This window comes from Ensifer sp. Root1252, from assembly GCF_001425885.1.
Lineage (GTDB): Bacteria > Pseudomonadota > Alphaproteobacteria > Rhizobiales > Rhizobiaceae > Ensifer > Ensifer canadensis.
The window spans coordinates 56,932-105,677 of sequence record NZ_LMDT01000021.1; the positions used below are offsets into that span (position 1 = coordinate 56,932).

Consider the following 48,746-nt stretch of genomic DNA (forward strand, 5'->3'; position numbering starts at 1 on the left):
GAATTAACCCCGGAATCGCGCTTAGCACTCGCCGACGATGTCGTGACCCTGGCGATATCGACGCCGACGGGAGCCCTTGCACGGGAAACAATCAATCTGATGGTGCAGGCGATCGGCAAAGGCCCGACGGGCGCGCCAGGCCAGACCTTCCTGCCTTTCGATCTTTTTACTCCGGAGAACATCTGACGACGGAGTAATTGATTTTGAGATCAAATCGCCCGCGCGCGCTAGGAGAGAGGGCTAATTTCGCGTAGCCCTTGTAGCGCAGGCGGTTGCGGCCTGCCCATATACCTTGATCGGGAATTATTTCGGGACTCCGTGACTCATTTTTGTTTTTGCCCGCCGGATCGCCGACCGACGTTTGTAGCGAAATCTTACCTAGCACATTTGCACCTAGAACGCTTTTTCGGCTCCGCCTACCGTCTCCCCAAGAGGAGACAGCCATGGACGATAGGAAGAAAGTCACCGAGTTCAGCGACGAGGAACTCTTGAAAATCTGCGTCGCGGTAATCGATGCCGCCCTCGAAGAAGTGCCAATGCCCGACGACGTCGCCGAAATCGCGAGTGCGGCTGTTGGCGAACTGTTCCGGCGCGGCATCATCGCGACACCATTTCATTAGCAAGGCCTTGAGAATAGCAACCCGCGCCCTACTATCTTCGGCAGGAGGAAGCGCCTTGCCGAAAATCGCCGCGCCGAAGCATCCGAAATGCCATCCGGATCGCAGCCTTAATTGCCAGGAAGTGCTTGAGGCTGAATTCCAACATTTGGCCGCGAAAGCTGAGGCCGCCGGCTGGTCACGGAATGAAGTCGCCGAGGCTTTGATCGAGCTGGCGGAAAACAATTACCTGGCAGTGAATGCCGAAACGGAAATGTTTGAGCTTGGCGCCGGCGTCGTTCTGATCGCTCCCAAGCCCCACTGACCTCCTCCCCAGATCTGGGTGTTGACTCCGTTCCTCAATGATTTGCAGAACATATGCACGAGGAAGGCTTGAGCATGAGTGCCGAAGTCGGCGCTACCAAGAGAACGGAAAGCGGCCTGGCTGAGCACCTGTGCGCCCATCCCGGCTGCACGAAGTGGCGCACGGCGGGCGACTTTCACGACATGCGGCTTACTGAAACCTCAATCGAGGAAGAAAGCGCATGTCTGGAACGAAGCGAGCCGTCGTTATCTCGACGCTCGGCCAATTGCTCGACAAGGGGTATAGCTTCAATCTCTGGTGCCTGGAGTGCCGCCGCGGCGGAATCAGCCCGATAGCCCCATTCGTGGATAAACTTGGGCGTGATCATCCGATCTATGTGAGGGGTCACGCCAAGTGCGGCCGCAAGAACGCCGAGGTGCGGATACAGGCGCCGGCTGGTGGCGTGCGCCCGGTGCAGGGATGACGCCGCTCGCCGTGGCACTACCCAGCGCCAGGCATCGAGGGTGACCTCCGCCACTGCTTGGACGCGCTTGTCTACCCTCAGATTTGCGAGTTGTGAACACGGGTGGGTTGCTCCATTAAATCCCCCCGGAAATCAACGGAGGATACACATGGCCAAGATGACCGACTCTGCGTCTGAGCTTTCCGTGCAGATGGGTGAGCGCCTCAAGATAATCCGCCAGACGCGCGGGCTTTCGCAGGAGAAGCTCGGCGCAGCAATTGGCGTCACGTTCCAGCAGATCCAGAAATATGAGCGCGGCACGAACCGAATATCCCTGCCGGCTTTTGTTCAAATTTGCCAGGTTTTGAATGCGCACCCGATGGAAGTCATCGGTGACTTTTCAATGGACGATAAGGCCGAGAGACCGAACGTGCTTCTCCAGCGACTTGCTGTTGCGGAAAGCAAACTCGCTCGGATGCAGAAAATTTTGGCCGAGCGGGGTTGATGCGGGACCTAAGCAAATGGCTGGTTATTTGTGAGAAAAGCTGCCTGATCCGGCGGGACAACTGGAAAAAGCGGCCCTCTTTTCGTCGCTCTGTGGGGAGAAGGCCGCCAGCAATATCAGCAATGGCTAAATATACAGCTAAATCTGAGGATTGGCGAGCGTAATCCGCGTTTGGGTTTAAATCTAGCAACGAGCCGATAAGGCGTCGTCGGCATTATGGCAGCGCTCAGCCATGGTTGGAACGATTTTCCGGCACGCGCGTTTTGTTCACACCCCATGGACAGCCGGCAGTCCCCCGCAGCCGTTGTCCCACACTCCCGGCCCCCTCAACAGCGGGCCGTTCTTTTATCGACGCAGTTGACCGCCCTCAATCCGCTGCAATATCTCCCTCATTAACTACAGGGTCGCCGGACTGCTGACTAACAGCGATTGCAGATCCTTGATCGCCGCCGTCGTCGACCCGCTAGACTGCTCCATGATGGTCACGCGATAGGTGATATTCTCGGTCTTTCGCACCTCGGATTCGAGCCAGCGGAAAAGCTCTTCGTTTCTGCGCGCCGGTTCTGCAACTCTTCGAGATCCCGGATCTTCTCAACCCAGATGGCAACGCCACCGACGCACATTTCGAGGAGCGTGACGAGATGGATGATCGTGTTGAGGTTCCATTCACGCCTCTGAGCGCGATTTGGGAGTTCCATCGTTTCATGCTCCTGCCGCATCAATGCCCTCGCGTCTGCGCATGCAATGCAATGCTATGCTGATGGTTATTTCGAGCAACCGGCGTGCGCCGCGCACATCCGATTGTGAGAAGCGACCTGCCGCGCGAACGGCTGATCGTTGGCGATCATGAACTGACGCGTCGCCCCCGACGGCGTCAGCATCGCGTAGCCGGCGCCGTCAGTCGCGCCGCTTGTCTGCGAGCACCCAGATACCGCCCAGCTCATGGCAAAGATCGGCATCAGATAGAGAATTGACCGCTGCATTGGTCCGGTTCCTTTCCTTGATGATTTCCCTGGAGCGGCCGAGTTGCGCGGAACGCTCAAGTTCCCTGCCCTCGCTTCGCGCTGCTGGCAGCCACCAGGTGTTCGCAGTGAGGAAGACGAGAAACCTGCCCAGCCGCACCATCTACCGCCCCTATGATCGTATTCGGGCTCACGACCGCACCTTGCGAAAAATGCCGGAGATCGCAAGAGCGAGGATGACCGTGGCGACGATGCTCCGGGACTATTGCCCGATCGTCAGCGCTTCCTGCTGACCGATGATCGCGTCAACCACGTCAGGGATGGCTGGGCGGATTGCGACGCCGACGCCCGCGGCGCCGCTACCGCCGATGACAGCAACATCAGTCGATGGCGCCTTGGTAGACGCCTCGACGGTGTTGCTCGCGACGAACTCGCCCTTAGCCCACAAGCCAGCTTCGGCCGCGCGCCGGTTGACAAGGCCCCTTCTTGCCGCCAGCGTTGCCCCCCTTTATGAGTTCGGTCGGCACGGCGTCGTGTCGCCGGCATTCAGCTTTTTGAGCAGCGTCGACTTGCCGAGCCTGCCAATATTGAAATCGAAGGACACGAGCACGGCGTGCTGGTTATCCGTCAGCGGCACCTTGACCAGGCGCGAGACTCGTTCCTCGAACTTGGCGAGATCGGCGCGAAGGATCGCCTCCGCCTCTGCCTCGGTGATGATCATGCTCGGCGTCACCACCGGAGCACTGGCCGCGTCAGTGTGGCCGTAGCAGATGGTCCAGATGCCGCCTACGTCTCGGTAGGCCTTCCCATTGCTTGACGAGCGCAAGGCCCGCCGCGTTGATGCGTCGGTTCATGGTGTTAACCTCTTTTGTTTTCAGGGAAACATGCGATAGTTGATAAGCGGCAAGGCCAGGTCAGGAGAGACCGTTATGGACCTTGAAAGGATCGGTAGATCCCGTTTGAAAATGAGGCTTCCAGCGTTGCGAGCGTTGATTGACGCCCAACAGACCCAGGCCTTTCGTGCGTTATGTGAAGAATACGCACTCGTCGCCATGGCTCGAGATGAATTGACCGCTGCGCTCCCTCATCCTCCTATCGATCTCGACGGTTTGGACACCATCTGCGCTGAAATCGAAAGCGATGTCGATCTACTGCTGCGAACACCTAACGTAAGCCGGATCTGGCGGTAGGTCATAGCGATGTTCTTGATGGTTGAAGATTGGTCGTATCACGAAGTGCTGCCTCTGAGAGAAACCTAGCCCACTGTTTTCATGGATAAAAATCCTACCCTGAGGCAACACTAAATTAACCCGCAACCGGTCTATTCGTTGGCAGTCGCCGCTGTCCCTGCAGAGATCGAGGCGGCTCTAACCGCAGTCCTCTGGTACCCGGGGGCTGCGGTTCAGCCGTTGGCAGCCTCTGCAAACATAAGCTCGCATCCGCCTAGGTGTTAACCATAGCCGGCGTCGCCTCGGGCGCACCGGGGACAGACCTTCCTGCCTTTCGATCTTTTCACTCCGGAGAACATCTGACGAAGTATGTCGGTGGCCACATCAAACCGGAGTACAAGAAGGTGGGCCGCTTCGACCGCCGCCGCAAGGAGAACCAGAGCGGCAAGCGGTGCTTTCCCTGTGCGAATACAATCCTGATGGGCCGAACCGCACGATACCCGTGTCGTCAAGGGCAGCGAAAACGCTCGTAGACCAGGTGTGCACGGCGGAAATGACGGTCGGGAAACAGCACCACTTGCCGTGACCGATTTTGGCTTCGTCACTTTCCTAAGACCTATTTACACTTTCACCACGACGCTATTGACACTTTCCCCGCAGGTCTATTGCAACTTTCCCCGCATCGCTTTTTGCCGAGAAATGAAGTGACATGGACGACAGTCTCTTACCGCATCATCTACACTCCCAACTGAAGGCTGCTCTTACATCAGCGCGAGTGGTTAACACTATCGGGCCACGGCAGGTCGGGAAGACGACGCTTGTACGCGATCTATTGAGCGTCGGAAAATTCATTACACTAGATGACGAAGGTGCGCTTGTTGCTATCGAGGTTGATCCAAAAGGACAGCTGGACGCTCTGCTGGCTGAGACGAAAGTAGGCCCGCTCATTATCGACGAAGCCCAGCGATCAACGAAATTGGCCTTGGCATTGAAGAGGCTTGTGGACGAAAATCGAGCAATGGGCCAGTTCGTCCTGGCAGGTTCTTCCAACGTCTTCATTTCCGCGCACGTGGCGGACTCGTTGAGAAAAATTGGAATGGTGCGTAATCACGGGCTCGAACCGTGAACTCGCTGATTAAGAAATCGGGGCCATCAAAAAATCAGGCATGCCGTCCAGTTGTGGCGATTTCTTCGACCAGATAATCGATTGCCTGGAGCGGCTCCAACATCGCCCAGGTCTGTGGATGACGATAGACGGGGTAGAGGCCGAATGCTGCGAAAGTAAGCTGATCGAGGGTGGGGCGTGCAATTGCCCGTCTCGCATGGGCCAATTGGGCACGGTCTTCCACGTGGTCTTCTGTCAGCCCCCAGCCCGCATAAAATGGGGTCGCATAACAACGAACGGGAAGGCCACGCAAAAGTGCGTCGAAACCCATTTGGCTGGAGACGGTCCATACTTCATCGACGACAGCGAGAATGGCCGCAGCAGACACCTTGTCGGCCATCAGCGTTACGCCTGGCAACTTCGATGCCCGTTCGGTCATATAGCCCTTGCGATGACCGGCAATAACGTCTGGATGCGTGCGAACGACAATCTGCGCGCCGCTTGCAAGCGCATCATCCAACATGCGGTCAAAGGAGGAAGGCGAGCCTAACGCCTTTTCTACGGAAACATCGCCAAACACCTGATCAACCAGCAGTATCCTGCGCCGTGTCGACGGGTCGAGACGAGGCTCGCTGTGAGGGAGGTTGTTGTATTTCGACAGCTTGTGCGCCACCAGGGCTTCACGGATCGAGGCACCAACATCATGCGCCAAGCCGCCAGCCGCATCACGGATCAGCAATTCCAATCGAGAGGCGCGACCGGCATCGACCGGCAGCGCTTTATCATCGACGACGATCGAAATCGGAACACTTCCATCCTTGCCGAGACCGACGGAGCGAAGGAAACCATCCTCGAGATGCCAATGCGGAAGGTGACGCAATCGCGCAATTCGCATCGCTGTCTGTGCTGGCAGACGACCACCCCAGGAAACGATGCCATCGAGCCTGGGGGCAAGCGTCGAGCGAAGCGGTGCATCGCCGAAATAGCGACCCAACCAAGGGAACGCCTTGTGCACGAAATAAGTCGCCCCGAGCCTTGCCCCCCATTTCGGGTGCCAGGGTCGGACTTGCGTCGCGGTTGGTGCGGGATTGTCGAGCACGTCCATATTCTCACTCTGCCAGCCATCACGGCGCGCACCGCCAGAAATCACCTTGCAAAGACAAATGCAAACCGAACTTGCGATACGTCGGGCGGTTGAAGACAGCTTTCTCTGTCCATTCGATCCGAGCAAGAACTCAAAGGCAGTAGTGGCAGTTGCACGTGGACAGTAGATCTGCACTGAGGCCACCTTGAATCTGATTGGATTCCATCATTTGAAGAAGACAATCTTGCAACAATGCAAGTGCTTTGACCGGACGCTCGTCGGCAGCCTCCTAGCCATTGGCGATTTGTCCGGGTAGCTGTAAATGGAATGAACATTCCATTTACAGCTACCGACAAACCACACCTGGAGGAGACATTCCCATGGCCACCCTGCCCTTCGCACTTAATCACATGACAACGCCCGGCCTGCCGCTTGACGCTTTCTTTGCGCTTGCGCGATCGCTGGGCATGACTGCCGTCGAGATCCGCAACGACCTGACCGGCAATGCCATCCTCGATGGCACGCGCCCCGAAGACGTTGCGGCACTGGCAGCAGAACATGGATTGACCATTATCTCAATCAACGCCCTGCAGCGCTTCAATGAATGGAACGGGACCCGTGCCGCCGCGGCCGCGCACCTAATTTCCTACGCGAGGGACTGCGGGGCAAAAGCGCTCGTTCTTGTTCCCGTCAATGATGGCAGCGGCCAGGCCGATGGTGAGCGTCAGGCCAACCTAAAGGAAGCCCTTACGGGGCTGAAGCCGATGCTCGATGCGGCCGGCATCACCGGCCTTGTCGAGCCGCTCGGCTTCGAGATCTGCTCGCTTCGCTCCAAGACGGAGGCTGTTGACGGCATAAGGGCAATCGGCGGCGAGGCTACGTTCCGCGTCGTGCACGACACCTTCCATCACCACCTCGCCGGCGAGCCGGCAATCTATCCCGAGATGACCGGCCTCGTTCATATATCCGGCGTCACTGCCAGCGACGTAGCAATCGCCGATCTGCGCGATTCGGATCGTGTTCTGGTCGACGGGAACGACACCCTCGACAATGTCGGGCAGATCCGCCGCCTGAAGGCTGCAGGTTATTCCGGCCCCTTCTCGTTCGAACCCTTTGCCGATGAAGTCCACGGCGTCGCCGATCCGGCAGCCGCCCTCAAAACCAGCATGGCTTACATCGAAGCCAATATCTGACCGGCAAAGCCGACCGAGCACTGGAAAACGAAGCGAGGCGTCGAAAGACACCCTTGACGGCGCTCGCACAAAATGGAATACATATTCCGTAATTGCAAATCACTGGTTCTTTTATTCCGTTTTGATTGGAGCGCAGCGGGAGTACCGCTTCCGATCAGAGATGGGCGCGACCCGATGTGGTCAGCGTTTCCGGCTGGAGAAGGTGTGGCCGGGCACCAAATGTGGAGGAGAAAGACAATGAAGAAATTCCTGCTGGGTACAGCCATGGCGGTGATGATGTCGACGGCGGCGCATGCCGAAACCATCGGCGTTTCCATGGCGCAGTTCGACGACAACTTCCTGACGGTCCTGCGCAACGGCATGTCCGACTACGCCAAGACGCTCGACGGCGTCGACCTGCAGATCGAAGACGCACAGAACGACGTTTCGAAGCAGCAGAGCCAGATTCAGAACTTCATCGCAGCCGGCGTCACCGCCATCATCGTCAACCCTGTTGATACCGACGCGACGGCCGCGATGTCGAAGATCGCCGCTGACGCCGGCATTCCGCTCGTCTACGTCAACCGCGAGCCTGTAAACGTCGACACCCTGCCGGAAAAGCAGGCCTTCGTCGCTTCCAACGAACAGGAATCCGGCACGCTGCAGACCCAGGAAATCTGCAAGATGCTCGGCGGCAAGGGCAAGGCCGTCGTCATGATGGGGGAGCTTTCCAACCAGGCTGCCCGCATGCGTACCAAGGACATCCATGACGTGCTCGCGACCGAAGCCTGCAAGGGCATCGAGATCGTCGAGGAGCAGACGGCCAACTGGTCGCGCACACAAGGGTCGGACCTGCTCACCAACTGGCTTTCTGCCGGCCTTGAGTTTGACGCCGTGATCTCCAACAACGACGAAATGGCGATCGGCGCGATCCAGGCGCTTAAAGCAGCTGGCCGTCCGATGGACAGCGTCGTCATCGGCGGCATCGACGCGACACAGGATGCGCTTGCAGCCCTGGCCGCAGGTGACCTCGACGTGACAGTGTTCCAGAACGCCGCCGGCCAGGGCAAGGGCTCTGTCGATGCAGCCCTCAAGCTCGCCAAGGGCGAGCCGGTCGAGAAGAAGGTCTACATCCCCTTCGAACTTGTCACGAAGGAAAACATGGCCAGCTATCAGGCGAAGAACTGATGCTTGCATTGGGAGCGCGGGATATCTCGCGCTCCCAACCAAAACAGTCCCGCGGCAGGTGCGCTGATCCTGTAGATTGGCGCCTGCGAGGAGAATGGCTGGTTGACCCACCAGCAGCGAGGACTTTTCCGCGAAAGCCGGAATTGACGGGGAGGCAATGACAATGACGCTCAGTCCGACAACGATGGCCGCCGTGCGCGCCAGCGGCGCTGTACCCAACGCCGAATACCTTCTCACCGTTGAAGGCATTCGCAAGGAGTTTCCGGGCGTCGTCGCGCTCGACGACGTATCCTTCCGGCTTAAGCGCGGCACCGTCCATGCGCTGATGGGCGAGAATGGCGCCGGCAAATCGACGTTGATGAAGATCCTGGCCGGGATCTATACGCCCGATAAGGGTGAGGTGCGGTTGAAGGGCGCCGACATCAGGCTCAAGTCGCCGCTCGACGCGCTCGAAAACGGCATCGCCATGATCCATCAGGAACTGAACCTGATGCCGTTCATGACAGTCGCCGAGAACATCTGGATCCGGCGCGAACCGAAGAACCGCTTCGGCTTTGTCGATCACGGCGAGATGCGCCGCATTACCGCCCGGCTGTTCGATCGTCTGAAGATCAAGCTCGACCCTGAAATCGAGGTCCGCCACCTCTCGGTTGCCAACCGCCAGATGGTCGAGATTGCCAAGGCGGTCTCCTACGAATCCGACGTGCTGATCATGGACGAGCCGACCTCGGCCCTGACGGAACGCGAGGTTGCGCACCTGTTCGAAATCATCCGCGATCTGCGCTCACAGGGCATCGGCATCGTCTATATCACCCACAAAATGAACGAGCTCTTCGAGATTGCCGACGAGTTCTCGGTCTTCCGTGACGGCAAATATATCGGCACGCATGCCTCAAGCGACGTCACCCGCGATGACATCATTCGCATGATGGTCGGTCGCGAAATCACCCAGATGTTCCCGAAAGAAGAGGTGCCGATCGGCGACGTCATGCTTTCGGTCAACAATCTGACGCTTGACGGCGTGTTCCACGACGTCTCTTTCGACGTGCGTGCCGGCGAAATCCTGGGGATCGCCGGGCTGGTCGGCTCCGGCCGCTCGAATGTCGCCGAGACTCTCTTTGGCGTCACCCCGGCAAGCTCCGGCACGATCGCCATCGACGGCAAGACCGTTTCGATCGATAGCCCCAACACCGCCATCCGCAACCGCATGGCGTTCCTGACGGAAGACCGCAAGGACACTGGCTGCCTGCTAATCCTCGACGTGCTTGAAAACATGCAGATCGCCGTACTGCAGGACCGTTTCGTCAGGGCCGGCTTTGTTTCGGAAAAGGACATTACCGCGGCTTGCGAGGAGATGAGCCGCAAGCTTCGGGTCAAGACGCCCAATCTGCAGGAGCGGATCGAGAACCTGTCCGGCGGCAATCAGCAGAAGGTGCTGATCGGCCGTTGGCTGCTCACCAACCCGCGCATCCTGATCCTCGACGAGCCGACGCGCGGCATCGACGTCGGGGCCAAGGCAGAGATCCATCGCCTCGTCACCGAACTCGCCCGCAACGGCGTTGCCGTTATCATGATTTCTTCGGAAATGCCGGAGGTGCTGGGCATGAGCGATCGCATCATGGTCATGCATGAAGGTCGCGTCACCGGCATCCTTCACCGAGCCGAAGCAACCCAGATCAAGGTCATGGAACTCGCCGCCAGCTAAGCGCGAACCGAACGGACCACAGGGAGGAACGAACAATGGAAACCAATGTCGCAGCACAAGGCACCGGCTCGGCCCTTCCGGGTGCGAAGCGTCGGATGCCACCCGAATTCAGCATCTTCCTGGTGCTGATCGGCATCGCGCTTGTCTACGAAATCCTTGGCTGGATCTTCGTCGGACAGAGCTTCCTCATGAACCCGCAGCGCCTGACGATCATGATCCTGCAGGTTGCCGTTATCGGCATCATCGCCGTCGGCGTGACCCAGGTGATCATCACCGGCGGCATTGATCTGTCCTCAGGCTCCGTTGTCGGCATGACCGCGATGTTCTCGGCAAGCGTGGCGCAGGCCTCCACCTGGCCGCGCGCGCTCTATCCATCCTTGACAGACCTGCCGGCCATCGTGCCGATCGGGCTCGGCATCGGCGTCGGCCTGCTTGCCGGTGTCATCAACGGTCAGTTGATCGCCAGAACGAAGATCCCGCCCTTCATCGCCACGCTCGGCATGATGGTTTCGGCACGCGGCATCTCCAAGTGGTACACGAAGGGTCAGCCGGTTTCGGGCCTTACCGAACAGTTCAATTTCATCGGCACCGGCATCTGGCCCGTCATCGTCTTCCTGGTCGTTGCGATCATCTTCCACATTGCCCTTCGCTACACCCGCTACGGCAAGTTCACCTATGCGATCGGCGCCAATGTTCAGGCAGCCCGCGTCTCGGGCATCAATGTCGAGGCGCATCTGATCAAGGTTTACGCCATTGCCGGCATGCTCGCAGGCCTTGCCGGCGTGGTCACCGCCGCCCGCGCTCAGACAGCGCAGGCCGGCATGGGCGTCATGTACGAACTCGACGCGATCGCCGCGACCGTCATCGGTGGCACGTCGCTGACCGGTGGCGTCGGACGCATCACCGGCACCGTGATCGGCACCATCATCCTCGGCGTCATGACCTCCGGCTTCACTTTCCTCAGGGTCGACGCTTACTATCAGGAAATCGTCAAGGGCCTGATCATCGTCGCCGCTGTCGTCATCGACGTCTATCGCCAGAAAAACCGTAAGAAAGCCTGATCCTCCAAAGAAGACCTGTTCTCCCAGTGAGCCAACTGGCCGGGATGATGAAAATCATCCCGGCTTCTTTTGCGCGCTTCCTGCCCGGCAACGCGACTGTAGCTCGCACGACGCACGAGGGCCTAAGCGAGGGTGTCGCGGCGAAGACTGGGGTGTAGCCGACTGAAACGCAACTTGCCGCGAACGTATTGCTCGCAAACGATGCCATTCAACTTGCCCAGCCATCGACGTGGATGCGTCGCTTGAGCAAGCCGCTTTTTTTGGGGGCAAGCGCCGGTACCTGTCAGAGCGAACCCGAAGGTGGTGGCTATGCAAAATCGACATGTTGTGGGCAAGTACTGATCCTGATGCGCGCTCCGTGTCCTCGCGCGAAGGCGGCCGCTAGGCCGCCTCCTGCCTTTCGGGTGAGTTAAGGGTCAGCAGATAGTCACTGGCCTCGGACGCCTTGCTGGCGGCGGTGATGAATGCCTTGCGGTCGCCCTTCAGGATCTTGATCCAGTTGTGAAGGTACTTGGCGTGGTCGGCGCGAGGCTCGGCCGAAACGCCCAGGCGGGCGCACAGGAACGCCGCGCCCAGTTCGGCAACCAGTTCTTCGGCGGCATAGGCATCATCGCCGAAGCGCTTGCCAAAATCGCGCTTGAGGCGCGGTGCACTCCAGTGGGTCAGTTCGTGCAGGGCGACACCGTAGTATGCCTCGGTGGCGCTGCTGGTGGACGTACCGGTGAACAGGTGTTGCGGGGGCAGCACGATTTCGTCGGTGCTGGGCCGGTAGAAGGCAAGCGCGCCTTCATGGCGGATCTTCGCGCCACTGGCGGTGATGAGGGCATCGGCCTTGTCGATCGGGGACACATGGTTGCCCTCGGGCGTTCGTGCTTTCTCGGGCTGGTAGCCATTGACCTGAGCGACGTTGAACACCCAGCTCAGGCGGGCGCAGGGAATGCGGCGGTCATTGTCGTCATCGGCGCCGGCGTCGCCGACATCGTTGCCCCCGCGCTCGAGCATTTTGAACCAGATGACCGGCGTGCCCTTCTCGCCCTTGCGGACGCTAGCGCCCCTTTCGGACCACTGCTTGAAAGTCGCCCATTGATTTTGCGCGTAGCCGGCCTCCTGGGCGGCGACCCACAGCATGACGACGTTGGTGCCGCGATATTCGTGACCCGACATGGCGTTGACCGGCATGGTCGGCGACGGGCTGACCCAGGGACGCTCGCAGGGTCCGCAGTTTTCGAGGGCCTGGAGAATGGTGTCGGTGATGACTTGGTAGGTGTCGCGCTTGGTTTGCATGGTGTGGCTCCTTTCTGGACCGCCTTAGCGGCGGGAGCTTCCAGCAGCGGAGGACCATGAGCGGCGCATGCACCCGCAGGGCCGAAACGCACGTGGAGGAGGGCTTGCCCTTGCTTGCGCCGCTGCCCGTAGCAGCCTGCTCCCCTACGCCCCATCGGTCCGGAAAGAGACGATTGCCCATGCCCGCGCGATCGCCGGGCTTGGTCGATCGACCTTGACCACCGACATTTCATGGTTGCCGACCTCTGGCCGCAAAGTGCTGGATGCTTGTCCTAGCGGTCCGGACCTCAGCGAGGAGGTAGCCGTCAGCCCTCCGTCGCATGCCGCGATCGGGTGAAAATCAGTGAATTTCATGGTATGGTCCCGCCTCACCAAAAAGGGACAGCTTCAATGTACGCACGAGTTGCGTCGCTTCCGGACTTGGACAAAATATTCGCCGCGCCCGCACAACGATGTATCGAGGAGCTCGAGTCCGCTGGATCGAGCCTAGGAGAGGCGGAGAGAAATTTCCGCACACGGCAGAGGGTCGGCGACATTCGGGCACTGATCATAAAGGACGATGATGCTACCGGACTGATCAGCTGGCAAAAAAGAGAAGTGCTCGGCAGCCTGCGAATCCGCGTCTACTTCATTGGCGTAGAAGAGTTTTTCGCACCTCAGGTTCCCTCCACAAGGTTCGGACGGAAATACATGAGGACGCTACAGTCCGAGTTAGGAAACCTGCCGATGCTGTCAATGTGTTGGGGCACCCACCCTGAGGTTGACCGCTGGTACCGTTTGATGGGGTATCGCTTGGCCGAAACATACGGCCAACAACGAAACTTCGTGCTGGAGCCCAGACAGTAAGCGCAAACCGCGACTTTCCTGCGGTTCGACTTACTATCAGGAAATCGTCAAGGGCCTGATCGTTGTTGCCGCCGCGTGATCGACGGTCCCTCACACCCCCGTTTCGACAGAAACCGCATGGTCTTGATCGTTTTTGCCGACCGCCCCCGGCCCCTCATCCTCAATGTCATGAACGCGGCTTCACCTTCCTGCGAGGTGACGCTTACTATCAGGAAATCGACAGTGGATCGTCCGGATTTGGTGTCCGCGAGGTCGCCTGCCCGAAGGTCGCAAGTGGTAAGATCGCCCGGGTATCTATGCTCGCACTCTCAGACCCCAAGGTGGCTGACAGCAACATTCTGCAAACGATCTCTGTCCTCGCTATTGAGCAGCGAATGAAGGAGTTAGGCGTTGCAAAAGGGCATAAAAGCGCCAAGAGCAAGGCTTCGTCGGAGGCAAGGTAAGAAAAGCCACCAAGACCACAACCGCCCATACCAGGGTGCACCATCCCATCGTCGTGACCGAGTAAGACTGGAATTCATCGGACCGTTGACCGTCTGGTTGTCAGGGCCGGTAGTTATCGCACCGTAGATCGAGCTTGCCGCAACCGCTGCCGCCAGCTTTTCTTTCTCGTTTCCCAGAATGCAATAATAGTCTTGCGTTGAGCTTTGCTTTGCCGAATTCGAAGCAAGCCTTTAAATCATCTGATGTTTTCCATCGCGATGAATATGTCCATTCCGTTGAGTTGCTTCACGTTGAGGCTGAAACCCGGGAATGAGAAAGCCAGCTGCCAAAAATCAATGCAGCCTAAGATCTCGCCTTTAAGGCGGCACCATAAATGCGAGAAGCAGCTCTCGTGCGTCAAAGCAAATGGGCGACCGCAGGCGACGGATGGCCAGGCGCATTAAAACGTTCGGCCTGACCGAAGCACTCGCATCTGGCAGTAGGTTACTTCACGCCGACGCACAGCTTCGCCGTCATTGTTGCGTCAAATGGGCAAGGCTTCAATTCCCTAGGCTGAGAATATAGGCAGATACGTCCTGAACATCGCTCTGCGAGAGTACTATGTTCGGCATGGTCGGATGGTCTTGGGCCGTGAGCCAAACGTTTAGCGCCGTTGCGGTCATTCCCGATGTTGCAGCAACCACCTCGAAGCTCGGTGCTTCCGCAATGGGCGATTGCGCTTGATCGGCAAGGACGGCGTGACAGTCTGCGCAGATCTCAAGCGCGAGCTGGCGCCCGTGTTGAACGTCCTGTGCCTGTACCGTCTGAACTGCTGCAATGACACCGGCAATCACCAAGACGATCGCTACGCGCATTGTCATCTCCCCTCTAACTCATCGCGTCTATTTTCAGATCAACCGCTGTCACCTCGCGTCAATGGCAGTGATCGTAACAGGATAATCAGAATGGCCATATGCCAACTTGCACCGCGGGATAACTGGCTGTTCAACCGCGTCTTCAAATCCCCCGACGATATCGTCGATCATTGTGGTCATGCATGGCCGACCTTGGCAGGACTAGCCTTTGGAAGATAATGCCCATCGGTTCTGATCAGTGAGCGTTGGTATTACGGAAACCGGTGCACGGAGCAAATTTTGCGTTGATTTTGTTTCATTTTTTTCGGCTTCCCCGGCAAGGGGCGGAAAGATATCGGCGCCAGCGTCGTCGGCTGTGGCTTGTGACGCTGCTTTTGCCCGCTATCCAGCCACAGCGATGACCTTCAAGCTGCCATGTTGTAGGCGATGGCGGTGAGGCGAATTTGAACGCCTGCCTTTGCAAGCCCTCGCCATCGCAGGCGAAGGCCGCTGCTTCGCTTCCAGGTTCCAAAGATCTGCTCGCTCCGGCCACGCATGCGGTCGATCGGGCGGTTCCAGGCCTCAAGGCGCGCTCGTGCTTCAGCCTCATCGTGACCCCATACCGGTGGCGACAATACGAAGGATCCCGCCCTTTGCCCGCACGGCGGTCGGACGGAGTGCCCAGAGTAGCTGCAGCCCCGATCGCAAACAGCCGCCGTGCTGCGGACCAAAATGCAATCATACGACGGACCTCGTTGATGACACGGTTGGCGGTTCTGCCTCCTTGTAAATCGCGAATACATCCTCCCGTTGGCATAGCTCGGTTCCGGGTGCCATGACGGCGGCCGCGCCCGCGGCAACGCCAAATCGGAACGCTTCTTCGATTGATCTGCCTTCTGTCAAGAACCAGACCAGCGCACCGACACAGCTGTCGCCGGCCCCCACAGTGGACTTGGCCACGACGTGCTTCGACGGCACGCGTAAAGTGCCGAAAGCTCCAGCCAACAGTGCGCCCTCGCGGCCCATGGTGACTGCAACGAACTCGGCCGCACCATCCCTCACCAAAGCTGATGCGGCTTGCGCAACGCCATTCTCATCCAGACGTCGTCCGGCCAGTGTTTCCAGCTCCTCGATGCTCGGCTTGATGAGGAAAACCGGTGCCTTGCCCAAGGTGCTCCGCAATGTCGCCCCCGGGCAATCAAGGATGAACTTGGCACCGGTTCTCGCGGCGATGCGGGCCATTTCAGCATAGACGTCCTCGGGAGCGTTGCGCGGCAGGCTCCCGCTGACCACGACGAAATCGCCTCTGAAGCTTCCGATGATTGCGAGCGCCTCCGCGATCTCGCCCGGAGTGACTTCCGGCCCTTCCGGAACAAAGCGATATTCCAATCCAGTTTCCTCTTCCCGCACCATGAAAGCAATACGCGTCGGTCCCGCTATCCGCACGGCGTGAAGTCGGATCGAAGATGTTGCAAGAGCATCTTTGAGCATCGCTCCACTCGCGCCCCCGGTCAGGATGAGCAGCTCCGGTTGGCCGCCGAGTTCGGCGATGACACGTGCGACGTTGACTCCGCCGCCGCCTGGTCGCTGCCGTTCGTTATGGGTGCGGATCTTGACGGTCGGACGCACTCGCTCAACTTGGCTAGAAACGTCGATGGTTGGATTGAGAGCCACTGCGAGGACGGACATGGTCAACTCCACCTCGTTTCTCAAGGTCGTTCCGATAAGCTCGAAGAGATGCCAACACGCAGCTTATTCGTGACGCACCCAACGCCGCTGACGGCTTCTGCGGCGACGCGGGCCGCCTCGCGCTTGGCCTCACTTTCAACCTCGCCAAATAGCGAAACTGTGCCGTCCTCGACCGTTACGTCGATTGCATCTTTGCTGAGTCCAACGTCGGAAGAGAGCCTCGCAAGGACAGCACACCGCAGGGACTGATCGCCCGCAGCCGTCACTTCGGGGACTGCCGCAGCGATCGCCTGCAGGATATCGCTGCGGCTGACGATGCCCACTATCGCGCCGGCACGCACGACGGGGACACGTTTGATGTCATGGGCTGTCATCACCGCAGCAATACGATCTATCGAGGTGTCTTCAGCGACCGTCACGACGCCTGGGGTCATGACATCGCCGACACGCCAGCTATGCCCCTTGATGAAGATATCCGGGTCTTTTACGCGCCTACTCTCGGTGCCCCGCCACGCGGCAGGTCCCAACTCAGCGCGCCGCAACAGATCTCCCTCGGACAGAATGCCGACAAGGTTTCCATTGTCGTCGGGCACGGGCAGGCCGCTAACATGGTTCTCTAGCATCAGGCACGCGGCATGCTTGACGCTATGGTCGGGACTTAGGGTTAACACCTTCCTGGTCATGATATCCGCGGCTTGCATCTGAATTTCCTCCTGAAAATGTAGTTCCACGACCGCTGGATGCCGGCGCGAGCTTGCCCGTACATCCGGAGCGAGCGTCCCAGTCAGACGATCGTCACCGCGGAGGCAAAGGGACCTTTCTCGCCTTCGTGCTCGGCAAAACGCACTTCCATCCCAGTTTTCAACTGCATCCACTGGTCGCCGGAGGCCATGCTTTCGCGGCGGAAGAAGAATTCACGGCCATCCGCTGCGGCGATGAAACCGAAGCCTTCCTCGGGCACGAGGCGCGCAACCTCGCCATGCAGCCTCTCCGGATGCGACTTAACGCGGTAACCGCTCATTTCGCGCACGACATCCTCAAGCTGCCGTTGCGCGGCATTGAAACTGTCGCGGATCGCCACACGCACATCTTCATGGGCGTGGTCTTCCTCGTGTTCGTGCCCAACGACGATCTCGCGTCCAGGCACGGTGACGTTGACACGGACATGGTAGACAAAGCCCTTTCGACCGTGACGATGGGGCGCCTCGATTACCACGTTGCAGGAGGTGATCCTTTTGTGAAAACGCTGAAGCCGCGCGATCTGCTCGCGCACCGCAACCTCCACGGAAGCGGATGGTTCCATTCCGCGAAACCGAATTTGTGGCGTGATTTGCATTGTCCTGCTCACATCGATTGATTCAACCACGATAAACCTGCCCACAATTCGAGCGACGCTGCATTGACCCCGCGCAACGACAAGCCCTCTTTGAGGCCGCCCAGAGCGTTGACAGCGCTCGGTGATAACTCAAAGAAGGTGCCCGGAGAGCAGGCGTGTGACGTCGTCATCGGTCAATTGTTCGAAATCTCGATAGAAATAGCCGATGGCACCGAACATTCTCGGCTGAAGAAGGCTTACGACTTCGTCCGCCTCCTTCTGCAGCTCAGCGACCGCGTTTGGCGGGGCGACCGGAACGGCGACGACTATTTTTGCCGGCTTTCGAGCCCTGAGCCCAGCTATAGCGGCCCGCACAGTCGCTCCGGTTGCTATCCCGTCATCGACAATGATCGCAATGCGTCCGGAAATTTCCTCACAAGGGCGGTCAGCGAAATACAACTGCCGCCGGCGCTCGATCTCGGCGAGCTGTCTTTGGCAGATCGCGTCGAATTCAGCCTCGGATATGCCGGAGAAGCGGATCGTTTCCTCATTGCGCACGACCATCGGCTGGCTGCCGTCGATCACCGCCCCCATTGCCAGTTCTGGGTACCAGGGCACCCCGATCTTGCGCACGAGCAGCAAGTCGAGCGGCGCGCCGAGATGAATTGCGACCTCAGCCGCGACAGGAACGCCTCCACGCGGAAGTGCGAGAACGACGACGTCCTGGCCGCGATAGGGGTCAAGCGCAATTGCCAATTGCTTTCCCGCCTCAGAACGATTCGAGAAGCGCACGGGCCCACCTCCTTTCCTGTTCGTCGTCGCGCTGACGACAATAGGCGTCGAAGCAAGCCGCAATTGTCGAAATAACTGCGTCGAGCGCTCCCGGTTCCGAGAAGAGATGGGTGGCGCCCGGGACGGTATGCAGCTTCTTCGGCCCGCCCAGCATCGCCAGCGCCGATCGGTTCAATCCGAGTACATCATGATCGCGCCTCCAACAATGAGGAGCGTCGGCGTCGTGACTGCTTCGGCCGCCGCACGCCCGCCCCCTGGCACCACCGCAGATACTTGGTCTCCAAGTCCCCGCCGGCGAAACGCCTCGGCGATATAGACATTACGCGGACTGGAACGACTGCCATGAGCGAAGATGATGACGCCGCGCGAATTAGGCGGAACACGAAGACTGCCCGGCAGCCCGTACGGCGGCATCTCGACGTCGATTACGTCGGATCGATCCGCACGCATTTGCTCAGTTCTCGATGTCATGTTTAGCCTGCCGGAGAAACGACACAAGTCATTCAGTCTCTCACAAGGCGGCTGGTCCGCTTTGATCCGGCTCAATTGGTGTGGGAATTCAGCACACCTGCCGGTCCGTAGAGGCAGCCCAAGAAGCCAATCCGCGCCTGCAGGCCCGTAATCGTGTGTAGCAAGCCGCGCCGCGCCATTATCTTTGACCATGATCAATGTCGCCGGCCTTCATACCGGCCATTCTGTCCGAAGGAGGCGCCCATGGCGACGATCATCGACAGGAAGTCAGACGATAACGAAGGAGCAGCGGCGAACCTAGCCGATTATGAAACCTCGCGCCGTGGTTTCGTCTGGCCGCAACCGCAGGAAGCCTTCGGTGCACAGCCGGACGGACCGGGCTGCTTCAACATTGCTTACGAAGCGGCTGATCGGCATGTCGCCTCCGGGCGCGGCACGCGCATTGCCCTGCGCTCGATTTCCGCAGAAGGCCCCGTAACGACGTTGACCTATGCGCAGCTTTCGGAAGACAGCGCCCGTTTTGCCAATGCGCTCGCCGCTCTCGGTATCAAGCCGGGCGAGCGCGTGTTTACGCTGCTCGGCCGCGTCCCGGCGCTCTACATCGCCGCCCTGGGAACATGGAAGAGAGGCGCCGTGTTCAGCCCCCTATTCTCCGCATTCGGCCCGGAGCCGATCAAGGCGCGTATGCAGATAGCTGAGGCAAGAGCCCTCGTCACCACCGCACGGCTGTACGACAGGAAGGTTAAGCCCGTATTGGCAGACCTGCCGAGTCTGAAGACAATCATCTTGGTCGGCGGCGGTGAAGGCGGAACAAGTTTCGATACGGTGCTCGGCGCACAGCCGAAAACCTGCAGGATCTCGCCGACCCGTGCGGATGATCTCGCCGTCATTCACTTCACCAGCGGCACCACCGGCCGGCCCAAAGGGGCGATGCACGTGCATGGCGCTGCCGTCGCCCATAAGCTGACGGCAGCATATGCCTTAGATCTAAAGCCCGATGATATCTTTTGGACTACTGCCGATCCTGGTTGGGTGACGGGCACCTCCTACGGGATCATCGCACCGCTGTTGATCGGCTGCACACTCGTCTCAGACGAAGAGGAGTTCGACGCGGAAAGGTGGTACGCCAACCTCGAACGCGAAAAAGTAACTGTTTGGTACACCGCCCCGACGGCGATCCGCATGCTCATGAAGGCCGGAGACGATCTGCCAGGACAGTACGATCTCCACCACTTGCGCCTAATCGCCAGCGTCGGCGAGCCACTCAACCCACAGGCAGTCATCTGGGGCCGCGATGTCCTCCGGCGACCGATCCACGACAATTGGTGGCAGACAGAGACCGGTGGAATCATGATTTCCAACTTTCTCACCATGCCGATCAGACCAGGCTCGATGGGCCGGCCGGTTCCTGGGATCGAAGCTGCTGTGGTGAAGCGCGGGACTTCCGGCGTTCTGGTTTTTATCGAAGAGGCGGGAGAACAGGGCGAGCTTGCATTGAAAGTCGGCTGGCCTTCGATGTTCACCGGCTACTTGAAGGAGGAAGAACGCTATCGCAAATGCTTCGCGGACGGCTGGTATTTGACGGGCGACCTCGTCAAGCGCGATGTCGACGGATATTATTGGTTCGTGGGGCGTGCCGACGACGTCATAAAATCGGCCGGGCATCTGATCGGACCCTTCGAGGTCGAAAGCGCGATACTGGAGCACCCCGCCGTGGCAGAGGCCGGGGTAATCGGCATACCGGACCCGGTTGCGATGGAGGTGGTCAAGGCGTTCGTCTCGCTACGGGCCGGCTATTCGCCGGACGAGGCGCTACGCAAGGATCTGCTCGCCCATGCCCGAAGGCGACTCGGGCCGGCTGTTGCGCCCAGGTTTATAGAGTTCTGCGACAGCCTACCGAAGACCCGTTCCGGAAAGGTCATGAGGCGGCTCCTGAAGGCCCGGGAACTCGGCCTGCCCGAGGGCGATACCTCCATGCTTGAGGTGGAGAAAAATGCGGAACATCGCTGACGATCGAGTCCACCTGACCCGCGAGCATGCCTTCGAGCTGCTGCGTCAGATGACGCGCATTCGCCGTTTCGAAGAGAAGTGCGCCGAACTCTATTCCCAGGAAAAAATTCGTGGCTTCCTGCATCTCTATATCGGCGAGGAGGCAAACGCCGTCGGCGTGATCTCTGCACTAACTGAAGACGAGGCGATCGTCGCGACCTATCGGGAGCATGGTCATGCCTTGGTTCGCGGCCTCCCGATGAACGAGGTGATGGCCGAAATGTTCGGCAAGGCGACCGGCTCCAGCAGAGGACGCGGCGGCTCCATGCACATCTTTTCCGCCCGCCATCGCTTTTTTGGCGGCAATGCGATCGTCGCGGCCGGTCTTCCGCTCGCCGTCGGTCTTGCGCTTGCCGACAAGATGCAAGGGCTTGAAAGAGCGACCTGCTGCTTTTTCGGGGAAGGCGCGACTGCCGAAGGAGAGTTCCACGAGTCCTTGAACCTTGCCGCGCTCTGGCACTTGCCGGTGCTATTCGTCTGCGAAAACAACCTCTACGCAATGGGCACCGCACTTGACCGGTCCCAGTCCAATCCATCGATCAGCGCGCGTGCTGCAGTCTATGGCATCGAGTCGGAAGCGGTCGACGGAATGAATATTGTTGACGTCGAAGCCGCGGCGCGGCGCGCCGTGCATGCCGTCCGCCGCGGCGAAGGTCCGCGCTTCATCGAAGCCAAGACCTATCGCTTCCGCGCTCACTCGATGTTCGATCCTGAGCTCTATCGCGAGAAGGCCGAAATAGAGGCATGGAAGAAGCGCGATCCTGTTTCGCTGTTCGCCGACTGGGCAGTCTCGGCCGGCATTATTCACACAGACGATCGGCAGGAGATCGAAGCAGAGGTTGCGCAAGAAATCGATGCGGCCATCACGTTCGCAGAAACGGCGGACTGGGAACCGGTCGAAAACCTCACACTGGAGGTCGTTGCGCCAAGCTCGGAGGCGTCACGATGACGACCCGCCGCTTAAGCTATCGCGAGGCCGTTCGCGAAGCACTGCGCGAGGCTTTGACGAGGGACAAACGAGTCTTTCTGATGGGCGAGGACGTCAACCGCTATGGGGGTGCCTATGCCTGCTCGCTCGGTCTGCCGGCGGAATTCGGCGACGAGCGCATTCGCGATGCGCCACTGTCGGAAGCGGCTTTCGTTGGAGCGGGCATCGGCGCCGCACTCGGTGGAATGCGGCCAATCGTCGAAATCATGACCATCAATTTCAGCCTGCTGGCGCTCGACCAGATCGTCAATAGCGCCGCCACGCTGCGGCATATGTCCGGCGGACAATTCTCCGTGCCGATCGTCATTCGCATGGCAACCGGCGCGGGGCGCCAGCTTGCGGCGCAGCACTCTCATAGCCTGGAGGGCTGGTACTGCCATATTCCCGGCATCCGGGTTCTGGCGCCAGCGACGGTCGCGGACGCCCGGGGGATGCTCTGGCCCGCTCTTCAGGACCCGGACCCTGTCGTTATCATGGAGCACGCCACGCTTTACAATGATGAAGACGACCTCCCGGCCGAAGGAGACATGTCGGTCGACATCACCAAGGCGGCGAAGCGACGCGAGGGCTCCGATGTGACCATCGTCGCTCACAGCGCCTGCGTCAAAAAGGCGGCGAGCGCAGCCGAGACACTCGCGGGCGAAGGCATCGATTGCGAGGTGATCGACCTTAGAATCTTACGTCCTCTCGACGACGCCACAATCATTGCATCCGTCAAGAAGACGCACCGTGCCGTGGTTGTCGATGAGGCCTGGCGCAGCGGCAGTCTTGCGGCAGAGATTTCCAGCCGGATCACGGAGCAGGCCTTCTACGATCTCGACGCTCCGGTCGAACGGGTCTGCAGCGCCGAGGTGCCGATCCCCTATCCCAAGCACCTTGAACAGGCGGCAATCCCCCAGCCACAGTCAATCGCCGCAGCAGTCAGGAAGGTCCTGCGGCGATGATCGAGTTCAAGATGCCGTCACTGGGGGCCGATATGGAGGCCGGCACGCTCGTCGAGTGGTTCAAGCAGCCGGGCGACCGCGTCCAGCGCGGCGATATCATTGCGCTCGTCGAAACGCAGAAAGGCGCCATCGAGATCGAGGTTTTCAACGAGGGTCTGATCGGCGAGCAGCGCGTTGAGCCGGGGCAGAAGGTCCCCGTAGGCACGGTGCTCGCAACCATCATCGGCGACGAGGAGAAAACACCCCCTGCTCCTGCTGAAGAGAAAACAGCGTCGAGGCGGCCGATCGGACGGCCCGCTGCAGCTGCCCCGGGAGTGTCGGCTCTGGTCAGGATCACTCCCGCAGCACGCCGCCGCGCCGCGGTTCTTGGCATATCACTGGAGAGCGTGTCGCCTGGCGCCGACGGTATCATTGGGCTCGCGCAGCTACCGGCCGCCCATCAGCGCGCAACAACAACGACAGAGGTCCGCCACGGCGACCTACCCGGCCTCAACCTCGATGCAATGCGCAAGGCGATTAGCGCTGCCATGGTCCGATCCCATCGCGATATTCCGCACTACTGGGTCGCCCACGCGGTCGACGCCACACCCTTGTTCGACTGGCTTGAAACGCAGAACGCGCTTCGCCCGATCGAAAGACGGCTCCTCTACGTCGCTCCGTTGATGAAGGCGGTCGCGCTCGCGCTCAAGGAAGTTTCGGTACTCAACGGCCACTATGAGGAAGGGGTCTTTCGGCCATCACCGGCGGTCCACATGGGGCTCGCAACCTCCTTGCGCGGCGGCGGTCTGATCGCACCGGCGATCCGCGACACGGAGGCAAAAAGTATCGATGAATTGATGAGCGCGATTGCCGATCTTGTGCCTCGCGCCAGGATCGGCCGGCTGCGGAGTTCCGAAATGGCGGACGGCACCGTCACCCTGAGCAACCTCGGCGAGGGCAATGCCGACAGCGTCTTTCCACTCATCTACCCTCCCCAAGTGGCGATTGTCGGCTGCGGCGCGGCAAGCCCTCGCCCTTGGGCCGTCGGCAACGTCGTCGCTGTCCGTCGGATGATCAAGGTGACGGTGGCGGGTGATCACAGGGTCAGCCACGGCCGGCATGCGGGGCAGTTCCTCACCCGCCTTTCCGAGCTCCTTTCACACCCGGAGGCCCTATGATCGACACCGAACTGGCCGACCTCGTCAAGAGCTGCCTCTACACAGTCGCTCCGGATATTGAAGGCGAACCGATTGATCCGGAAAAGTCGTTCCGCGCGCAATTCGAGATCGACTCGATGGACTTTCTGAACTTCGTCATCGGCCTCCACAAGGCTACGGGCGTCGAAATTCTCGAACGGGATTATCCGAGCCTGCAAACACTCTCTGGCGCGGTTGCTTTTCTGCGCCAAAGGTCGCCGTGACGCGCAAAATGCAGGCGCCATCATTCGGTTCAGGGAAAATCATACCGAGCCTTGCGCGTCTGAAAAACGCGCGGCGCTTTGGAAAGAGCGCAGGCTTTCCATGCAGCGGGGTGGCGGTTTGTTGCAGTGGCGTCGAGCAAGCGGATCAGACGCGCCTCCCCTTGCGGTCCCATCGACCTCGGAGACTTTCTCACGCGGTAGGGAGAAACTCATCGCTGACTTGACGCTATGTTGATCTCGTGAATGCCTACCTTCGCATCTCCGAGCGGGGACGATTTCATCTTCGATGGTTACGGTCGATACTCAGCCGTTGGTCGCCGGCACCGGAGCGATTTCCAGTGCGGCGCCGAGCCGCGCCCCCGCCTTGACCGGTGTCAGACTCGAGGCGTCACGGCCCAAACTGTGACAGGTCGCGGTGGCACTTTTGACGAGCGTCAATGCGTTGCCGCCAAAATTGTCCGAGACTTTGCTGAAATGGAGGAAGTGGTATGGCCAAGCATATTCTTGTCGCAACCGATGGATCCGACAAAGCTCGCGAAGCCGTGACGATGGCTGCGAACCTAGCCAAAGCGCTCGGAACAAGACTCACGATCCTTCACGTCATCTTGCACGGGCTGAGGGCAGAAGAAGCGAGCCGCCTCGCCCAGGCGGAACATCTCGTGCGCCGTGTATCAGCCGTGACGATGCCGCAGTTGGGGCGCGTTCCTGGTTCGATGGACGAGTTATTCCGTGCCTCGCAAGGCGACACCGGATTGATGCTCTCGGTGTTCGGCGACCGCATCGCCGAGGACGCCGCCGAAAGTGCCCGAAGCATCGGCGCCGGTGACGTGGATACGCGCGTTGAGCCTGGCGACTATGCTGAGACAATTCTCGCTGTTGCGAAGGAAATCGATGCGGACATGATCGTCGTTGGCAGCCGGGGGCTTGGGCGGTTGAGAGGCATGCTGGTGGGCAGCGTGTCACAAAAGATCATTCAGCATGCACATTGTTCCGTGCTGATAGTACGCTGAACATCGCCCAACGCCAGGGCCCAGGAGCTGGGACGGCATGACCCCATAGCAGTTGTTTCGCCGAGCGACCTGACGGCAGACTCATCAAGAGTTTGAGATCATGACCGCAACCGCGCTTTTCACCGTTCTCTATGAACTGACGATGCTGGACGCCCATCATTCTTTGGGAATGGCCGGCATTGCCGTCTTCAGCCTGTTCGTGCGAAAGCTCCCTCCAGAAAGAAGTTTCCTGTCGCCTGCGGGATCGAGTTGCGTAAAGAAGCCACCATTCAAGTGCGCGGCCTGACCCGCGCGGGACCGACGGGGCGACTTGTCAGATTGGACAACGAAGTCTTGGTAACAGTGCCGTTGGCAATGACGAGCACACTATCGTAAAACTCTTCGCCACTTGCGGATTTCGGAGGCGTGGCATCGTGCATCACACTGATCACCGTGGCGCCGCGACAATGGTCCCGGATAGCCTGGTGAAGCGCAACCGTCGCCTCGTCGTCTAGGGCGCTGGTTGGCTCGTCCATAAAAATTAGCCCAGGACGCAGCAGAAGAATGCGTGCCAGGACGAGCCTTTGCTTCTGACCGCCAGAAAGGAGCCGATCCCAGCTCTGATGGTCCCGCCCCTCCTCGGCGAGGTCGCTGACGAAACTCGCAAGGCCGGCCGCATTTAGCGCCGCCGCGGCTTGCGCATCCGAATGAGCTTCAGCAGCATCGGGTAGGCACATCAGTGCCTTCAACGACAATTGCGGCAGGTGAATTTCTTGCGCAGCATAGAGTGTTCGCACGTTCCGCGGCATCACGACCGTGCCGCGCCCATGCGGCCAGAGACCGTTTATGGCTTTGATCAAGGACGACTTGCCGCTCCCCGATTCGCCAACGAGAAGGGTCCATTCGCCAGACTTGAAGTGCAGATTTCCTGCAGTGACGAAGGGTTGATCATCGCCGGGGTGCATGAGTTCAAGATGCTGGATCGTCAAGCCGAACTGTGCGTCTTGCTCCTCATAATGCAACTCGGATTGGCCCGTACGAGCATGGAACTCGCGCGGTTGCTGTGCATCTTCGATCGCTTTTGCAAGCTGGGTAATGCGGGTTGCGTTTGCCTTGAGTCTTGCTATGTCCGGCATGACGTGTATGAACCACGAGCAATCGTTGATGATTGCGTTGGCCAGCTCGGCGCCGGTAACGTAGGCCTGTAAGCTGATCCTGTTTTCGACGTACGGGAGCAGTCCGGGCGCGTAGGCGACGATGCGCGAGCCGAAGAAGTTGTAGACAAGCTCGAAACCCATATAGATCGCGGTCAAGATGTTGAGGTTCGCCCAGGTACGGTTGACGTTGACGTAGCGCCGCCGGTGGAGGCTTCTTTGCGCTTTCTCCCCTTTGGCGGCAGCGACGTGGAAGCTCCGATGGAGGAGCGTCGCCAGCTCGCGACGGTAGCTGCCCTCCGCCGATTGCATGCTGACGTCTAACCTTTGCTGGATTTCTCCAAGCTTCGCTGCCAGCAGAGTGCTCATGGGGACGTAGGCGACGACGGCAGCAACGGTCAGACAGGCGCTGCCGTAACTACCGAGGAACTCCAATCCGCTGACCTCCGTCGAGGTCTCGATAATCTTGCCGCCGACAAAGAACAGCGACAGGACCACGCCGGCGACACCCATGGCGAGGCCGATGGCGCCGCCGGTCATCCCCTTGATCGACTCTTGGATGCGTTGGTCGATGTTGTCAGGGACTGCAGCCTTTGTCGGAACGGCCTCCGCAGCACCTTGCTGCAGGTGAAAATGCGTGTGGTTGCTATCAAGCAGCGCGTCGTTGAAGCGTCGGTCGAGCCACGCGCGCCACTTGCGATGCAACGTCGTCGAGAAGAAATGGCGGAAAGCAGTGAAACCGACTTCCCTGACCACGACGATCGTGGCCAGGCTTGCCGCGCTCTCCAGAATTTTCTGGAGCGTCGTCGGGTTTTCTGGATGGTGAAGAAAGGCGATCGCGCTCACAAGTTCGCCCGACGCTTCCGCAAACCAGACACTGGCAATTGCCGATAGGGCGGTCAGCACAACAATGATCGCTGCCAGGCCCCAAGCCTCCTGCCACTGGTCGGAACGCCAATAGGCGAACATCAGTCCCCAGAAGCTCTGCATCGAGGAGACAGAGGTTGAATGCGGCTGCTCGCCCCACTTGCGGCTCGACCAAATCAAGGCCTCCTCCCGAGCCTCACGACTAGCGATTTGCTGAAATATGTTCACGCACAGCGAAACTCCTTTATTGTGTACCACGTAAGTCGAGCGAGTTCTTGATGCGGCTCAATCAGAGGCGATGGTTATTTGGATGGCATCCTCGCCGGGCAAGATCTTTCCCAATGCGGACACCTTGACTGCCGGCGCGACCAGTTCGCGGCGTTAACGCGCTGTAACCCGCCGCTCGTGCGGCAAGACCAAGCGCAAGTCATGAAATACGTTCGCGCGACATTTCCCCGGAAACGCCGTTCAATCCGCAGCTTTGCACTTCGTACGCAATTCAAGCGGCACTTGCCGCGAGATGCCCGTCAACGGGCCAGGCTGTTGGAGAACACGAGGACTGCTGACTACGAGATGCCAGCCGCGTCCCGAACATCCTCGCCTGGCGAGCCTCCATCACCGAGCCGAACAAGATTCAGGTCAAGGTGCGGAAAGGCATGGTCACTTTCAGCGGCATGGTCGACTGCCATTTCCAACGGTCGGTGGCGGAGAACTCGGTACGGGAACTCTTCGGCGTGAAGGGTGCATGCCCCTGAGATCAAGCACGGCATCGACGAGGTGCTCAAACGCAATCCCGAGATCGAGGCAGAGAATATCGAGGTGGATGTTTCCGACAGTGCAAAGTTTGCGGGCGCGGGTGGTCGCGGAAGGAGCCGCCTGGTCGGCGTCTGGGGTGACCGCCGTTGAGGACCGATTGGGCGTGATCGCCCCCGAGGGACGCCTGGGTCCAGAGGACTCGGTAGGTGCGCCAAGACGCTCCCACAATGCCTCTTGCAAGCGAAGAGCTGTCATAGAGACTGTTGACGTGCCGATGCAAAAAGAATGTCGCGCGCGATTCGGGCGTATGCTCGGATGGTGCGAACCCGTCGGCCAGCGGAACCGCAACCCAAACGGGCCTGAGTATCACGCTCTATCAACCACTCTGAAGTTCGAGTATCGCGCGGGCAATCCCGTTTGCATCCCGATCAGCATCGACCCGTTGCCATGTATTTCCTTTCGTATCAGCGGCAAGCTGTCGCGACAGCACCTCCAAGTCCGCATCAGAGGGACTGGCAGTCCTTGAAGCGACGCGCCGGCGCAGCAGAGAGGCGTTCGCATCAAGCCAGACCGCCGTGCATGGCACCCCGGCGTCGCGCGCAGCGGCCTCGATGCGCGCCCGATTGGGCGTCCTGTCGAACACCGCATCAGCGACGACTGAGCCTCCGGCGCGCAGGATCGCGAAGGTGCGGCGCGCCATCTCGCCATACACTTTCTCCGAGACTTCCGGACGATAGGCAGCCGGCGAAAGCTTTTCCTCGGCTGGCACGCCATGCATGGCCTTGCGGATGCGGTCGCTTTCGATGATCCGCGCCCCAGGCGGCGAGCCAACCTGTGGGGCCAAGATCTCCGCCACTGTCGTCTTGCCTGAGCCGCTGAGACCGCCGATCGCGACCAGCCGCACCGGCTTCATCACGATCAGTGAACCAGCGAGGTCGAAATAGGAGCGGGCCTCGGCTGCAAGTTTGTCCGTGGGCGCGCTGCTTTCCTCAACCTGCGTGGCGGTGACGTGGGCCCTTACCGCCGCGCGTATGGCCATGAAGTAAGGTAATAGCACGAAACCCTCGTCGTCATCCGTTTCATCGAGGTATCGGTTGGCAACCAGATTTGCGAACTCAGGAAAGCCACGGTGCCACAGATCCATGAGAAGAAAGGCAAGATCGTAGAGCGTATCGACGGTCGCGATCTGGTCGTTGAACTCGATACAGTCGAATAACCGCGGTTCGCCGTCGATGAGGCAGATGTTGCGCAGATGCAGATCGCCGTGGCACCGGCGGACCTTGCCGGCGGCCTCACGCGCATCAAGCAGCGGTGCATGAACCGTGAGCTTCTGATCGAACGCCTGGTTGAAATCCGCAAGCTCATCGCTCCCGAAGACCCGGCTGGTTGCGAAACCGGCGGCATTGATACGAAGCACGCCGGCAATGTTTTCTGAACCGGAGCCTTCGTGAATGATCGGCGCCTCACGGTGAAACCGGGCGATCATTCGGGCCGCTCGGGTCATGAGCTCGGCAGTGAGCCGACTGTCAACGGCCATGCGATCGAACAAGCGGCTCTGTTCGAAACGAACCATTTCCACAGTCGCATCGACAAGCTCCACTCCCTCATCGAAACGAAGCCTGCCATCCTTGCCGCGCATGATTTTCCGAACCCCGATGTAGAGGCCCGGTGCAGTGACCGCATTCAGCACGACCTCTTTCTTGCAGGCTTCGAGCCTCAGCCTTGGTGTCGAGAAGTCCACATAAGGCAGCTTCACCGCGCGCTTCACCTTGAATGCACGGTCGCCGATCAGGAAAATATAGGAGATGTGCGTCTCGATCCTCTCGACCGCATTGGTACCGCAAAGCTCCTCTAGAAACCTGACCACATCCGATTGATCTTCGGCAGACATGTTTTCGCCTCATCGTTTCTAGACATGGGGACGCATTGCCCTCCGACTTCGAATATCTACCGCTGCGGCCGTCTTCATAGGTTTCAATCATGATGAATTCCATCTGGTAGTGCTTCATTGATGTGAATCAACGAAAGGCGGGGCAATGTCTGTAAGACTGGCGTTCAAGATATACTTGGCCTGCCCCGCTCCATTACCCAAATTGTGGCGCAGATCTGACAGTGGAAACTGGAGACTTGGAGATGAGTGAGGCTTGGAACCTGTCGATATCGCCGGAAAAGGTCTGCTACCTTATCATCAAGGCGCGCGAGTTCGATGCCAAGGACGCGGTGACCGACCCCGATCCGGCATCCAATGCCAGCGACGACATGATGGTGTCAGTGCTCGAAGATCAGCCGGACGATCCGGTCGAATCCGAATTAGAGAGCCTAATCTCGGACTTGAACGAGGACGAGCAGATCGACCTCGTGACCCTGTCCTGGCTTGGCCGTGGCGACGGCAAGATCGAAGACTGGGAAAGCATTCGCGCAGACGCCGCCGAAGCCCACAATGACCGTACGACTTCTTATCTCCTCGGCACGCCGCTCTTGGCGGACTACCTCGAGGAGGCGATGGCTCAATTCGGCGAGTCCTGCCAAGAATATGAGATGGGACGCCTCTAGAGAGCCTAGGTGTTTGGTTGTGTGGTATGGTGCTGAAAGCCGCATACCCGTTTCCGCATCTACTCTAAGCAAAGCGATTGCCACCGCGTCAGGCGATCGTCACCCCTAGGCATAGGATTCTCTCTCGCCTTCGTGCTCGCCAGGCGCCCTACCGTCCCGACGTTCCACTGCTTGCACTGATCGTCGGACGCCATGCCGCCGCGCCCTTCGGCCTTGAAGCGTCCGACCCAGCACGCCACGATCTTCCCCGACCCGCCCGACGTCCGCGCCGCATGGGCTTTGGAAAGACGGTCGTCAATGATTGACCACGCCACCTCCTCTAGACGCAGAAGCGGTCAGATGGGCATTTGGGTGCCGATTGACACCCCGGGTGTGCTTGGCCGGTCGCGCACACAGCTCAACCCCGGCACGTGGTCCGTGGTCCGTGGAGAACTGGCAAAGGATCTCGTCAAGTTCGCGGTCACTGATCTCGACAAACATCTGCCCAATTGAAATTTGGACGGATGCTGGTGTGAAAATCAGCGGATCCAATCGCCGCGCGGCACAAGGGTAACCGGTAGAACAGGGGTAACCGGTAGAAAATGAGAACCTTCAGTGCTGTCCAGTGCTGGGAGCACGGTTGACTCCGCCATCGACAAATGTCGCCGCACAACCGGCTGGTCTGCAACGGCTACACTGACGACCACGCCGCGATCGAATTAGCCGCAACCATCCAGGAGACGCCGCCGGCGATCGGAAGCTGCGGATTGGTTGCAAAGGACTGCTTTACCGTCGCGGCAAGATAGCCCGCATTGCTCTGTTGATCGACACGAACGGTGCATGTTCCGATCGCCGCCACCGACGACCGTGGAGGTATCCTGCGTGCCCAACATGAATACCGGCGCAAGCCCGGAGGTAGACGTCGCCGTCAGCCGCACCTGCTGGGACGACGACGGCGATCTGAATGTCGTTGGCAATCGTGTAGATTGAAGCATCGAGTCGCACGATCCGTTCGCCGTTTCTGTAGAGGTCAGCGCCTGTTTCCGAGTTTTTGTTGCTCATCAAACAACGCTTGAGCTCTTGGACGACGAAATGACACGGCGCCTTCAATGTTCGGCGGACAACTATAAGCCTGGAATAGATACGTCAAAGTTGATAGAGTGGCATTAATCAGCCGTCACTCAAAAGTTATTGAGCTTGACAGTGATGTTGTCACTTGCGATCGATCCGCAGCCATAATTGAAGTTCGTCAATGCTCTGGCAGCGAGTGTTCTCTACGTTGGATAAGACGCCTCCGCCTTACGCAAGGCGTAGAGTTCGCATCAAAGTACCCAGATCCCAAAGAGCGGATCTGTAGGCGTCAGAATGGTGAACAAAAGGCGACCACTACATGAGCTACAGATCCATACTTGTAAATCTTGATATAGACGGCCCGGTCGCTCCAATCGTCGAACTTGCCACAGAGTTGGCCGCTCGCTCGAGTGCGAAGCTGATTGGGTTTTGCGCCGCAGACGTGCCATTGCCAATGGTGGGTCCAGAAGGCGGCGACCTGTCGGCGCAGGTCTGGCAACAACTCAAGGCGGACGTAGAACGCAGATTCAAGGACCTGGAGTTCGATTTCAAGGGTCTGGTCCCTACCTCCCTGGAAGTGGAATGGCGCTCCTCGCTCAGCTACCCGACGCAAGCCCTGGCGCGAATAACGCGGCTGGCTGACCTTGTAGTAACAGGCGCCAAACGGGGTGCCGCCACCGGCGACAGCTATCGCGCCGTTGATCCTGGAAATGTCGTGCTTCAGGCTGGCAGGCCCCTGCTTGTCGTTGCCACGGACGCGGAACACGTTCTGGCCAGAACCATAGTTATCGCGTGGAAAGATACCCGTGAAGCGCGGAGGGCGGTGAGCGATGCGGTCCCGCTGTTACAGTCGGCAAGCGATGTCATCGTCGTAACGGTAGACCCTGAACCCGACGATTGGATCAGAGACAGCGTTGCCGATGTGGTTGCGTTTCTCGCACGCCATCAGATCAAGGCGCGAAGCGAAATCATCTCTGCTGCGGACGAACGCCGAGCACTGACCGACTTCGCGGTCTCTTGCCATGCCGATCTCGTCGTTTCGGGCGCTTATGGTCACAGCCGGTTGAGAGAATGGGTGTTTGGTGGCGTGACACGTTCATTGTTGGACGCCGCCAATCTCCATCGTTTCATGTCAAGTTGATCGGTGGGACCGTTTCCGTTGCGAAACTCACTTTGGGAAAGTCGGGTCAACCGACCTTTTTCAGTTCCGGCCGCTTGCTTCCCGATCCTGACTTCCACCGGTGAGATCGTTGTCAAATCAGCAGTCGCTGTCATGTTGATAAAGGCCTGACACGCCAAGAGACTACTGATGACAAACCTTTGATCCGGCGGAATAGCAATGATTTGTCGACTTACAAGCCGACGCAATCATCAGCTCAGGGTCGCCATGCTCACCTGATCGCCAAGTCAAGGAACATCATCGCGACCAACCCGAATATGAGACCGAGGGTCGCCTCCTTCTCGAAGCCATGTCGGTGGGTGTCAGGTATGATTTCGTGACTGATGACGAAGATCATCGCTCCGGCGGCAGAGGTCAGAGCCCACGGAAGCACGTGGAGAGACAGACTAACCGCGTAGGCTCCCAGGAAGCCCGTGACGGGTTCGACAAGTCCGGTAAGGCCGGCGACGGCGAACGAACGGGATTTTGAATAGCCGCAGGAAAGCAGCGCCACGGCAACGGCCAGGCCTTCAGGTGCATTCTGAAGACCGATACCAATCGCCAGTGCCGTGCCGGCCGCCATGTCACCTCCACCGAATCCCACACCTACCGCGAGACCCTCGGGTGCGTTGTGAAGCGTGATCGCAAGTACAAAAAGCCAAATCCGTGCGAGTGCCTCTGCTTGCGGACCTTGACGGCCTTGAAAGAAATGCTCGTGGGGAACCCATTCGTTGAGCGCGGCCATCACTGCCGCGCCGACCAGAACGCCGCCCACTGCGACGGCTGCCGCCGCGGTGTCGCTGCCATGGATGCCCCGCGCCGTCTCGATGCCCGGTAGGATGAGCGAGAAGAATGAAGCCGCGAGCATGACGCCCGCGGCGAAGCCCAGAAAGACGTCGCTCATGCGCTGCGAAATCGACTGCCCGAACAGGACTGGCAGCGCGCCTACGCCGGTCATGAGCCCAGCCAGGAGGCTAGCGAAGAAGCCGACGACTACCACGGTCACACCGTAAAGTTTTTCCAACCACCCGAGGATTGACGCGTATCATAACATTAGGCGGCAAGGGAGATGATGCCCAACCTGTCCAGTTAAACACCCAAGCGCGGTGCAACCATAAACCGGCGGATCCCAACCCTGTAAACCGCCCATGATCCGTCTGGATACCTCAATGTGGTGGTATGCCGAAGGTGGCAAAAAGCTCCCCGTGCGGGAACCACATGGTCGATCCCATGACACGGCCGATCTCGTCGAGCGACGAAACCATGGCTGAGTTCTCCCTCAACCATCCAACACCGCCGCTGTCCGCGAGGTCGGCTGGTGCATTCAACAGGCACAGCCCCTCGACTTAATCGAATCTAATCACTATGATTAGGGCCGATTAAACAGGAAGCGTTTAATGGAAACCAAAGTACTGACAGCACATGTTCCGCTGCCGCTTGCGGAGAGGGTAGATCAGTTGGCTAGCCGGCTGGAACGTTCGCGCGGCTGGATCATCAAGCAAGCACTCACTGCCTGGGTAGATCAAGAGGATGAGCGACGCCTGCTCACACTTGAGGCGCTCGCGGACGTGGACGCCGGTCAAGTTATCGACCATCAGGCCGTTCAAGCCTGGGCCGATAGTCTGGACAACGACAAGCCGCTCTCTGTTCCGCTCTGATGCAGGTTAAATGGACAAGCAAGGCCCTTGGTGATCTTGCGCGCCTTTTCGAGTTTCTCGCTCCTGTTAATCGGCGAGCCGCTGCACGCACGGTTCAATCGTTGACGACTGCACCGACACGCCTGATTGAACAGCCGCGACTTGGAGAGAAGCTGGAAGAATTTGCGCCTCGCGAAGTCCGCCGAATCCTCGTTGGGCATTATGAGATCCGCTACGAGATTCAACACTCGATAATCTATGTTCTGCGCGTATGGCATACCCGCGAGGACCGTTGAACCAAGGCCAGCCCAACTTCGCACTTGCACGATAGACGTCGCGATGGAACAGAAATTCCGACCCGGCTCGCAATCACTCTTGTTACATATCCGCGTTTCGACACATCATAGCGCATGGGATTGATCGGTTTTGCCGACCGCATCACCGCCCCCATCTTCGATGTCATGAACGCCGGCTTCACTTTCCTGCGAGTCGACACCTGCTACCAGGAAATCGCCAACAGCTTGATCGTCGTTGCCGCCGTCGTCCTCGGTGTCTATCAACAGAAGAACCGCAAGAAAGCCTGATCCTCCGAAGAAGATCTATTCTCACAGTGAGCCAACTGGCCGGGTTGATGAAACTCATCCCGACGTTTTATTATCGGCACCGACGTAATTTAACTGTGCCGGCCGTGTTTCGACATATGTTTGCCGCGCAAGGCTGCCACGGCGCTACCGCTCTGGTAATTGCATCCGCGATCGACTATATCAAAACCATCCAAAACTATCGGAGATTTATCATGTTGTCGCAGCGCAAGCTTGCGAGCCAGTTCCAGCCGCGTTTCGTTCTTCAGCTTTGGAACGCGATGCTTCGGGTCCAGACCCGCGAAACAGCTTCCCTCTTCGGCCAGCGCAGCCGCTAAAGCGCACCTCCAAACCTTGTCCGCTTGCTCTATTGCAAGCGGCATGCTGGGGCCGTTCAGGCGACGTAGTTCCAGCGCATGAGCGTGTCGCGCTCTTCAAAGACGGCGGCGTCATTGACGCTCATGGCCAGCTTTTGCAGCTCGACCCTCCGGAAAAGGAGATCCTCGGCGTCGGACCCTTTTGCAGCAGCCTAAGGCTGAATACCGGCGCGGGGTGTTGGCCAAGTTTGCGGTTTGGTGCGCCCCGCAAATTAAGGTGCAGCCACTGGCTGATGCTCCAGGTCGGACGCAAATCCGGACGTTAGACTGCGTCGTACTTTTATCGCAATTGCTCAAAGCTGCCGCGACGGCCGGTGACTGCTGCCGTCTCAGGAAGGGCTTGCTGCACCAACGTCTATTGGCGCGCGATTGGAGAAGAGGTTCAAGGCGGCGTACTGCAGCAGCATAATCGTTTTTCCATCCCGAATTGCCCCCGAGCCGACCATCGCAAGCGCCTCGTCGATACCAATTTCCAGGACGGCAATATCCTCCCCTTCGGCCTCGTTGCCACCACCCGCCGAAGCCTGGTCGCCTGGCTGGTACTCGCCAACGAAGAAATGCAGCCGCTCCGTAACTGAGCCGGGGCTCATGAATGCGTCGAACGCCTGGCGTACATCGCGCACACGAAAGCCTGTCTCCTCTTCCGTTTCTGCGCGGATGCGTGCTTCCGGCTCGGCATTGTCGAGCAATCCGGCCGGCGCTTCGATGAGAAGGTCGTCATGACCGTTGACGAAGGCTGGATAGCGAAACTGACGGGTGAGTATCACCGTGCGGCGTTTCGGTTCGTAGAGAAGGATCGTCGCACCGTTTCCCCGGTCGTAGGTCTCTCGCGACTGTCGCTGCCAATTGCCGTCGGTGCGCAGGAAGGAAAAAGTCGTTTTCTTTAGGACGTACCAGTCGTCCGAGAGGATGGTGACATCCTCTACGCGAACGCGGTGTGCAATGCTCATCGTGACCTCCTTCATTGTGGCAAGGTCAGCATAAGTCGCCATCCTTGTTTGATGGCAAATTTCGTGCATTTTCGTGCAATGTCAAGTAATTTCGTGCAACCGAAAATTAGGCGCAGCAACGCGCGCGCTCCGAACCGCTTTGAGTACCCTCCTTTGCTCGTGGTCGGGACTATCGCGCAACGCCAGCTAGCTTCGCAGCCTCGAAGCGGGCTCTCGAATGGTGTGCCGATGTAGATCCTGGGATGGAGACGTTCCGTATGCTGGATCGAGGATCGATCTATCGTTCGGTGGTCTACAACGGTGGAACCGCTCTGTTTGCGCGCGCAGGATGAAGACCGAGCGGCCCGCTCTGTTCAGCCGGCCGGAAACAGGATGGCAACCCTAAGCCCGTGTCCACCTGCTCCATCGGTCAGACTGGTTCTCGCACCGTAGAGGGCAGCAATTTCCTCGACGATCGGCAGACCGAGCCCCGTTCCAGGCGCTTCGCTCGCGCCGCGCTGAAACCGCCTGAGCACGCCCTCGCGCAATTCCGGCCTGATCCCGGGTCCACTGTCTTCGACCTCCAGGGATACGACGCCTTCCTTTTCGCTCACCCGCGTCGTGACCTCCGCCCCTCGCCCAGCATAGAGCAGCGCATTGCCGATCAGGTTCTTCAGCATCTCGCCGACCAGCAAGGGCTCCGCACGAACGAAGGCTTCGCCCTCGCCGTCGAAACCCAGATCGATGCCGGCGTCACCGGCGGCTGGCACATGTTCGGCGGTGATGCCGCGTGCCAGCTCGACCAGGTCAATCCGCTCGAGTTTTCGCGCCTCATCCTTTCCGGCAGCGTCGATCTTCGCCATCAGCAAAAGCTGCGCCAAAATTCGCTCGGCATTCGCAACGGCCTCATCGGCTTTCTTCACCGCCGTCTTGGTGTCCTCGATCGAGCCTGCGCGCAGTGCCAAAGCCAGCTGCGTTCGGATGATTGCGAGCGGGGTGCGCAGCTGATGGCTGGCGTTGCCAGTAAAATTGCGCAGCGCGTCGAGCGCCGACTGAAGGCGGCCCATGAACGAATTGACCGTGTCGACAAGCCCCTGGACTTCGTTGGGCACATGCTCGCCGATTGGATGCAGATCGTCGGGACTGCGCTCGGCGATCGCATCGCCTAAGCGATAGAGCGGCCGCAGCGAGAAGGTTACGGCAATCCAGACGATGACCGCGGCACCGGCGATCATCAGTCCGAGGCGCAAGGCGGAACGTACGAGAATCGTCTGCGCCAACTGCCGGCGCGCGATCGTCGTTTCTGCAACGGTTACAACGAAGGGTACGGAATTGATGCCCGTCGAAGCCGAGCGGCGCAGTGCCGCGATCCGGATGGGCTCGCCGCGGAACGAGGAGTCGGCAAAGGTCGTCGAACTGCCGGGGACTTCATCGAGGGAAGGCAGGGTCTGGTAGCCGGTAATGAACTGACCTGGAGGCCCATCGACCCGGTAGAAGACACGGTCCTGCGCCGCCGATGTCAGCATCTCCAGCGCCACATAGGGGATGTCGACCTCGAGCGACCCATCTTCTGCAACGACCACGCGCTCGGCGATCGCCAGAGCCGAACCCGCAAGAACGCGATCCGACACGACATTGGCTGTTGTCACCGCTTCGCGGTAGGTGTCGGTCAGCGCCACGACGCCGATGACGGCGGTTGAGATCAACAGCCAGCCAAGCAGCCTGCGGCGAAGGGAATAGACCGCCGCCCTCATTCCGGCCCGGCCGCTTTGTCGAGATAGTAGCCGATACCGCGCGCCGTTCTGACCGTCAGGCCGTGTGGAGCAAGCCGCTTCCTGAGGCGGCTGACATATTGTTCGATCGCATTCGGGCTCAGATCGTCGTCAAAGCCGGTCAGCGATTGCATGATCGCCTCCTTAGCGACAACCTTGCCGGCGCGCATGAACAGGAGTTCGAGGAGCCCGAGCTCCCGGGCCGGGATTTCGATCGGCACTCCACCGGACGAAAAGCTGCGTGCATTGAGGTCGAGCGACACATTGCCGTAGCTGACCGTCGACGCGCGCAATCCCGCCTGGCGGCGAAGTAGCACGCGTACGCGCGCTTCAAACTCGCCGATATCGAACGGCTTGATCATGTAATCGTCGGCGCCGAGATCGAGCCCCTTCACCCGCTCCTCCGGCGTGCCCCGCGCCGTCAGGATCAATACCGCCGCACTGTTCTGCCGGGCACGCATCGCCCGCAACACATCGAGCCCGTCCATCTCCGGCAGGTTCAGGTCGAGGATCACCAGATCGAACGTCTCGGCCGCGGCAACCGCATGGGCCGACGCGCCGTCGCTGACGACGTCAACGGCATAGCCGCTACCACGCAGGATGGCCGACAGACCCTCGGCAAGGACCTGATTGTCTTCAACAAGCAATATGCGCAACTGTCTTCACTCCCCGCTTCACTCTATCCGCCGTTGCCTTGCTTGTGAACGGTGGCGCGCTGAGGCATTGTGGAATTATGCGGTACTTGATTTCTTTTCTCTTTTTGGTTCTTTGTCCCCGGCTGCTTCTGGCCGCACCGGTCATTTTTCCGGCGCTTTCAGGCGCATCTGACGCTAGGACGTTAGTCGTCTATTCTTCACTCGACGAGCCTCTCGCCAAACCGATGATCCTCGGCTTCCAAAAAGCCAATCCGGATGTCGCGGTGCGCTACGAGGATATGCTGACGGGGGAGATCTACGACCGGATCGTCAAGGAAACGGACGCGGGGCTGAAGACCGCCGACTTCGCCTTCTCGTCTGCGATGGACCTGCAAGTCAAGCTGAGCAACGACGGCTATGCCCAGCGCAGCGACCTGCCGATGAGCGGCCGCTGGCCGGCCTGGGCCAATTGGCGCAATACCGCCTATGCGCTGACTTTCGAGCCGGCGGTCTTCGTCTATCACAAGCCGAGCTTTACCAAGGAGGCGCCGCCTTCGACCCGCGCCGAATTCGTCGCCTATCTCAAGCGTCAGGGCGCCGATGTCTTCGGCCGGATCGGCACCTATGACATCGAGCGCTCCGGCGTCGGCTTTCTCTTCATGTCGCGCGACCAGGAGCAGTTCGGCGACATCTGGGATGTCATCCAGGCGATGGGTGCTGCCGGCGTCAAACTCTACTCCACCAGCCAGGCCATTCTTGAACGCGTCGCCGATGGGCGGTTCGTGCTCGGCTACAACATCCTCGGCTCCTACGCCGCCGATTGGGCAGCGCGACATCCCGATGTCGGCATCGTCCTGCCCAAGGACTACACCGTAGTGATGTCGCGGATCGGCCTCGTGCCGCAGGCGTCCGCTTCTCCTGATCTCGGCCGCCGCTATCTGGAATTCTTCATGTCCAAGGAAGGCCAGACGATCATGGCGCGGCAGTTGCAGATCCCCGCCGTCAGCCCGGATGTCGCCGGCGAAAACACCGCCAACACCATGCAGGAAATGCTCGGTGCCCAGTTGCGTCCAGTGCCCGTCAGTCCTGGGCTGATGGTCTATCTCGACCAGGTCAAGCGGTCCCGGCTGATTGCCCGCTGGAACGAGGTTCTGCGGCTCCACTAGTTCCAGCGTTTCGACCTGTTTCGTTACTCGGTCCACCCTCGAGGATCGCCGGCCACCGGGAGAGATTGGGTGCCTAGCAGCCGACGACAGCACCTTGGACTTTCGGCGCGGCTCAGCCGAAATGACCCGTCGTCTTCAGCGTCGGAGAGAGCGCTTCTGCGTCAATTCACGGAAGCCGCAGCGCTATAAGTGATAAGCCCTACCCTATAACTCAGGCAGTGCCTCGAAGGGATCGAGTGCTCGAACGCCTAACGGTCCAAAATGACGCAGATTGCGTGTCAACACAGTCAGGCCATGCACTTGGGCTGTGGCAGCTATCGCAATATCCTCGAAACCCGGCTGATGGGCACGAGCATCATCTAGAATCTGCCCGGCTGCATGCGCGCATCGCAGATCAAACGGCAGCAACTTCTGCGCATACAGATACTCTATGCTTTCCCACCAATCTTTTAGCCGCTGCGCCTTGGTGGTCGCACCTTCTCGTTCCGCCTTGGCAATCCCCGATTTAACCTCAGCCGCCGAAATAACAGATAGGAACAGTTGCGAACTGGCTTTATCGAGCCATTCGACAAGCTGCTCAGAACTTTGACGTTTGGACGGGGCAAGCGCAGATATCACGTTCGTATCGACCAGAAACATCAGAGATCAATCATCCGGCTCGGCTTGTCACCGCGCAGCGGGATATCGTCCTCATCACCTGGATAGGAAGCTAGGAGCCGTCCGAAACTCGGAACGTGTTTCAGCTTTTCATACTCCGAGAACGAAAGCACCACTGCTTCCTTTCTGCCGTGCCGGGTGATGATCGCAGGATTGCCTTGAACCGCCTGATCGACAACAGCAGAAAGCGTTGCCTTGGCATCCTTGAGCTGGATCTCCTTCATGTCGGCCTCCAAATAATGACTACAGTAGTCATATAGCCGCATCAACGCTCCCGAGCAAGAGCCAAAGGACTTAGAAGTCCTGTGTTTGAACAGCGCCATGCCACCATACAATGCCGATGAGTGCTTTCTCTGCAGATTTGAGGCCAAAGCGCGCAGCTCGGTAGCGATTTCTCTTCACAAGTGGGCGGCATCCTCATCCAGTTGCCGTCGCCCCCCTAGACCTGCTCGGAACGGGTCTCGCGACGGTGGCGCTGCGTCTGCCGGAAGGCCAGACGATTATGGCGCGGCAATTGCAGATCCCCGCCGTCATCCCGGATGTCAATGGCGAAAACACGGCCAACACCATGCAGGAAATGCTCGGCGCGCCCAGTTGCGTCCGGTGCCTGTCAGTCCCGGGCTGATGGCTATCTCGACCAGGTAAAGCGGTCTCGACTGATCGCCCGCTGGAACGAGGTGCTACGGCTCCACTAGTTCCAGCGTTTCGGCCCAGTGAAATGTGCTTCGTTGACCTCGGTAAATACCGGATCGCTCAAACGTGTCTGCGACCAGGGACGGTCGTATGTCAGCGCAACCCCGGTTACTCCAGACCTGGAATGTCGCCGATCCGCTCCGCGAGATGGTCGACAAGCAACCGCACCCGGGCAATGCCTGCACGCTCCGGCACGATCAGCATGCTCAAGGGCACGGCCGGCAGAAAATAGTCCGGAAGGATGGGTATCAGCCGGCCATCAGTGAGCAGATCGTCGACCAACCAACGGTGCGCGGGGGCGATGCCGCGGCCGGCGACGAGCGCCTCGCGCGCCGCCAATCCATGGTCGACGCGTAGACGCCCGTGAAAGGGCACCATATGCCGCTCCCCGGTGTTCCCGTGAAGTTCCAGCATGTCGCTGCCCGCCACGTTCGACATGCGAATGCCCTCATGGTCCGATAGATCCTGGGGAACGATCGGTGTCCCTCGCCTGGCGAGATAGCCCGGCGCGGCGACCAGCAGACGCTGGCTTTGGCCCAGTGCCCGCAGTTTCATCGAACTGTCTGTCAGCGGTCCCAGACGGAGCGCAATGTCGATGCCCTCGCGCACTAGATCGATGCGCTCGTCCGTCAGGCTGAGATCGACACCGATATCCGTGTATTTCTCCTGAAAGGCAAAGATCAGTCGCGTGGCGTGCAGAACGCCGAAAGCCGCGGTGCAGGAGACCCGGATCGTGCCGGCCGAGGCACCACGGGTGCCGCGTGCCTCGTCGCCGGCCTGCTCCACGAGGCGCAGTATCTGGACGCTGTTGGCATAGTACCTGCTGCCCTCGTCAGTCATCGTCACGCGCCGGGTCGTGCGGCTGATGAGAGGCACGCCCAGCGCCTCCTCCAGTTCGCGCAGATGCCGCGTGACCGTCGACTGCCCGAGCCCGAGCTCCCGCGCAACGGCTGACAAGCTGCCACGCTCAGCAACGCGCACGAATGTCCGCATGCGTTCGAGCGTGATGTCGGACTTATCCATTTTTCGGCACAATCATATGCATTCCCAAGTTATATCGAAGTACTTGGATGTCGTCTACATCAGGGGTCGGTTTCTCATCACAGGAATGCTGACCATGAAAGTTTTGCTTGTTTTCGCCCATCCAGAACCGCGTTCGCTCAACGGCGCGCTCCGCGACGTCGCCATCCGCGAACTCGAGGCCCAGGGCCACGAAGTCCGTGTATCTGACCTCTATGCCGACAAATGGAAATCCGAGGTCGATCGGAGCGACTTCCCTTCGCTTTCAGCCGACACGCAGTTCAAGCCGAGCCGCGCCTCGAAAGCCGCCTTCACGACCGATACCCTGACGCAGGATGTGAAGCAGGAACACGAGAAGCTCTTATGGGCGGATACACTCATCCTGCAATTTCCGCTCTGGTGGTACACAATGCCAGCCATTCTGAAAGGCTGGGTGGATCGGGTCTATGCCTACGGATTTGCCTATGGTGTCGGCGAACACAACGACACCTATTGGGGCGACCGGTTTGGCGAGGGCACGTTCAAGGGCAAGCGCGCGATGCTGATCGTCACCACCGGCGGCTGGCAGGAACACTACTCCGCCCGCGGGGTGAACGGACCGATCGAAGACCTCTTGTTTCCCATCAACCACGGTATCCTTTACTATCCCGGATATGATGTGCTTCCGCCCTTCGTTGCCTACAGGGTCGATCGTATCGATGAAGCTGGCTTCGTAGATGTTGCGGAACGTCTGCGCGAGCGGATGCGGACGCTTGCCACAACCCCGCCTATTCCCTACCGGCGACAGAACGGTGGTGACTATCTGATCCCGAGCCTTCAGCTCCGTCCAGACCTCGCCAATCCAGGTGACCGCGGCTTCGCCCTCCACGTCGATCGGCAAGATGCTGCCGAGCAGCGTTTCAGGTGAAATTTGCAGAAGCGGCTCCACCAGCTCTTGCGCATCATCGCCATCCGTTTCCGGGTCTGATCGGAAAACGGATGGCGGACGGAATTCCGGCCTCAGCCTTGTGGCGCCGAACGACCACACGCAGCGTTGCATTCCGGCGATGGTGCCAGGGTCAGGACGCTGGCTGCTACTCAGGACAAGGTATTGGTGGGCTGTCTACGGCCTGGGATTGTTCCGGCTGGCGGTTTCAGGCAACATCGATATCTGTCCTGGAAAAATCATCGCCTTTGAACAGAAGCGGCACATGCTGGGACTTCGCACAAGCATAAGCGAAACAATCGCCGAAATTCAGCCGAGCCGGATGGCCGACAAAGCGACCATAGTTGCGTGCCGCCTCAATCGCTGCGCGGTGCAGGGATCCGCTGATAGGCATTTCTTGCGCATCGATTGCTTCAAGGAATTGCGCAACACTCTCCTGCGCCAGTTCGATGATATCCGGTGGCGTTGGAGCCTGGTTGCCGTTGTGCGAGATGGCAATGATACGTGCCAGGCTGATCACCGCTTCAAACACAGCAAGTGACGAATAGAAGATTGGCGTCTTTGACATCTCGATTTTGGCGAGATGATATCCGGCATCTTCCTCGCCGGCCAAAACCGCCACGATCACAGAGGCGTCCAGAAACATCAGAGTTCCCACATCTCGTCGGTGAAGCGCTTCATGTCAAAGTTGGGCTTGTTCGACCCCATACGCGCTCTGAACTTGTCTTGAATTTTCGCGACGCGCTCGCGTAACGGCACTTCTTCCCGGATGCGATCGAGTTCGTGCTGCAAGGCACGCCGAACGGCCTCTGTCTTATTAGGAGCCTTGGACAGCTTCTGGAGCTCGGAAGCGAGATCGTCGACTGTATCGTCACGAATATAGAGCGCCATGGCTTTCTCCTGAATATGCAACAAGGAATATTCGAATATTCTATTCCGAATATTCATGCCGCGCAAGACAGAACTGTTAGCTTACAATGCGCCATAAAACGAAGAGAACTGGCCTTCTCGCCCCACATCTTCTTAGTTGGCAAATGGCCCGCGAACGTTCGCGATTCGCGCGACAACCGGAAAGGGTAGGGGCGCCTGCCCCACGGCGAGCCCATTCGCGCCGCAAGCGGCAAGCAACAGCCTAAGATTCCGTAAACACTACGCTTCATTTTCGCAAAGAGGACTTGATGTCAGCTTAATGTCAGCTTTCTATGATGGCTTAGCAGTCGCTGGCGCCCCGTGGAGGCGGGCCCGCCGGTTGCGCACTGGGAGGAAGTCACCAATCCGGTCAGCGACAAGGGTCCTTTGGGCACCGTCGCGTCTTCCCGTTCGCACGCAGAAACAACGTGCGCGTGGAAAATCGCGCCTCATGGAGGACTGACCTTGAAACACTTTTTCCTGGCATCCATTCTCGCCGGCGCAATGGCGCTGCCGGCCTACGCCGCTGACTACACTATCATCGCTCCGGCAAATCCGGGCGGCGGCTGGGACCAGACGGCTCGCTCGCTCCAGACCGTAATGCAGCAGGAAGGCATTTCCGGCAACGTTCAGGTTCAGAACGTACCGGGCGCCGGCGGCACCATCGGCCTCGCCCAGTTCGCAAGCCAGCAGAAGGGCAACCCGAACGCCCTGATCGTTGGCGGTTACGTCATGGTCGGCGCAATCCTGACCAACAAGTCGCCGGTCACCCTTAAGGATGTCACCCCGATTGCGCGCCTCACCGGCGAATATGAAGCGATCGTCGTTCCGGCCGCTTCCGAGATCAAGACGATGGCTGACCTCGTCGAAGCCCTCAAGAAGGATCCGGGCGCCGTTTCCTGGGCTGGCGGCTCTGCCGGCGGTACCGACCACATCGCCGTTGGCCTGATTGCCAAGGCAGCCGGTGTCGACCCGACCAAGATCAACTACATCGCCTATTCCGGCGGCGGCGAGGCCCTTGCAGCCATCCTCGGCAGCCAGGTTACGGCCGGCATTTCCGGCTACGGCGAGTTCGAAGCCCAGGTCAAGGCCGGCACGCTGCGCCTGATCGCAGTCTCGAGCGCAGAACGCCTCCCCGGCATCGACGCGCCGACGCTGAAGGAATCCGGCCTCGATGTCGTCGTTGAAAACTGGCGCATGGTTGCAGCCGCACCTGGCCTCACCGACGAGCAGAAGGCAGCGGTTTCGGCCGACGTCGAAAAGCTCGCCAAGTCGGCCGGCTGGCAGGAAGTCCTGAAGACCAAGGGTTGGCAGGATAGCTACCTCGCAGGCGACGCTTTCGCCGCCCAGCTCGACAAGGATGTTTCGGCCACTGAAGCCGTCCTCAAGGACATTGGACTGGTGAAATGACCAAGGGGCTCAACCCTTCGACCACAACGCGTCGCCCGGATCGGGCGGCGCTCTTCATCGCGGCCGTGCTGGCCGCCATCGCTGGCCTCATTTTCTGGGACGTGTCGCGCCTGGCAGGCGCTGCCGGTTACTCCCAGGTCGGACCGACGACGGTCCCCTATGCGATCGCCTACTGTCTTGCGGCCCTCGCCATCTGGACTGTCTTTGCCGCATTCCGAAACGATTTTCCCGAGCGCGAGCACCAGGAAATCTCACCGGTCATCTGGATCGTCGCCGGGCTTGCAGCGCAGATGCTGCTCTTGAACGTCGCAGGCTTTTCGATCGCCACCGGCATTCTCTTTGCGCTCACCGCGCGCGGCTTTGGCAAGCGCAAGCTCTGGTTCTCCCTGCCAGTTGGTATCGCGCTCTGTTTTGCCGTCTGGGTGATTTTCGCCAAGCTCCTGCAGTTGTCGCTGCCCGCAGGGCCGCTTGAACATCTGTTCTTCTAAGAGGGCCGTAGACCATGGCTACTTTTGAATTCCTGTTGCAGGGACTGTGGGTTGCTGCCCAGCCGATGAACCTGCTCTACGCGCTGATCGGCGTGACGCTGGGAACCGCCGTCGGCGTTCTTCCCGGCATCGGCCCGGCCCTGACCGTCGCGCTTCTGCTGCCCGTTACCTACCAACTCGACCCGGCCGGCTCGCTGATCATGTTCGCCGGCATCTATTACGGCGGCATGTATGGCGGCTCGACCACCTCGATCCTGCTGAACACACCGGGCGAAAGCGCTTCGATCGTCACCGCCCTCGAAGGCAACAAGATGGCGCGCGCCGGACGGGGCGGACCTGCGCTTGCGACCGCCGCCATTGGCTCATTCGTTGCCGGTTTGATCGCAACGCTCGGCCTTGCCTTCATCGCGCCCTACATCGTCAAGCTCGCCCTGGTCTTCGGTCCGCGCGAATATTTCGCGCTGATGGTTCTCGCCTTCGTGACCGTTTCATCTGCGTTCGGCGATTCCACGCTTCGCGGTCTGACGGCGCTTTTTGTCGGCTTGGCGCTTTCGGTCGTCGGCATCGACCAGTTGACTGGCCAGGCGCGCCTTTCCTTCGGTGTTCCCGAGTTGCTTGACGGTATCGAGGTCACGACGCTTGCAGTGGCGATGTTCGCCATCGGCGAGACACTGTTTATTGCCGCACAAGGCGAGAAGGGTCCGGATAAGGTCGAGGCCGTCCGTGGTTCGATCTGGATGAGCAAGGCCGACTGGGCGCGCTCGTGGAAGCCCTGGCTTCGCGGTACGTTCATTGGCTTCCCGATAGGGGCCATGCCGGCCGGTGGCGCCGAGATCGGCACCTTCCTGTCCTATGCGGCAGAAAAGCGGCTGGCGAAACATCCCGAAGAGTTCGGCAACGGCGCCATCGAAGGCGTCGCGGGTCCGGAAGCTGCCAACAATGCATCCGCTGCCGGTACGCTCGTGCCGCTCCTGACGCTCGGCCTGCCGACGACGGCGACCGCCGCGATCATGCTCGCCGGTTTCCAGCAGTACGGTCTGCAGCCGGGTCCGCTGTTGTTTGCCACCAATCCGCAGCTCGTCTGGGGTCTGATCGCCAGCCTCTTGATTGCCAACTTCATGCTGCTGGTCCTGAACCTGCCGCTGATCGGCCTTTGGGTTAAGCTGCTGACCATCCCGAAGCCGTGGCTTTATGCTGGTATTCTGCTGTTTGCGACGCTCGGCACCATCGGCGCCAACCCGTCGGTCTACGAACTGGGCATGCTGCTCGCCTTCGGTCTGCTCGGCTATGCCATGCGTGTATTCGGCTATCCGATCGCGCCTGTCGTCGTCGGTCTCATCCTTGGGCCGCTCGCCGAACAGCAGCTCCGCCGTGCACTGGCAATCAGCCAGGGCGACGTCAGCGTGCTCGTCACCTCGCCGATCGCCGCCGTGCTCTTGGTCATTGCCGCTGCGGCACTGATCATCCCGCTGGTCCTCAGGGCCCGCGGACGTGGCGAGGTGCTGGCACAGCTCGCCGCCAACGAAGACTAAATAGCCCTGCCGCGTCGCACCCATTCGGGTGCAGTGCAGCAATGCTTAGACCTTCGGCATAATCTTCCTCAAATCGTCTCCGATTTGGCGAATTATGCAGGAGCCTCCCAAGGCTCAATCAGCGGGCCCGGTCGATGGATAGTCGACCGGGCCTGCTTCCGTTGCATGGCTGGAGTGTCCAATTGTGCATTGCAAAAAGACATGACAAACCCCATCTTTTGCTCATCAGAGAGAAAACGAAAGCGAGCAAAGAGATGGCTACCACAACTTACCGCAACGGTTTCATCGGCCGCGCATTCGCAGTTCTCGGCGCCGCTAGCGCTGCTGCCGCTGCTGTCGAAGGCCACCGCCGCCCGAAGGCGAGCGACCTGCGCACCCTCGGCATCGATCCGGCCAATTTCCCGGACGCACGCCGCGGCTAACAGAGATTTCCAGCGCCCGTCACGACGGGCGCCTTATCCTCCCAAGGATGAAACGGCTCGACATCGAGAGATGGCGAGCGGTTTAGCTTAAAGTACTACGCCGCGTGATCCCTTAACCGTCATTTCCTGCCTGATGAGCGATCTCGCAGTGTGGATCCCTTCGCCTACACCAGTGCGGTGTGGCGCCGGCCCCTGGTTCGGCCGAGATATCGGTAGACTCGAAGTCGTCGGGCGCTACAACGTAGCGGAATGAGCGTACAGAGCCACCTGGTGCGGCAAGGGGGCATAATGTCCCGGGCCGAGGACCGGAACGTCATAGCGAGCTGCTTTGGCAGAAGCAAAACCAGTACGACTTGAAACGATGCGCCGTCTCACATGAGTTCAGTTTTCGTCGAGATCTCAGACTGACAAACTTCGCTCGGGTTGCTTCATTCGGCCCAGCGATTTTCAGTGTTCCAGACCTTCCTCGGTCTGATTTTGTCTGGAGGTCAGAAATGAACATCAAGAGCCTTCTTCTCGGCTCCGCTGCAGCTCTCGCAGCAGTATCCGGCGCACAGGCAGCCGACGCAATCGTCGCMGCCGAGCCGGAGCCCATGGAATACGTTCGCGTTTGCGACGCTTTCGGCACTGGCTACTTCTACATCCCGGGCACCGAAACCTGCCTGAAGCTCAGCGGCTTCATCCGCGTTCAGGGCTC

Annotated in this window: 55 protein-coding genes and 2 pseudogenes (1 of these 57 running past the window's edge); 35 read left to right on the forward strand and 22 right to left on the reverse strand. The window is 59.5% G+C overall.

What is annotated here, in order from left to right:
• From ASD02_RS20665 to ASD02_RS20680, 5 genes are all read left to right on the forward strand, one after another.
• A protein-coding gene (locus tag ASD02_RS20665) for a LacI family DNA-binding transcriptional regulator (RefSeq protein WP_057220239.1) crosses the window boundary here: on the forward strand, nucleotides 1-186 show its 3' portion. Its footprint begins 846 nt before the window's first position; 186 of the gene's 1,032 nt are visible here — the last part of the coding sequence; the start codon falls outside the window, past its left edge; its stop codon occupies nucleotides 184-186.
• 257 nt (nucleotides 187-443) lie between these two features.
• Nucleotides 444-620, forward strand: a complete 177-nt coding sequence (locus ASD02_RS38360) for a hypothetical protein (protein ID WP_156408434.1) — start codon at nucleotides 444-446, stop codon at nucleotides 618-620.
• 55 nt (nucleotides 621-675) lie between these two features.
• Nucleotides 676-921 (forward strand): hypothetical protein, encoded by a 246-nt coding sequence (locus ASD02_RS20670; RefSeq protein WP_057220240.1) that lies wholly within the window; start codon nucleotides 676-678, stop codon nucleotides 919-921.
• A gap of 220 nt (nucleotides 922-1,141) precedes the next feature.
• Nucleotides 1,142-1,384 (forward strand): hypothetical protein, encoded by a 243-nt coding sequence (locus ASD02_RS20675; protein ID WP_057220241.1) that lies wholly within the window; start codon nucleotides 1,142-1,144, stop codon nucleotides 1,382-1,384.
• A gap of 148 nt (nucleotides 1,385-1,532) precedes the next feature.
• Nucleotides 1,533-1,868 carry a helix-turn-helix domain-containing protein gene (locus tag ASD02_RS20680; protein ID WP_057220242.1) on the forward strand — a complete coding sequence of 112 codons (336 nt, stop codon included), beginning with the start codon at nucleotides 1,533-1,535 and terminating at the stop codon, nucleotides 1,866-1,868.
• Between the two features lie 482 nt (nucleotides 1,869-2,350).
• Here the strand turns inward: ASD02_RS20680 and ASD02_RS20685 are convergent, their stop codons facing one another.
• From ASD02_RS20685 to ASD02_RS39880, 4 genes are all read right to left on the reverse strand, one after another.
• Nucleotides 2,351-2,566 (reverse strand): hypothetical protein, encoded by a 216-nt coding sequence (locus ASD02_RS20685; RefSeq protein WP_156408435.1) that lies wholly within the window; start codon nucleotides 2,564-2,566, stop codon nucleotides 2,351-2,353.
• Between the two features lie 199 nt (nucleotides 2,567-2,765).
• The gene (locus tag ASD02_RS38365) at nucleotides 2,766-2,993 is read right to left on the reverse strand and encodes a hypothetical protein (protein WP_156408436.1); all 228 of its coding nucleotides are present in this window, start codon (nucleotides 2,991-2,993) and stop codon (nucleotides 2,766-2,768) included.
• 99 nt (nucleotides 2,994-3,092) lie between these two features.
• Entirely contained in the window at nucleotides 3,093-3,278 is a 186-nt protein-coding gene (locus ASD02_RS39875) for a hypothetical protein (RefSeq protein WP_057220245.1), read from the reverse strand.
• 60 nt (nucleotides 3,279-3,338) lie between these two features.
• Entirely contained in the window at nucleotides 3,339-3,551 is a 213-nt protein-coding gene (locus ASD02_RS39880; protein WP_057258479.1) for a lysozyme, read from the reverse strand.
• 208 nt (nucleotides 3,552-3,759) lie between these two features.
• Between ASD02_RS39880 and ASD02_RS20705 the strand changes: the two genes are divergently transcribed.
• A complete protein-coding gene (locus tag ASD02_RS20705; protein ID WP_057220247.1) occupies nucleotides 3,760-4,020 on the forward strand; it encodes a hypothetical protein in 261 nt (86 codons plus the stop codon).
• A 688-nt stretch (nucleotides 4,021-4,708) separates the two neighbouring features.
• A complete protein-coding gene (locus ASD02_RS20710) occupies nucleotides 4,709-5,125 on the forward strand; it encodes an AAA family ATPase (protein ID WP_057220248.1) in 417 nt (138 codons plus the stop codon).
• Between the two features lie 34 nt (nucleotides 5,126-5,159).
• On the opposite strand, the gene ASD02_RS20715 is transcribed toward ASD02_RS20710, so the two are convergent.
• Entirely contained in the window at nucleotides 5,160-6,209 is a 1,050-nt protein-coding gene (locus ASD02_RS20715; protein ID WP_057220249.1) for a capsular biosynthesis protein, read from the reverse strand.
• A 359-nt stretch (nucleotides 6,210-6,568) separates the two neighbouring features.
• Between ASD02_RS20715 and ASD02_RS20720 the strand changes: the two genes are divergently transcribed.
• The 4 genes from ASD02_RS20720 to ASD02_RS20735 all read left to right on the forward strand — a co-directional run bounded on the left by ASD02_RS20720 (nucleotide 6,569) and on the right by ASD02_RS20735 (nucleotide 11,314).
• Entirely contained in the window at nucleotides 6,569-7,381 is an 813-nt protein-coding gene (locus ASD02_RS20720; protein WP_057220250.1) for a TIM barrel protein, read from the forward strand.
• 237 nt (nucleotides 7,382-7,618) lie between these two features.
• Nucleotides 7,619-8,548, forward strand: coding sequence for a sugar ABC transporter substrate-binding protein (locus ASD02_RS20725; protein ID WP_053250057.1), 930 nt, complete (start codon nucleotides 7,619-7,621; stop codon nucleotides 8,546-8,548).
• 163 nt (nucleotides 8,549-8,711) lie between these two features.
• Nucleotides 8,712-10,253 carry a sugar ABC transporter ATP-binding protein gene (locus tag ASD02_RS20730; RefSeq protein WP_057220251.1) on the forward strand — a complete coding sequence of 514 codons (1,542 nt, stop codon included), beginning with the start codon at nucleotides 8,712-8,714 and terminating at the stop codon, nucleotides 10,251-10,253.
• Nucleotides 10,254-10,288: 35 nt separating this feature from the next.
• Nucleotides 10,289-11,314: an ABC transporter permease gene (locus ASD02_RS20735; RefSeq protein WP_057204556.1), complete on the forward strand. Its 1,026-nt coding sequence runs from the start codon at nucleotides 10,289-10,291 to the stop codon at nucleotides 11,312-11,314.
• A 381-nt stretch (nucleotides 11,315-11,695) separates the two neighbouring features.
• Here ASD02_RS20735 and ASD02_RS20740 read toward each other — a convergent pair whose 3' ends face one another.
• From ASD02_RS20740 to ASD02_RS20775, 6 genes are all read right to left on the reverse strand, one after another.
• A complete protein-coding gene (locus tag ASD02_RS20740) occupies nucleotides 11,696-12,598 on the reverse strand; it encodes a zincin-like metallopeptidase domain-containing protein (RefSeq protein WP_057220252.1) in 903 nt (300 codons plus the stop codon).
• A gap of 1,829 nt (nucleotides 12,599-14,427) precedes the next feature.
• Nucleotides 14,428-14,742, reverse strand: a complete 315-nt coding sequence (locus tag ASD02_RS20750; RefSeq protein WP_057220254.1) for a c-type cytochrome — start codon at nucleotides 14,740-14,742, stop codon at nucleotides 14,428-14,430.
• Nucleotides 14,743-15,459: 717 nt separating this feature from the next.
• Nucleotides 15,460-16,410 (reverse strand): 1-phosphofructokinase family hexose kinase, encoded by a 951-nt coding sequence (locus tag ASD02_RS20760; protein ID WP_057220371.1) that lies wholly within the window; start codon nucleotides 16,408-16,410, stop codon nucleotides 15,460-15,462.
• Between the two features lie 20 nt (nucleotides 16,411-16,430).
• Entirely contained in the window at nucleotides 16,431-17,111 is a 681-nt protein-coding gene (locus ASD02_RS20765; protein ID WP_057220256.1) for a CBS domain-containing protein, read from the reverse strand.
• An 83-nt stretch (nucleotides 17,112-17,194) separates the two neighbouring features.
• Complete coding sequence (locus ASD02_RS20770; protein ID WP_057220257.1) at nucleotides 17,195-17,746, reverse strand: HPF/RaiA family ribosome-associated protein; 552 nt, start codon at nucleotides 17,744-17,746, stop codon at nucleotides 17,195-17,197.
• A 129-nt stretch (nucleotides 17,747-17,875) separates the two neighbouring features.
• Nucleotides 17,876-18,481, reverse strand: coding sequence for a phosphoribosyltransferase family protein (locus ASD02_RS20775; protein WP_347376832.1), 606 nt, complete (start codon nucleotides 18,479-18,481; stop codon nucleotides 17,876-17,878).
• A gap of 750 nt (nucleotides 18,482-19,231) precedes the next feature.
• Here ASD02_RS20775 and acsA point away from each other — a divergent pair.
• The 7 genes from acsA to ASD02_RS38370 all read left to right on the forward strand — a co-directional run bounded on the left by acsA (nucleotide 19,232) and on the right by ASD02_RS38370 (nucleotide 25,664).
• Nucleotides 19,232-20,998, forward strand: a complete 1,767-nt coding sequence (gene acsA, locus ASD02_RS20790) for an acetate--CoA ligase (RefSeq protein WP_057220261.1) — start codon at nucleotides 19,232-19,234, stop codon at nucleotides 20,996-20,998.
• On the forward strand, nucleotides 20,982-21,986 hold the full coding sequence (gene pdhA / locus ASD02_RS20795; protein WP_057220262.1) for a pyruvate dehydrogenase (acetyl-transferring) E1 component subunit alpha: 1,005 nt from the start codon (nucleotides 20,982-20,984) through the stop codon (nucleotides 21,984-21,986). The genes acsA and pdhA overlap by 17 nt, the downstream gene beginning before the upstream one ends.
• Nucleotides 21,983-22,969, forward strand: coding sequence for an alpha-ketoacid dehydrogenase subunit beta (locus ASD02_RS20800; RefSeq protein WP_057220263.1), 987 nt, complete (start codon nucleotides 21,983-21,985; stop codon nucleotides 22,967-22,969). Before pdhA ends, ASD02_RS20800 begins: the two co-directional genes overlap by 4 nt.
• Nucleotides 22,966-24,126 carry a dihydrolipoamide acetyltransferase family protein gene (locus tag ASD02_RS20805; protein WP_057220264.1) on the forward strand — a complete coding sequence of 387 codons (1,161 nt, stop codon included), beginning with the start codon at nucleotides 22,966-22,968 and terminating at the stop codon, nucleotides 24,124-24,126. The genes ASD02_RS20800 and ASD02_RS20805 overlap by 4 nt, the downstream gene beginning before the upstream one ends.
• Nucleotides 24,123-24,368: an acyl carrier protein gene (locus ASD02_RS20810; RefSeq protein ID WP_057220265.1), complete on the forward strand. Its 246-nt coding sequence runs from the start codon at nucleotides 24,123-24,125 to the stop codon at nucleotides 24,366-24,368. Before ASD02_RS20805 ends, ASD02_RS20810 begins: the two co-directional genes overlap by 4 nt.
• A gap of 488 nt (nucleotides 24,369-24,856) precedes the next feature.
• On the forward strand, nucleotides 24,857-25,378 hold the full coding sequence (locus ASD02_RS20815) for a universal stress protein (protein ID WP_057220266.1): 522 nt from the start codon (nucleotides 24,857-24,859) through the stop codon (nucleotides 25,376-25,378).
• Between the two features lie 100 nt (nucleotides 25,379-25,478).
• The gene (locus ASD02_RS38370; RefSeq protein ID WP_057220267.1) at nucleotides 25,479-25,664 is read left to right on the forward strand and encodes a hypothetical protein; all 186 of its coding nucleotides are present in this window, start codon (nucleotides 25,479-25,481) and stop codon (nucleotides 25,662-25,664) included.
• Here ASD02_RS38370 and ASD02_RS20825 read toward each other — a convergent pair.
• Nucleotides 25,648-27,606 (reverse strand): ABC transporter ATP-binding protein/permease, encoded by a 1,959-nt coding sequence (locus tag ASD02_RS20825; protein WP_277996363.1) that lies wholly within the window; start codon nucleotides 27,604-27,606, stop codon nucleotides 25,648-25,650. The genes ASD02_RS38370 and ASD02_RS20825 overlap by 17 nt on opposite strands.
• Nucleotides 27,607-28,010: 404 nt before the next feature.
• Here ASD02_RS20825 and ASD02_RS40610 point away from each other — a divergent pair, with 404 nt between their 5' ends.
• Both ASD02_RS40610 and ASD02_RS40615 read left to right on the forward strand, forming a co-directional pair.
• Nucleotides 28,011-28,133, forward strand: a complete 123-nt coding sequence (locus ASD02_RS40610) for a hypothetical protein (RefSeq protein WP_347376833.1) — start codon at nucleotides 28,011-28,013, stop codon at nucleotides 28,131-28,133.
• Nucleotides 28,120-28,284 carry a hypothetical protein gene (locus ASD02_RS40615; protein WP_337797705.1) on the forward strand — a complete coding sequence of 55 codons (165 nt, stop codon included), beginning with the start codon at nucleotides 28,120-28,122 and terminating at the stop codon, nucleotides 28,282-28,284. Before ASD02_RS40610 ends, ASD02_RS40615 begins: the two co-directional genes overlap by 14 nt.
• 226 nt (nucleotides 28,285-28,510) lie before the next feature.
• On the opposite strand, the gene ASD02_RS20835 is transcribed toward ASD02_RS40615, so the two are convergent.
• A complete protein-coding gene (locus ASD02_RS20835) occupies nucleotides 28,511-30,025 on the reverse strand; it encodes a bifunctional aminoglycoside phosphotransferase/ATP-binding protein (RefSeq protein ID WP_057220268.1) in 1,515 nt (504 codons plus the stop codon).
• A 242-nt stretch (nucleotides 30,026-30,267) separates the two neighbouring features.
• On the opposite strand from ASD02_RS20835, the gene ASD02_RS20840 reads away from it, so the two are divergent.
• The 3 genes from ASD02_RS20840 (at nucleotide 30,268) to ASD02_RS20845 (ending at nucleotide 32,878) form a co-directional block, all read left to right on the forward strand.
• Nucleotides 30,268-30,687, forward strand: coding sequence for a DUF3775 domain-containing protein (locus ASD02_RS20840; protein WP_057220269.1), 420 nt, complete (start codon nucleotides 30,268-30,270; stop codon nucleotides 30,685-30,687).
• A 339-nt stretch (nucleotides 30,688-31,026) separates the two neighbouring features.
• Entirely contained in the window at nucleotides 31,027-31,179 is a 153-nt protein-coding gene (locus ASD02_RS39025) for a host attachment protein (protein ID WP_162255917.1), read from the forward strand.
• An 877-nt stretch (nucleotides 31,180-32,056) separates the two neighbouring features.
• A complete protein-coding gene (locus ASD02_RS20845) occupies nucleotides 32,057-32,878 on the forward strand; it encodes a universal stress protein (protein ID WP_057220270.1) in 822 nt (273 codons plus the stop codon).
• A gap of 250 nt (nucleotides 32,879-33,128) precedes the next feature.
• Here ASD02_RS20845 and ASD02_RS20850 read toward each other — a convergent pair whose 3' ends face one another.
• A complete protein-coding gene (locus ASD02_RS20850; protein ID WP_244494253.1) occupies nucleotides 33,129-33,902 on the reverse strand; it encodes a ZIP family metal transporter in 774 nt (257 codons plus the stop codon).
• Nucleotides 33,903-34,293: 391 nt separating this feature from the next.
• Here ASD02_RS20850 and ASD02_RS20855 point away from each other — a divergent pair, with 391 nt between their 5' ends.
• The 4 genes and pseudogenes from ASD02_RS20855 to ASD02_RS38385 all read left to right on the forward strand — a co-directional run bounded on the left by ASD02_RS20855 (nucleotide 34,294) and on the right by ASD02_RS38385 (nucleotide 35,452).
• Nucleotides 34,294-34,554: a ribbon-helix-helix domain-containing protein gene (locus ASD02_RS20855; protein ID WP_025429011.1), complete on the forward strand. Its 261-nt coding sequence runs from the start codon at nucleotides 34,294-34,296 to the stop codon at nucleotides 34,552-34,554.
• Nucleotides 34,554-34,829, forward strand: a complete 276-nt coding sequence (locus ASD02_RS20860; protein ID WP_057220271.1) for a type II toxin-antitoxin system RelE/ParE family toxin — start codon at nucleotides 34,554-34,556, stop codon at nucleotides 34,827-34,829. Before ASD02_RS20855 ends, ASD02_RS20860 begins: the two co-directional genes overlap by 1 nt.
• A 162-nt stretch (nucleotides 34,830-34,991) precedes the next feature.
• Nucleotides 34,992-35,117, forward strand: a pseudogene (locus ASD02_RS38380) (ABC transporter permease); the annotation flags it as partial.
• A 26-nt stretch (nucleotides 35,118-35,143) separates the two neighbouring features.
• Nucleotides 35,144-35,452 carry a hypothetical protein gene (locus tag ASD02_RS38385; RefSeq protein ID WP_156408438.1) on the forward strand — a complete coding sequence of 103 codons (309 nt, stop codon included), beginning with the start codon at nucleotides 35,144-35,146 and terminating at the stop codon, nucleotides 35,450-35,452.
• 368 nt (nucleotides 35,453-35,820) lie between these two features.
• Here the strand turns inward: ASD02_RS38385 and ASD02_RS20870 are convergent, their stop codons facing one another.
• The 3 genes from ASD02_RS20870 to ASD02_RS20880 all read right to left on the reverse strand — a co-directional run bounded on the left by ASD02_RS20870 (nucleotide 35,821) and on the right by ASD02_RS20880 (nucleotide 38,848).
• Nucleotides 35,821-36,441: an NUDIX domain-containing protein gene (locus ASD02_RS20870; protein ID WP_057220374.1), complete on the reverse strand. Its 621-nt coding sequence runs from the start codon at nucleotides 36,439-36,441 to the stop codon at nucleotides 35,821-35,823.
• A 353-nt stretch (nucleotides 36,442-36,794) separates the two neighbouring features.
• Nucleotides 36,795-38,174, reverse strand: coding sequence for a sensor histidine kinase (locus tag ASD02_RS20875; protein WP_057220272.1), 1,380 nt, complete (start codon nucleotides 38,172-38,174; stop codon nucleotides 36,795-36,797).
• Nucleotides 38,171-38,848 (reverse strand): response regulator transcription factor, encoded by a 678-nt coding sequence (locus ASD02_RS20880; RefSeq protein WP_025429021.1) that lies wholly within the window; start codon nucleotides 38,846-38,848, stop codon nucleotides 38,171-38,173. The genes ASD02_RS20875 and ASD02_RS20880 overlap by 4 nt, the downstream gene beginning before the upstream one ends.
• Nucleotides 38,849-38,925: 77 nt before the next feature.
• Between ASD02_RS20880 and ASD02_RS20885 the strand changes: the two genes are divergently transcribed.
• Complete coding sequence (locus ASD02_RS20885; RefSeq protein ID WP_025429022.1) at nucleotides 38,926-39,993, forward strand: ABC transporter substrate-binding protein; 1,068 nt, start codon at nucleotides 38,926-38,928, stop codon at nucleotides 39,991-39,993.
• Between the two features lie 204 nt (nucleotides 39,994-40,197).
• Here the strand turns inward: ASD02_RS20885 and ASD02_RS20890 are convergent, their stop codons facing one another.
• Together ASD02_RS20890 and ASD02_RS20895 are read right to left on the reverse strand one after the other, a co-directional pair.
• Nucleotides 40,198-40,632 (reverse strand): type II toxin-antitoxin system VapC family toxin, encoded by a 435-nt coding sequence (locus tag ASD02_RS20890; RefSeq protein ID WP_057220273.1) that lies wholly within the window; start codon nucleotides 40,630-40,632, stop codon nucleotides 40,198-40,200.
• Nucleotides 40,632-40,874, reverse strand: a complete 243-nt coding sequence (locus ASD02_RS20895) for a type II toxin-antitoxin system Phd/YefM family antitoxin (protein ID WP_057218808.1) — start codon at nucleotides 40,872-40,874, stop codon at nucleotides 40,632-40,634. Before ASD02_RS20895 ends, ASD02_RS20890 begins: the two co-directional genes overlap by 1 nt.
• Nucleotides 40,875-41,137: 263 nt before the next feature.
• On the opposite strand from ASD02_RS20895, the pseudogene ASD02_RS37260 reads away from it, so the two are divergent.
• Nucleotides 41,138-41,345: pseudogene (locus ASD02_RS37260) on the forward strand (ABC transporter substrate-binding protein); the annotation flags it as partial.
• Nucleotides 41,346-41,451: 106 nt separating this feature from the next.
• On the opposite strand, the gene ASD02_RS20900 reads toward ASD02_RS37260, so the two are convergent.
• Nucleotides 41,452-42,366, reverse strand: a complete 915-nt coding sequence (locus tag ASD02_RS20900) for a LysR family transcriptional regulator (protein WP_057220274.1) — start codon at nucleotides 42,364-42,366, stop codon at nucleotides 41,452-41,454.
• Between the two features lie 94 nt (nucleotides 42,367-42,460).
• Between ASD02_RS20900 and ASD02_RS20905 the strand changes: the two genes are divergently transcribed.
• Entirely contained in the window at nucleotides 42,461-43,270 is an 810-nt protein-coding gene (locus ASD02_RS20905; RefSeq protein ID WP_057220375.1) for an NAD(P)H-dependent oxidoreductase, read from the forward strand.
• A 226-nt stretch (nucleotides 43,271-43,496) separates the two neighbouring features.
• Here the strand turns inward: ASD02_RS20905 and ASD02_RS20910 are convergent, their stop codons facing one another.
• Complete coding sequence (locus ASD02_RS20910) at nucleotides 43,497-43,934, reverse strand: type II toxin-antitoxin system VapC family toxin (RefSeq protein WP_057220275.1); 438 nt, start codon at nucleotides 43,932-43,934, stop codon at nucleotides 43,497-43,499.
• Nucleotides 43,934-44,179 carry a type II toxin-antitoxin system VapB family antitoxin gene (locus ASD02_RS20915; RefSeq protein ID WP_025429025.1) on the reverse strand — a complete coding sequence of 82 codons (246 nt, stop codon included), beginning with the start codon at nucleotides 44,177-44,179 and terminating at the stop codon, nucleotides 43,934-43,936. Before ASD02_RS20915 ends, ASD02_RS20910 begins: the two co-directional genes overlap by 1 nt.
• 483 nt (nucleotides 44,180-44,662) lie before the next feature.
• Here ASD02_RS20915 and ASD02_RS20920 point away from each other — a divergent pair, with 483 nt between their 5' ends.
• From ASD02_RS20920 to ASD02_RS20935, 5 genes are all read left to right on the forward strand, one after another.
• Nucleotides 44,663-45,607 (forward strand): tripartite tricarboxylate transporter substrate binding protein, encoded by a 945-nt coding sequence (locus ASD02_RS20920; protein WP_057220276.1) that lies wholly within the window; start codon nucleotides 44,663-44,665, stop codon nucleotides 45,605-45,607.
• Complete coding sequence (locus tag ASD02_RS20925; RefSeq protein WP_057220277.1) at nucleotides 45,604-46,095, forward strand: tripartite tricarboxylate transporter TctB family protein; 492 nt, start codon at nucleotides 45,604-45,606, stop codon at nucleotides 46,093-46,095. The genes ASD02_RS20920 and ASD02_RS20925 overlap by 4 nt, the downstream gene beginning before the upstream one ends.
• A 14-nt stretch (nucleotides 46,096-46,109) precedes the next feature.
• Entirely contained in the window at nucleotides 46,110-47,627 is a 1,518-nt protein-coding gene (locus tag ASD02_RS20930; protein ID WP_057220278.1) for a tripartite tricarboxylate transporter permease, read from the forward strand.
• A gap of 254 nt (nucleotides 47,628-47,881) precedes the next feature.
• Complete coding sequence (locus ASD02_RS39240; RefSeq protein ID WP_113569232.1) at nucleotides 47,882-48,049, forward strand: hypothetical protein; 168 nt, start codon at nucleotides 47,882-47,884, stop codon at nucleotides 48,047-48,049.
• A gap of 494 nt (nucleotides 48,050-48,543) precedes the next feature.
• On the forward strand, nucleotides 48,544-48,746 hold a 203-nt coding region (locus ASD02_RS20935), incomplete at its 3' end, for a porin (protein ID WP_200951705.1).

Bases quoted from the DNA above. Each gene is read 5' to 3' on its own strand.
- ASD02_RS20810 (WP_057220265.1), top strand. From the start codon at position 24,123: ATGATCGACACCGAACTGGCCGACCTCGTCAAGAGCTGCCTCTACACA.
- ASD02_RS20855 (WP_025429011.1), top strand. From the start codon at position 34,294: ATGGAAACCAAAGTACTGACAGCACATGTTCCGCTGCCGCTTGCGGAG.
- ASD02_RS20835 (WP_057220268.1), bottom strand. From the start codon at position 30,025: ATGTCTGCCGAAGATCAATCGGATGTGGTCAGGTTTCTAGAGGAGCTT.
- ASD02_RS20680 (WP_057220242.1), top strand. From the start codon at position 1,533: ATGGCCAAGATGACCGACTCTGCGTCTGAGCTTTCCGTGCAGATGGGT.
- ASD02_RS20725 (WP_053250057.1), top strand. From the start codon at position 7,619: ATGAAGAAATTCCTGCTGGGTACAGCCATGGCGGTGATGATGTCGACG.
- ASD02_RS20900 (WP_057220274.1), bottom strand. From the start codon at position 42,366: ATGGATAAGTCCGACATCACGCTCGAACGCATGCGGACATTCGTGCGC.
- ASD02_RS20870 (WP_057220374.1), bottom strand. From the start codon at position 36,441: ATGAGCATTGCACACCGCGTTCGCGTAGAGGATGTCACCATCCTCTCG.
- ASD02_RS20895 (WP_057218808.1), bottom strand. From the start codon at position 40,874: ATGAAGGAGATCCAGCTCAAGGATGCCAAGGCAACGCTTTCTGCTGTT.
- ASD02_RS39240 (WP_113569232.1), top strand. From the start codon at position 47,882: ATGGCTACCACAACTTACCGCAACGGTTTCATCGGCCGCGCATTCGCA.
- ASD02_RS20675 (WP_057220241.1), top strand. From the start codon at position 1,142: ATGTCTGGAACGAAGCGAGCCGTCGTTATCTCGACGCTCGGCCAATTG.
- ASD02_RS20815 (WP_057220266.1), top strand. From the start codon at position 24,857: ATGGCCAAGCATATTCTTGTCGCAACCGATGGATCCGACAAAGCTCGC.
- ASD02_RS38370 (WP_057220267.1), top strand. From the start codon at position 25,479: ATGACCGCAACCGCGCTTTTCACCGTTCTCTATGAACTGACGATGCTG.
- ASD02_RS20925 (WP_057220277.1), top strand. From the start codon at position 45,604: ATGACCAAGGGGCTCAACCCTTCGACCACAACGCGTCGCCCGGATCGG.
- ASD02_RS20765 (WP_057220256.1), bottom strand. From the start codon at position 17,111: ATGCAAGCCGCGGATATCATGACCAGGAAGGTGTTAACCCTAAGTCCC.
- acsA (WP_057220261.1), top strand. From the start codon at position 19,232: ATGGCGACGATCATCGACAGGAAGTCAGACGATAACGAAGGAGCAGCG.
- ASD02_RS20910 (WP_057220275.1), bottom strand. From the start codon at position 43,934: ATGTTTCTGGACGCCTCTGTGATCGTGGCGGTTTTGGCCGGCGAGGAA.
- ASD02_RS20685 (WP_156408435.1), bottom strand. From the start codon at position 2,566: ATGGAACTCCCAAATCGCGCTCAGAGGCGTGAATGGAACCTCAACACG.
- ASD02_RS39880 (WP_057258479.1), bottom strand. From the start codon at position 3,551: ATGATCATCACCGAGGCAGAGGCGGAGGCGATCCTTCGCGCCGATCTC.
- ASD02_RS20705 (WP_057220247.1), top strand. From the start codon at position 3,760: ATGGACCTTGAAAGGATCGGTAGATCCCGTTTGAAAATGAGGCTTCCA.
- ASD02_RS20740 (WP_057220252.1), bottom strand. From the start codon at position 12,598: ATGCAAACCAAGCGCGACACCTACCAAGTCATCACCGACACCATTCTC.
- ASD02_RS20720 (WP_057220250.1), top strand. From the start codon at position 6,569: ATGGCCACCCTGCCCTTCGCACTTAATCACATGACAACGCCCGGCCTG.
- ASD02_RS39025 (WP_162255917.1), top strand. From the start codon at position 31,027: ATGGGCATTTGGGTGCCGATTGACACCCCGGGTGTGCTTGGCCGGTCG.
- ASD02_RS38360 (WP_156408434.1), top strand. From the start codon at position 444: ATGGACGATAGGAAGAAAGTCACCGAGTTCAGCGACGAGGAACTCTTG.
- pdhA (WP_057220262.1), top strand. From the start codon at position 20,982: ATGCGGAACATCGCTGACGATCGAGTCCACCTGACCCGCGAGCATGCC.
- ASD02_RS20915 (WP_025429025.1), bottom strand. From the start codon at position 44,179: ATGGCGCTCTATATTCGTGACGATACAGTCGACGATCTCGCTTCCGAG.
- ASD02_RS20905 (WP_057220375.1), top strand. From the start codon at position 42,461: ATGAAAGTTTTGCTTGTTTTCGCCCATCCAGAACCGCGTTCGCTCAAC.
- ASD02_RS38365 (WP_156408436.1), bottom strand. From the start codon at position 2,993: ATGGTGCGGCTGGGCAGGTTTCTCGTCTTCCTCACTGCGAACACCTGG.
- ASD02_RS20860 (WP_057220271.1), top strand. From the start codon at position 34,554: ATGCAGGTTAAATGGACAAGCAAGGCCCTTGGTGATCTTGCGCGCCTT.
- ASD02_RS20845 (WP_057220270.1), top strand. From the start codon at position 32,057: ATGAGCTACAGATCCATACTTGTAAATCTTGATATAGACGGCCCGGTC.
- ASD02_RS20890 (WP_057220273.1), bottom strand. From the start codon at position 40,632: ATGTTTCTGGTCGATACGAACGTGATATCTGCGCTTGCCCCGTCCAAA.
- ASD02_RS20805 (WP_057220264.1), top strand. From the start codon at position 22,966: ATGATCGAGTTCAAGATGCCGTCACTGGGGGCCGATATGGAGGCCGGC.
- ASD02_RS20730 (WP_057220251.1), top strand. From the start codon at position 8,712: ATGACGCTCAGTCCGACAACGATGGCCGCCGTGCGCGCCAGCGGCGCT.
- ASD02_RS20800 (WP_057220263.1), top strand. From the start codon at position 21,983: ATGACGACCCGCCGCTTAAGCTATCGCGAGGCCGTTCGCGAAGCACTG.
- ASD02_RS20840 (WP_057220269.1), top strand. From the start codon at position 30,268: ATGAGTGAGGCTTGGAACCTGTCGATATCGCCGGAAAAGGTCTGCTAC.
- ASD02_RS20760 (WP_057220371.1), bottom strand. From the start codon at position 16,410: ATGTCCGTCCTCGCAGTGGCTCTCAATCCAACCATCGACGTTTCTAGC.
- ASD02_RS20770 (WP_057220257.1), bottom strand. From the start codon at position 17,746: ATGCAAATCACGCCACAAATTCGGTTTCGCGGAATGGAACCATCCGCT.
- ASD02_RS20930 (WP_057220278.1), top strand. From the start codon at position 46,110: ATGGCTACTTTTGAATTCCTGTTGCAGGGACTGTGGGTTGCTGCCCAG.
- ASD02_RS20885 (WP_025429022.1), top strand. From the start codon at position 38,926: ATGCGGTACTTGATTTCTTTTCTCTTTTTGGTTCTTTGTCCCCGGCTG.
- ASD02_RS20735 (WP_057204556.1), top strand. From the start codon at position 10,289: ATGGAAACCAATGTCGCAGCACAAGGCACCGGCTCGGCCCTTCCGGGT.
- ASD02_RS20715 (WP_057220249.1), bottom strand. From the start codon at position 6,209: ATGGACGTGCTCGACAATCCCGCACCAACCGCGACGCAAGTCCGACCC.
- ASD02_RS20875 (WP_057220272.1), bottom strand. From the start codon at position 38,174: ATGAGGGCGGCGGTCTATTCCCTTCGCCGCAGGCTGCTTGGCTGGCTG.
- ASD02_RS20710 (WP_057220248.1), top strand. From the start codon at position 4,709: ATGGACGACAGTCTCTTACCGCATCATCTACACTCCCAACTGAAGGCT.
- ASD02_RS20750 (WP_057220254.1), bottom strand. From the start codon at position 14,742: ATGCGCGTAGCGATCGTCTTGGTGATTGCCGGTGTCATTGCAGCAGTT.